This is a genomic window from Nocardia sp. GCM10030253 (genome assembly GCF_042675075.1).
Taxonomy (GTDB): domain Bacteria; phylum Actinomycetota; class Actinomycetes; order Mycobacteriales; family Mycobacteriaceae; genus Nocardia.
The window spans coordinates 686727-744397 of sequence record NZ_JBHTDL010000005.1; the positions used below are offsets into that span (position 1 = coordinate 686727).

At 66.0% G+C, this 57671-nt stretch carries 40 protein-coding genes (2 of these 40 cut by a window edge); 15 read left to right on the forward strand and 25 right to left on the reverse strand.

All coding sequences use genetic code 11. The annotated features are described in order from the left end of the window. Together ACFQZZ_RS11565 and ACFQZZ_RS11570 are read left to right on the forward strand one after the other, a co-directional pair. On the forward strand, nucleotides 1-789 hold the 3' portion of the coding sequence (locus ACFQZZ_RS11565; protein WP_378677917.1) for a glycosyl transferase. The gene continues 1014 nt to the left of window position 1, outside the view; the window shows 789 of its 1803 coding nt (coding positions 1015-1803); its start codon lies beyond the left edge, outside the window; it ends in the stop codon at nucleotides 787-789. A gap of 22 nt (nucleotides 790-811) precedes the next feature. Next, complete coding sequence (locus ACFQZZ_RS11570; protein WP_378678427.1) at nucleotides 812-4246, forward strand: arabinosyltransferase domain-containing protein; 3435 nt, start codon at nucleotides 812-814, stop codon at nucleotides 4244-4246. A gap of 771 nt (nucleotides 4247-5017) precedes the next feature. On the opposite strand, the gene ACFQZZ_RS11575 is transcribed toward ACFQZZ_RS11570, so the two are convergent. Next, entirely contained in the window at nucleotides 5018-5950 is a 933-nt protein-coding gene (locus ACFQZZ_RS11575; protein ID WP_378677920.1) for an NADP-dependent oxidoreductase, read from the reverse strand. 98 nt (nucleotides 5951-6048) lie between these two features. Here ACFQZZ_RS11575 and ACFQZZ_RS11580 point away from each other — a divergent pair, with 98 nt between their 5' ends. Both ACFQZZ_RS11580 and ACFQZZ_RS11585 read left to right on the forward strand, forming a co-directional pair. Then, the gene (locus tag ACFQZZ_RS11580) at nucleotides 6049-6450 is read left to right on the forward strand and encodes a winged helix-turn-helix transcriptional regulator (protein ID WP_378677923.1); all 402 of its coding nucleotides are present in this window, start codon (nucleotides 6049-6051) and stop codon (nucleotides 6448-6450) included. Nucleotides 6451-6726: 276 nt separating this feature from the next. Then, nucleotides 6727-6915, forward strand: a complete 189-nt coding sequence (locus ACFQZZ_RS11585; protein WP_378677926.1) for a hypothetical protein — start codon at nucleotides 6727-6729, stop codon at nucleotides 6913-6915. 105 nt (nucleotides 6916-7020) lie between these two features. Here ACFQZZ_RS11585 and ACFQZZ_RS11590 read toward each other — a convergent pair whose 3' ends face one another. Continuing rightward, nucleotides 7021-10359: an arabinosyltransferase domain-containing protein gene (locus ACFQZZ_RS11590; RefSeq protein ID WP_378677929.1), complete on the reverse strand. Its 3339-nt coding sequence runs from the start codon at nucleotides 10357-10359 to the stop codon at nucleotides 7021-7023. Nucleotides 10360-10625: 266 nt separating this feature from the next. Here ACFQZZ_RS11590 and ACFQZZ_RS11595 point away from each other — a divergent pair, with 266 nt between their 5' ends. Next, a complete protein-coding gene (locus ACFQZZ_RS11595) occupies nucleotides 10626-11123 on the forward strand; it encodes a peptidylprolyl isomerase (RefSeq protein WP_378677931.1) in 498 nt (165 codons plus the stop codon). Nucleotides 11124-11192: 69 nt separating this feature from the next. On the opposite strand, the gene ACFQZZ_RS11600 is transcribed toward ACFQZZ_RS11595, so the two are convergent. The 17 genes from ACFQZZ_RS11600 to ACFQZZ_RS11680 all read right to left on the reverse strand — a co-directional run bounded on the left by ACFQZZ_RS11600 (nucleotide 11193) and on the right by ACFQZZ_RS11680 (nucleotide 38699). Beyond that, nucleotides 11193-12737 (reverse strand): acyl-CoA carboxylase subunit beta, encoded by a 1545-nt coding sequence (locus tag ACFQZZ_RS11600; protein WP_378677934.1) that lies wholly within the window; start codon nucleotides 12735-12737, stop codon nucleotides 11193-11195. Between the two features lie 25 nt (nucleotides 12738-12762). After that, on the reverse strand, nucleotides 12763-18051 hold the full coding sequence (pks13, locus tag ACFQZZ_RS11605) for a polyketide synthase Pks13 (RefSeq protein ID WP_378677936.1): 5289 nt from the start codon (nucleotides 18049-18051) through the stop codon (nucleotides 12763-12765). A 322-nt stretch (nucleotides 18052-18373) separates the two neighbouring features. Next, on the reverse strand, nucleotides 18374-20287 hold the full coding sequence (gene fadD32, locus ACFQZZ_RS11610; protein WP_378677939.1) for a long-chain-fatty-acid--AMP ligase FadD32: 1914 nt from the start codon (nucleotides 20285-20287) through the stop codon (nucleotides 18374-18376). A 191-nt stretch (nucleotides 20288-20478) separates the two neighbouring features. Beyond that, a complete protein-coding gene (locus ACFQZZ_RS11615) occupies nucleotides 20479-21498 on the reverse strand; it encodes an LLM class F420-dependent oxidoreductase (RefSeq protein ID WP_378677941.1) in 1020 nt (339 codons plus the stop codon). A 194-nt stretch (nucleotides 21499-21692) separates the two neighbouring features. Beyond that, a complete protein-coding gene (locus ACFQZZ_RS11620; protein ID WP_378678430.1) occupies nucleotides 21693-22685 on the reverse strand; it encodes a cutinase family protein in 993 nt (330 codons plus the stop codon). Further along, the gene (locus ACFQZZ_RS11625) at nucleotides 22676-23212 is read right to left on the reverse strand and encodes a DUF732 domain-containing protein (RefSeq protein WP_378677944.1); all 537 of its coding nucleotides are present in this window, start codon (nucleotides 23210-23212) and stop codon (nucleotides 22676-22678) included. Before ACFQZZ_RS11625 ends, ACFQZZ_RS11620 begins: the two co-directional genes overlap by 10 nt. Before the next feature lie 289 nt (nucleotides 23213-23501). Beyond that, entirely contained in the window at nucleotides 23502-25376 is a 1875-nt protein-coding gene (locus tag ACFQZZ_RS11630) for an alpha/beta hydrolase-fold protein (RefSeq protein WP_378677947.1), read from the reverse strand. Nucleotides 25377-25529: 153 nt separating this feature from the next. Then, a complete protein-coding gene (locus ACFQZZ_RS11635; RefSeq protein WP_378677949.1) occupies nucleotides 25530-26564 on the reverse strand; it encodes an alpha/beta hydrolase in 1035 nt (344 codons plus the stop codon). 291 nt (nucleotides 26565-26855) lie between these two features. Then, nucleotides 26856-27851, reverse strand: coding sequence for an alpha/beta hydrolase (locus ACFQZZ_RS11640; RefSeq protein ID WP_378678433.1), 996 nt, complete (start codon nucleotides 27849-27851; stop codon nucleotides 26856-26858). 395 nt (nucleotides 27852-28246) lie between these two features. Then, nucleotides 28247-29308 (reverse strand): alpha/beta hydrolase, encoded by a 1062-nt coding sequence (locus ACFQZZ_RS11645; protein ID WP_378677952.1) that lies wholly within the window; start codon nucleotides 29306-29308, stop codon nucleotides 28247-28249. Between the two features lie 294 nt (nucleotides 29309-29602). Continuing rightward, complete coding sequence (locus tag ACFQZZ_RS11650; protein WP_378677955.1) at nucleotides 29603-30610, reverse strand: alpha/beta hydrolase; 1008 nt, start codon at nucleotides 30608-30610, stop codon at nucleotides 29603-29605. A gap of 321 nt (nucleotides 30611-30931) precedes the next feature. Further along, nucleotides 30932-32884 (reverse strand): flagellar motor control protein ZomB, encoded by a 1953-nt coding sequence (gene zomB, locus ACFQZZ_RS11655; RefSeq protein WP_378678436.1) that lies wholly within the window; start codon nucleotides 32882-32884, stop codon nucleotides 30932-30934. Nucleotides 32885-32891: 7 nt separating this feature from the next. Then, nucleotides 32892-33818, reverse strand: a complete 927-nt coding sequence (locus ACFQZZ_RS11660; protein WP_378677958.1) for a decaprenyl-phosphate phosphoribosyltransferase — start codon at nucleotides 33816-33818, stop codon at nucleotides 32892-32894. A 1-nt stretch (nucleotide 33819) separates the two neighbouring features. Further along, nucleotides 33820-34332, reverse strand: coding sequence for a phosphatase PAP2 family protein (locus ACFQZZ_RS11665; protein ID WP_378678439.1), 513 nt, complete (start codon nucleotides 34330-34332; stop codon nucleotides 33820-33822). 122 nt (nucleotides 34333-34454) lie between these two features. Continuing rightward, the gene (locus ACFQZZ_RS11670) at nucleotides 34455-36392 is read right to left on the reverse strand and encodes a glycosyltransferase (protein WP_378677961.1); all 1938 of its coding nucleotides are present in this window, start codon (nucleotides 36390-36392) and stop codon (nucleotides 34455-34457) included. 77 nt (nucleotides 36393-36469) lie between these two features. Continuing rightward, nucleotides 36470-37696, reverse strand: a complete 1227-nt coding sequence (gene glf, locus ACFQZZ_RS11675) for a UDP-galactopyranose mutase (protein WP_378677964.1) — start codon at nucleotides 37694-37696, stop codon at nucleotides 36470-36472. 280 nt (nucleotides 37697-37976) lie between these two features. Continuing rightward, nucleotides 37977-38699 carry an SDR family NAD(P)-dependent oxidoreductase gene (locus ACFQZZ_RS11680; protein WP_378677967.1) on the reverse strand — a complete coding sequence of 241 codons (723 nt, stop codon included), beginning with the start codon at nucleotides 38697-38699 and terminating at the stop codon, nucleotides 37977-37979. A gap of 107 nt (nucleotides 38700-38806) precedes the next feature. Here ACFQZZ_RS11680 and ACFQZZ_RS11685 point away from each other — a divergent pair, with 107 nt between their 5' ends. Both ACFQZZ_RS11685 and ACFQZZ_RS11690 read left to right on the forward strand, forming a co-directional pair. Then, a complete protein-coding gene (locus tag ACFQZZ_RS11685; RefSeq protein WP_378677970.1) occupies nucleotides 38807-39433 on the forward strand; it encodes a TetR/AcrR family transcriptional regulator in 627 nt (208 codons plus the stop codon). A gap of 51 nt (nucleotides 39434-39484) precedes the next feature. Further along, on the forward strand, nucleotides 39485-39637 hold the full coding sequence (locus tag ACFQZZ_RS11690; RefSeq protein ID WP_378677973.1) for a hypothetical protein: 153 nt from the start codon (nucleotides 39485-39487) through the stop codon (nucleotides 39635-39637). Here ACFQZZ_RS11690 and ACFQZZ_RS11695 read toward each other — a convergent pair. From ACFQZZ_RS11695 to ACFQZZ_RS11705, 3 genes are all read right to left on the reverse strand, one after another. Beyond that, a complete protein-coding gene (locus ACFQZZ_RS11695) occupies nucleotides 39634-40206 on the reverse strand; it encodes a hypothetical protein (protein ID WP_378677976.1) in 573 nt (190 codons plus the stop codon). The two genes, ACFQZZ_RS11690 and ACFQZZ_RS11695, sit on opposite strands and share 4 nt — an antisense overlap. A gap of 285 nt (nucleotides 40207-40491) precedes the next feature. Next, nucleotides 40492-41265 (reverse strand): MerR family transcriptional regulator, encoded by a 774-nt coding sequence (locus ACFQZZ_RS11700; protein WP_378677978.1) that lies wholly within the window; start codon nucleotides 41263-41265, stop codon nucleotides 40492-40494. A gap of 83 nt (nucleotides 41266-41348) precedes the next feature. Further along, on the reverse strand, nucleotides 41349-42287 hold the full coding sequence (locus ACFQZZ_RS11705) for an EamA family transporter (protein ID WP_378677981.1): 939 nt from the start codon (nucleotides 42285-42287) through the stop codon (nucleotides 41349-41351). A 129-nt stretch (nucleotides 42288-42416) separates the two neighbouring features. On the opposite strand from ACFQZZ_RS11705, the gene ACFQZZ_RS11710 reads away from it, so the two are divergent. Beyond that, nucleotides 42417-42917 (forward strand): MarR family winged helix-turn-helix transcriptional regulator, encoded by a 501-nt coding sequence (locus tag ACFQZZ_RS11710; RefSeq protein ID WP_378677984.1) that lies wholly within the window; start codon nucleotides 42417-42419, stop codon nucleotides 42915-42917. Nucleotides 42918-43079: 162 nt separating this feature from the next. Here ACFQZZ_RS11710 and ACFQZZ_RS11715 read toward each other — a convergent pair whose 3' ends face one another. After that, on the reverse strand, nucleotides 43080-44459 hold the full coding sequence (locus ACFQZZ_RS11715; RefSeq protein ID WP_378677987.1) for a SpoIID/LytB domain-containing protein: 1380 nt from the start codon (nucleotides 44457-44459) through the stop codon (nucleotides 43080-43082). A 316-nt stretch (nucleotides 44460-44775) separates the two neighbouring features. Between ACFQZZ_RS11715 and ACFQZZ_RS11720 the strand changes: the two genes are divergently transcribed. Beyond that, on the forward strand, nucleotides 44776-47535 hold the full coding sequence (locus tag ACFQZZ_RS11720) for an N-acetylmuramoyl-L-alanine amidase (protein ID WP_378677990.1): 2760 nt from the start codon (nucleotides 44776-44778) through the stop codon (nucleotides 47533-47535). Between the two features lie 244 nt (nucleotides 47536-47779). Here ACFQZZ_RS11720 and ACFQZZ_RS11725 read toward each other — a convergent pair whose 3' ends face one another. Together ACFQZZ_RS11725 and ACFQZZ_RS11730 are read right to left on the reverse strand one after the other, a co-directional pair. Next, entirely contained in the window at nucleotides 47780-48580 is an 801-nt protein-coding gene (locus ACFQZZ_RS11725) for an HAD family hydrolase (RefSeq protein WP_378678442.1), read from the reverse strand. 77 nt (nucleotides 48581-48657) lie between these two features. Next, nucleotides 48658-49653 carry a hypothetical protein gene (locus tag ACFQZZ_RS11730; RefSeq protein ID WP_378677993.1) on the reverse strand — a complete coding sequence of 332 codons (996 nt, stop codon included), beginning with the start codon at nucleotides 49651-49653 and terminating at the stop codon, nucleotides 48658-48660. Nucleotides 49654-49808: 155 nt separating this feature from the next. Here ACFQZZ_RS11730 and ACFQZZ_RS11735 point away from each other — a divergent pair, with 155 nt between their 5' ends. The 6 genes from ACFQZZ_RS11735 to ACFQZZ_RS11760 all read left to right on the forward strand — a co-directional run. Beyond that, nucleotides 49809-50786: an ABC transporter permease gene (locus ACFQZZ_RS11735; RefSeq protein WP_378677996.1), complete on the forward strand. Its 978-nt coding sequence runs from the start codon at nucleotides 49809-49811 to the stop codon at nucleotides 50784-50786. Nucleotides 50787-50921: 135 nt separating this feature from the next. Further along, nucleotides 50922-51842, forward strand: a complete 921-nt coding sequence (locus ACFQZZ_RS11740) for an ABC transporter permease (protein ID WP_378677999.1) — start codon at nucleotides 50922-50924, stop codon at nucleotides 51840-51842. Next, a complete protein-coding gene (locus ACFQZZ_RS11745; RefSeq protein ID WP_378678002.1) occupies nucleotides 51839-53689 on the forward strand; it encodes an ABC transporter ATP-binding protein in 1851 nt (616 codons plus the stop codon). Before ACFQZZ_RS11740 ends, ACFQZZ_RS11745 begins: the two co-directional genes overlap by 4 nt. Nucleotides 53690-53713: 24 nt before the next feature. Beyond that, complete coding sequence (locus ACFQZZ_RS11750; protein WP_378678005.1) at nucleotides 53714-55498, forward strand: ABC transporter family substrate-binding protein; 1785 nt, start codon at nucleotides 53714-53716, stop codon at nucleotides 55496-55498. Nucleotides 55499-55530: 32 nt separating this feature from the next. Continuing rightward, complete coding sequence (locus ACFQZZ_RS11755; protein ID WP_378678007.1) at nucleotides 55531-57210, forward strand: ABC transporter family substrate-binding protein; 1680 nt, start codon at nucleotides 55531-55533, stop codon at nucleotides 57208-57210. 11 nt (nucleotides 57211-57221) lie between these two features. Next, nucleotides 57222-57671, forward strand: the beginning of a protein-coding gene (locus ACFQZZ_RS11760; protein WP_378678010.1) for an ABC transporter family substrate-binding protein. It continues 1218 nt past the right edge of the window; 450 of the gene's 1668 nt are visible here — the first part of the coding sequence; the start codon lies at nucleotides 57222-57224; the stop codon falls past the right edge of the window.

The window sequence follows — 57671 nt, forward strand, 5'->3', positions numbered from 1 at the left end:
GTCACCGCGGCGATGCTGTGGCGTGCGCGCGTGGTCCGCGCCGCCGCTGCGGTGATCGCGGTGTTCGGGGTGCTGTCGCTGGGTGCGGTCGCCATGCTCGGCAAGCAATCCACCGGGATCGAGCTGCCGTGGCATTGGGCCGAACAGGTCCCGCTGCTCAATACGGTGCTGGAAACCCGGCTCACCATGGCGGCCATCCCGGCCATCGCGGTGATCCTCGCGCTGGCCACCGACCGCGCGGTCGCATCGTGGCAGCGGTCCGCGGGCGACTGGAAACCACTGGCCTGGTTCGCCGCACTGGCACTCGCGCTGCTGCCGCTGGTACCGACCGTCCTTCCGGTAACCACGCGCACGCCGACGCCGGAATTCTTCACCGACGGGACGGTGCGCGACTACGTCAGCGGCGGTTCGGTGGTCATGGTGCCGCCGCCGCGACCGGCCGATGCGCAAGCGCTGCGCTGGCAGGCCGACGCGAACTTCGACTTCCCACTCGCGGGTGGCTATTTCGTCGGCCCGACCGGCACCACGAAGAAGGGCATCTACGGGCCGGAGACCAGACCGACCACCGCGCTGCTCGTCCAGGCGCAGGACACCGGCACCGTGCCCGCGATCGACGCCGACGCACGCGCCCAAGCCCTCGACGACCTGCGGTTCTGGCTGGCAGACGTGGTGGTATTGCCGTCGACGAAGAACACCGATGTACTGCGCACGACCATGACGCAACTGCTCGGTGCCGCGCCGACACGGGTCGATGACGTGTGGCTCTGGGACGTTCGGACGCTGCGGTAGCAGGGATCACATACAGCGGTAGATAGCATCAACCCCCGTGCGACCGGACCGATCATCACGAGCGTTCACCCGTAACCGCCTGATCGCCCTCGTCTCCGGGCTTCTCGGATTCGTGCTGGCGCTGCTGACACCGCTGTTACCGGTAAAAACGGACCAGGCGACGCTGGACTGGCCGCAGGCAGGCTCCAGCAGCGTCGAGGCGCCGCTGGTGTCCTATGTGCCACAGCGGTTGAGCGCGACGCTGCCGTGCTCGATCGTGCAGGCGGCCGGGTCGGGCACGCTGCTGTCGACCATTCCCGACGGCTCGGGTCAGACGACGGCCAAGGGTCTGGTCGTCTCGGTGACCGACGGGGTGCTCTCGCTGGTGCTGCGCGATGTTCCGCTGCTGTCGGCGCCCGTTGCCGAGATCGCGGGCTGCGACGCGGTCACCGTCAGCTCGACGGCGGCCGCGACGACCGCCGAATTCGCAGGCGCGCAGCGCCAGGACGGGACGCCGTTCCGCAACACCGTGGCAAGGGACATCCGGCCACAGGTGGTCGGGGTGTTCACGGATTTGAACGCTGCGCAGCTCGACGGCGCCCGATTGCACGCCGATATCGACTCACGATTCTCCTCGACGCCGTCGGTGCTGAAGTTGACCGCGATGATCGCCGCGGCCGTTCTCACGATGGTCGCGCTGGTCGCACTGCATCTGCTGGACAACGCCGACGGCAGGCGTGCACGCCGCTTCCTGCCCGCGCATTGGTGGCGGTTCACCATCGCCGACGGTGCGGTGCTCGGCATCCTGGTGCTGTGGCATTTCATCGGCGCCAACACCTCCGACGACGGCTACATCCTGAACATGGCGCGCGCCTCCGAGCCCGCCGGATATATGGCCAACTACTACCGCTGGTTCGCCGTGCCGGAGGCGCCGTTCGGCTGGTCCTACGAAGTGCTGGCATGGATGACCAAGGTTTCCGACGCCAGCCCGTGGATGCGGCTGCCGGCGCTGATCGCGGGCGTGGTGTGCTGGCTGGTGATCAGCCGAGAAGTGCTGCCCCGCTTGGGCGCCAGGGTGCGGCGCAACAAGGTCGCGCTGTGGACGGCCGGGCTGGTCTTCCTCGCCTTCTGGCTGCCCTATGACAACGGCCTGCGGCCGGAACCGCTGATCGCCGCGGGCGCGCTGCTCACCTGGTGCTCGATCGAACGTGCCATCGCGACAGGGCGACTGCTGCCCGCAGCCATCGCGGTATTGATCGCGGCGTTCTCCCTTGCCGCAGGGCCGACCGGACTCATCTGCATCGCGGCGCTGATCGCCGGGTCTCGACCGGTGCTGGAGATCATCATCAGGCGGGCACGGGATGCCGCTGGAACGCTCGGCGGTGTGCGTCGAGCCGAGGCCGACGCGGATCTCGCCGCCAGCAAAGCCGACGGCGACACCGAGACCGTGGGGCGTGGAACTGATTCCGCCACCGTCACCGCGACGACCGATCGAAACCCCTCGCGGCTGGCCGCGTTCTTCCGATACGCGGCCCTCCTGGCTCCCGGGCTCGCCGCCGGAACCCTGGTCCTGGTCGTGGTTTTCGCCGATCAAACGCTCGCGACCGTCATGGAAGCGACACGGGTGCGCACCATCGTCGGTCCGAACGTGGCCTGGTTCGATGAACGCACACGCTGGGATTCGCTGCTGATGCTGGCTCCCGACGGGTCGCTTTCGCGGCGCTTCGGTGTGCTGGTCATGCTGCTGTGCCTGCTGGTCTGTGTGCTGCAGGTGCTGCGCAAGGGACGGATTCCCGGTACCTCGCGCGGGCCTTCGGTCCGAATCCTCGGCATCGTGTTCGCATCACTGCTGCTGATGATGTTCACACCGACCAAGTGGACGCACCACTTCGGCGTGTATGCCGGACTGGCCGGATCGCTGGCCGCCCTTGCGGCGGTTGCCGTTGGCAGCGAGGGAATTCGTGCGCCGCGCAATAGGGCGCTGTTCGCCGCCGCGGTGCTGTTCCTGCTTGCGATCACTTTCACCGGATCCAACGGCTGGTGGTATGTCTCGAGTTACGGCGTGCCATGGTGGGACAAGGCGCCGTTGATCGCGGGCAAGGGCATCTCCACGCTGTTTCTCGTGCTCAGTGGGGTGGCGCTGGTCGTCGCGGTGTGGCTGCACTATCGCGAGCCGTACCGTCGGGTCCGCGACGCCGCCCCAACGCGTTTCGATCGGTTCGCCTCCGCGCCGCTGACCATCGCCGCGGCGGTGCTCGTGCTGTTCGAGGTGGCCTCGCTGGCCAAGGCGGCCGTCACCCAGTACCCCGCCTACTCCATCGCGAAGTCGAATCTGGAGTCGGTGTCGGGCAATTCGTGCGCACTGGCGAACGAGGTGCTGGTGGAGACGGACACCCCGGACTCACTGCTGCTGCCCTTCACCGATTCCCCTGGTGGTGTTGGTCCGAACGACCTGCAAGCAGTCGCCAGCGGCGGATTGTCGGCGGAATCGAAGGGATTCACCCCTAACGGCGTCGCGAGCGACCTCACCGCCGACGCCGACGAAACGGTATCGGGCGGCGCCAATTCGGTGAACACCGATTCGAAGAACAAGACCACCAAGACAACCGGAGCGGGCACCGGCGGCGGCACCACCGAGCAGACCGGCATCAACGGCAGCACTGTGGCATTGCCGTTCGGCCTCGATCCCGCGCGGACTCCGATCATGGGCAGCTACCAGGAGAGTGACCAGCAGCAGGCGAAGCTGACCTCACAGTGGTATCGCCTCGACCTGGCCGACAGCATGCGCCATGACCCTGCCTACCGGGTCCTGGCGATCACCGCCGCGGGCCGGATCCGTTCGGTCGACGCGGACGGCGTCGTCACCTACGGTGCGGAACTGCGCCTCGAGTACGGGACACGTGCCGCGGACGGTGACATGAAGGTGCTCGGCTCGGTGACCCCGCTGGACATCGGTCCCGCCCCGTCCTGGCGAAATCTCCGTGTCCCACTGGACCAATTGCCGCTCGAGGTGAATGCGGTACGCCTGGTCGCCGTGGATAACGACATCACCCAGAAGCAATGGCTGGCACTCACCCCACCCCGGCTGCCCAAACTGGCGTCCCTGAATTCCGTTGTCGGCTCGAAGGATCCGGTCATGCTCGACTGGCATGTCGGCCTCGCCTTCCCCTGCCAGCGCCCCTTCGAACACCACGACGGCGTCGCCGAGGTCCCCGACTGGCGCATCCTGCCCGACCGCGTCGGCTCCGACGCCTCCAACGCCTGGCAAGACGACATCGGCGGCGGCCCCCTCGGCTGGACGGGCCTGCTGCTGAAGTCCCAAACCATCCCCACCTACCTCGACAGCGACTGGTCCCGGGACTGGGGCTCCCTCGAAAGGTTCACCCCTTACGACCCGAAAGCTGCCCCCGCGACCATTGGCGTCACCGTCGAAACCCGCAACGGCTGGACCAAATCCGACCCGATCCGTGTGCGCTGATCGCTCCCTGACCTACACCCGGTCCCCACACCCCGTGTACCAGCCGAACACCTAGTACACGGGGTGTGAGGCCCCAACACGGGGTGTGAGGTGGTGTGACTGCCAGTAGATCACTACTCGAGACGCAACCACAGCCAGATGACCACGTCGGAACCCGACACCACGCACCCGACTGCGGGAGGTCGGCCAGGGACGGCACCCGACGCGCCCAGCACTGCCCCCGGTAATCCCTGACCCCGAAACCGCATACACCTGACGAACGCGACCAACGATGCCTACCCCGACCCCGACCCCACCCCGAGTGGTGTTAACACCCCCTGTCCCAACCGCACACCTGGTATACGGGGTGTGCTGTTAGAACACGGGGTGTGAGGTGGTGTGACTGCCAGTGGAATCACTGCTCGAGACGCAACCACAGCCAGATGACCACGCCGGAACTCGACGTCGCGCACCTGACTGCGGGAGGTAAGTCGGGTACGGCACCCGACGTGCCCAGCACTGGCCCCGGTAATTCCCGGGTAGGCGAACCTTTCCGGGACGGCATCGTGGTGGGTTCGTTCCCGGAACGCGCCCCGCTCGGGCCCGGCGATGGAGAACAGGTTGCGTTGGGGTGGTTTTCAGGGCAGTGCTGGGCGCGTCATGTGGGGTACCCGGCTTACCTTCCGCAGTCAGGTGCGCGGTGTCGGGTTCCGGCGTGAGGACTGGCTGTGGTGGCGTTGTGGGGGTTTTTGGGTCAAAGATGTTGTTGCGGGGCTACTCTCGAAGTAGGTGCTAGGGGATTACGACGAGGCGGCCGCGTAGTCCGCCGGCTGCGAGGCGCTGTTGGGCCGCCGCGACTGCGTCCAGGGGGTAGGTGTCGGCGACCCGGAGGGTCAGGTTGCCGGTGTCGACTGCGGCGACGAGGTCGTCGAGTTGCTTGCGGTCGGCGTGGACCAGGACTGTGGTGACCTTGGTGCCGCGCAGCGGGATCGGGGTGGCCGCGAGGTTGATGGAGACGAAACGGCCACCGGCGCGGACGGCGGCGAGGGTTTGGGGGCCGAGGGTGGCGGCGTCCAGGGCGGTGTCGACGCCGCCGGGGATCAGTTCGCGGACGGCGTCGGGCAGCGACGATTCACGGGGGATGAAGTCGGTGGCACCCAGTGCGCGCACCACTTGCTCGTCAGCGGCGGCGGCCGAGGCGATCACCCGGATGCCTGCTGCGGCAGCGAGTTCGACGGCGTAGCCACCGACGCCGCCCGCGGCACCGGTGATCAGCAGCGATTCCGCCGGTTGTGGGTCGATGGCGGCGAGAGCCTGGAGTGCGGTCAGGCCGTTGAGTGGAATCGTCGCGGCGGCAATCGAATTCACGGTGGTCGGGGCCGGAGCGACATTGCCCGCCTCGAGGACTACGTAATCGGCCTGTGCGGCCAGCGAAACATCGAGTCGGTCGCTGAGGCCGATCACCGGCTGGCCGGGCACGAATTCGGTGACGTCGGCGCCGACCGCGTCGATGGTGCCCGCGACGTCCCAGCCGATGCCCCATTGGTCGCGCGGTGCCGCGAACGGTGTGCCGCCGACACCATTGCGGACCATCAGGTCGACTGGATTAACCGCCGCCGCAGCGACTTTGATCCGCACCGCACCACGCCCCGGTTGTGGCGTCGGTACCTCCACGAGCTCGACAACGGCTTCGAGACCTGGGCTGCGGACGACTGCTGCACGCATGATGTTCCTTTCCTGTTGGGCATCGACCAACCTAGGCTCGCTACTATCCAATGGGTAGTAGTTACCTGAGAGTGCGTAACGGGGAGCAAAGGAAGTCGATGGCGACCACAACGGCGGCGCAGCACCGGGAGCTGGCCAAACAGCAGTACGACGCCTTCGTAGCGGAATGCCCCACCCGGCAACTGCTGGACCGGATCAGCGACAAATGGGTGAGCCTGGTGCTCATCGCTCTCGCGGACGGCCCGCGGCGCTATGCGGAAATCAACCGGGTCATCGCCGGTGTCAGCCCGAAGATGCTCACCCAAACCTTGCGCACCCTCGAACGCGACGGTCTGGTGGAACGCCGGATCACCGCCGAGGTGCCCGTCCGGGTCGACTACGAGCTCACCGCGTTGGGTCGCAGCCTGCAACCGGTGATGTCGGTGATCAAGGCGTGGGCGGAGCAACGCATGGGCGATGTGCTCACCGCACGGGCGCGCTACGACGGCGAGTCGACCTAGCTCGGCGTCGCTGTTTCGAGCGACCTGCGAGCAGTCCCTAGCGGCGCTGGTTTCGAGCGACCCGCGAGCAGTCCCTAGCAGCGCTGGTTTCGAGCGACCCGCGAGCAGTCCCTAGCAGCGCTGGTTTCGAGCGACCCGCGAGCAGTCCCTAGCAGCGCTGGTTTCGAGCGACCCGCGAGCAGTCCCAAGCGGCGCTGGTTTCGAGCGACCCGCAAACAGCCCCAAGCGGCGCGTCCCGACTACCCCCATGATTGGCAATCCGAAATCCTGCCGAACGTGCCGCTTGACCGTAATCTGAGCACCATGACCGCGGCCTTCGATGACATGGATCTACGCGACCTCGTCGGACTGCTCACCGCCGACGAGCAACGGGAACTACGACCGGCGGTGCTGCGTGTACTAGCCCGCCACCCCTCACCCGAGCTGCTTCGTCGTGAACTCGGCCTTCGCATGACGAAGGTCTGACCACCCGTCCGAGCACCTCGAGCAGAAAGGCCGTCGCGCCGGTTGCGATAACCGGCGCGACGGCCTTTCGTTATGCGGGGGCACCCAGGGGTGCCCCCGACGGGGCTAGAACACTCTCAGCTGCCCCGGCGACCACAGGCCACCGCGCGTAGCCGTGCCGGTCTCGAGCTTGGCCGGAGTGGCATTGCGGTCGTACTGGTCGTAGCGCTCCAGGGAACCCCAGTCGCGAGCCCAGTCGTCCTTCATATAGGTCGGGACGGTTGTCGACTTCGCCAGCATCTGCGAGAAGCCGAGCAGACCACCGAATTCTTCGGCCTGCCAGGTGTTGGTGGAACTGACGGCAAGCGGGCGGTCCGGCAGGATGCGGTAGCCGGGCACCTCGGCGACACCGTTCCTGTGGTCGAGCGGGCGCTGGCACGGGAACTGTAAGCCGACCGCCCAGTCCAACAGGACCGGCTGCTCGGAGCCGATGAAAGTGTTGAGCGACTGCAACTTCGGCATCCGCGGCGGGGTGAAGGCCAGCCACTGATCACCGATCAGGATCGGGTCATTGGCGACGATCCGCACCGCGTCGGCTTCCGGCGCGATCTGGTCGAGGGGAACGCGCAGATTGCGCCAGGACGGGAACGGGCCGATATCGCGCGGCAGGTAGGTGCCGAGCGATTCGACGCTGCCGTCGGGCAGGCGCTTGCCGTAGTCGACGGTCAGCGACTGGCCGTACTTGACGTCGCCGGTGTCGTCGATCGACAGGATGCGGCCGGCCGCCGAGATCACCACGAGCGGCGTCTCCGACGAACGGGCGGGCAGCTGGTACCAGCTGGACACCACGTGCGAGGGCTGCTGCACGCCCTCCTGGTAGCTGCCGAGGATCGGGGTCGTCGCCGGGTCGAGCCCGAACGGCAGCGCCACGGTGCTGCCGTTGACGCCACGCGCGCCCTCGCCGCCGCCGGTGCCCGCGCTCTGGCCCTTCTCGAACGCGGCGCCCACCGACTGGGTGGAGGTGTTGCCGGTACCCGGCTTCACCTCGACACTGTCGGCGGACAGATCCTTCGGTACGCCGTTGGGATCGAAGCCGACCGGATCGGCCCCGGCGAGCGGGTCGTTGGGATCCTTCAGCGCAGTGGCCGGGTCGACGATCGGCTGCAGCCTGCCGCCGTTCGGATCCGGTTCCACCAGAATGTCGTTGGCGAGGCCGCAGGTATTGCCGCCGAGCGAGTCGAAGTTCGAGCGGGCGAGCGAGTAGGCCGGGTACTGCGAGTACGCGCCCTTGACCAGCGACAGCACCTCGATGGCGACCATCAGCGCGGCGACAACGGTCAGCGGGATGGCGGCGAACTTGCGGATTCGCTTGCCGCGGACCGACTTCGCCGACGGCTGCGGCTTGGTGTAATCCTCGCGCAGCGCGTACCAGGCGACCAGCGCGAGTGCCACACCGAAAAGCACCAGCATCAGCGTGTTCGACTGGTAGCCGTGCAGCGAGATCCGCTTGTCGAACCACGGCACACCGAAGCTGGACACGTACCAGTAGCCGTTGATACCGGAGAACGAGATCGCCAACAGGAATAGCAACCCGGCAAGGAATATCGCTCGATTCTTCCGAGCTCGCAGCGCGCTCGCCGAGACCGCCACCGCGGTGACCGCGGCCAGTGATCCGGCGATGCCCGCGTAGGCGCCGAAGTGGTGGGTCCACTTCGTCGGGTTGAACATCATGAAGAAGATGGTCCCGAAGACCACGCCCATCAGTCGCCAGGTCGGGCCGCTGGCGATGCCGGGAACCTGCCTGCGCCGCAACAACACCAGCATGGTGGTGAACAAGCACAGCAGCATCGCCAGGAAAGCGAACCGGCGCGGAAGCGAGCCGTCGACGGTCTCGACGAACAGGTAGTAGTAGCGCAGGTAGTCCTCGTACCAGGCGAGGTTCGGCCCGGTGACCTGACGAACCCGGTTGGCTTCCTGGATACCGGCGAAGGTCTGGTCGCTGTAGACCACGATCAACACCAATAGACCGGCCGCCGCTATCGGCGCGAGCAGCGGCAGCGTGCCGAACTGCCGATGCCGTCGCACCACGATCCGAACCAGCGGACGGATACCGGCGAGCAGGGCCGCCACACACATCAAACCGGTCGGCGCGGCCGCCAGCGTGAACGCGGCGACCAGAATCGCGACCGCCGCGGGAAGCAGGCGACCGGTGGCGATGGCCCGCTCGATCGAAACCCAGGTCAGCAGCGCACCGAGCGCGACGATCGGCTCCGAGCGCAGGCCGTTGTCGAACGGCATCCAGAACGCCAGGAAGACCAGACCACCGGTCCACAGCGCCACCTTGCTGTTGCGCACACCGCGCCCGAGACGGGGCACCACCTCGCGGCTGATGACCATCCAGCAGAGGATTGCGCAGGCCAGTGCGGGCAGGCGAACCCACGGGCTTGCGGTAGAGATCTCCGAGAAGACCTGGATTACGTAGTAGTACCAGCCGAACGGCGCCTCGGGGACGCCGTACCAGCGGAAGTAGTTGGCCGTGTAACCCGCATGCGGCGCGACCCGCACCATGCTCAGGATGTAGCCGTCGTCGGAGGTATTGGCGCCGACGAAATGCCACACCAGCAACGTGCCGATGACCGCGCCGTCCGTCCAGGTCGGCTTCAGCCAGTTGGCGGGCAGGAACCGGCGGTGACCGCGCCCGTCGCTACCGTCCAGCCTGGCAAGCGCACCGAGGGCGATCAGGGTGCACAGCACCGCCGCGATCATCGCGATCAGCTTGATCACCGTCGGGCTGGAAGTGAACCGGGTATCGACCGTCATCTCGAACGACAGCCCGGAGGGCGCCGCGCCCTGCAGATCGGAGAAGACACCGACCACCTGCGGCCGCAGGTCGCCGCCCAACTGCCCCGCGACCGGCACCGTGACCGATTGCTCGGCCCCGGGCGCCCCGCCCTCGACCGGCTTCTGGACCGTCGTGGTCAGGCCGTCGAACGTCGCCTTCGTGCTGTTGGCGTCGGAGCTGATGGTGATCGACGAGCACTCACCCATCTGCGAGCGCTGCGCCGAGGCAACCACCGCGTTGCGGTCGATCACGTCCACCGCAGTGTCGGACACCCGGACGAACATGGCCTCGAGCGCTGCCCGATCCCCCTGCGGCGGCGCGGTGGCAAGCAGCATGCCGCCCTGCTCCGGCAGCTCCGCGATCGTGGAGCACGGGATGGTGGCTTTCAGCTCGATCGGCACCTGCGACATCAGCGGCGCCTGCACGTTGCCGAGCTTGCCGTCCTGCGGCCAGTTCAGTACGGCGGTCGTCTGCGAGACAGGTAGGAATGGACTCGCCAGCGCGAACAGTGCCCCCAGCACACCCGCGACCAGCGCGACTATTCGCGCGGTGCGGAAATCGTTCGGCGCGGCCGCGGGCGCGGCAGGCGGTTTCGTTAAGACAGCGGTAGCGGCGTCGGGCACGGTTGGCAATGCTATCTGCCCGCGTGTCTGCGCGGGCGGCGCATACACACGAGCCGCGTCATCCTCCCAGCAACTTCCGAGCCGACTACCGGTAATAGCCGCCCCATACAGGCGAAAGCCGCGGTCATCGGCCTGATATCGACGATCATGAGAACACCGGAAAAAGGGCCGAATAGCCGAGAAGGGGGCTTGGCGGCAGCCGGGGCGAACAGAAAGTAGACCCCGAATGGCTGACCTGTCGCACGGTCAGTGGAAAGCTGGGGGTCATGACCAAGGTGAATCTCGAGACGAATTACGGACAGATCGTGCTGGAGCTGGACGATGCGAAGGCCCCCGCCACCGTGGCGAACTTCGTGGAGTACGTGAACGCCGGCCATTACAGCGGCACCATCTTCCACCGCGTTATCCCCGGCTTCATGATCCAGGGCGGCGGCTTCGCGCCCGGCATGCAGCAGAAACCCACCAAGGCCCCGATTCAGAACGAAGCCAACAACGGCCTCAAGAACGACAAGTACACCGTCGCGATGGCGCGCACCAACGACCCGCACTCGGCCACCGCGCAGTTCTTCGTGAACGTGTCGGACAACGGCTTCCTCAACCACACCGCACCGAGCCCGCAGGGCTGGGGCTACACGGTGTTCGGCAAGGTCGTCGAAGGCACCGAGGTGGTCGACAAGATCGCCGCCGTCAGCACCGGCTCGAAGGGCGGCCACCAGGACGTACCGAGCGACGACGTCGTCATCGAATCTGCCTCTATCGCCTAACCCACCGTCGCACAATGGAATCGGGCCGCGCCACCGCGGCCCGATTCGGGCGACTGTGGCTGTCGCCTGCTAGAGGGGAAGCAGGTGGTGTTTGCGCGGGTTGCGGGCTAACTTCTTGTCGCGCAACAGATGTAGCGCGCGGCGTAGCTCCAGGCGGGTGGCTGACGGCTCGATGACGGCGTCGATATAGCCACGCTCGGCGGCGACCCACGGTGTTGCGATGGTCGCGTTGTAGAAATCGATCATCTGCTGACGCACGGCCGCGCGCTGCTCCTCCGGAGCCGCCGCGATCTGCTTGCGCCCGATCAGGCTGACCGCACTCTCGGCGCCCATCACCGCGATGCGCGCGGTCGGCCACGCCAGATTCACGTCCGCACCAAGCTGTTTCGAGCCCATCACGGCGTACCCGCCGCCGTAAGACTTGCGGATAACCACGGTGACCTTCGGAACGGTTGCCTCCACATAGGAGAACAAGAATCGGCCGCCACGCTTGATGACGCCGATCTTTTCCTGCTCAACACCGGGTAGGAAGCCGGGGGTGTCCACCACGAAAATCAGTGGAATCTCGAACGCGTCACACATGCGCACGAAATGCGCCGCCTTGTCGGATGCCCGCGCGTCCAATGCACCGGCGTACACCATCGGCTGATTGGCCACGACGCCAACGCTGCGCCCGTCCACTCGAGCGAATCCGGTGATGACATTGCGTCCGGCCGGCGCACCGACCTCGTGGAAGTCGCCGTCGTCGAAGATGCGCAACAGGATTTCGTGCATGTCGTAGCCCGCGTTATCCGAGTCGGGGACAAGCGAATTCAGTTCCAGATCGCTCTCGGTGATCTCGGGCTCCAGGCCAGGATTCACCACCGGCGGCAGCTCCTGGCAGCTCGTCGGCAGGAAGCCGAGGTATGCGCGCACCCACTCGAACGCGGCGGGCTCGTCCTTGGCGACGTGATGGATATTGCCGTACTGCGCTTGACTGTTCGCGCCGCCGAGTTCCTCGAGACTGACATCCTCACCGGTGACCTCCCGGATCACGCCGGGGCCGGTGACGAACATGTAGGCCTCTTCGGTGGCCACCACCACGTCGGTATTGATCGGTTCGTACACCGCGCCGCCCGCGCACTTGCCGAGGATCAGCGACACCTGCGGCACCATGCCGGACAGCGGTTCGTGACGTCGCCCCAGCTCGGCGTACCAGGCCAGCGACGTCACGGCCTCCTGAACGCGGGCGCCGCCGGAGTCGTTGATGCCGACGACAGGGCAACCGACCTTCGCCGCGTATTCCATGATGCTGGCGACCTTGCGGCCGAACATCTCGCCGACCGACCCGCCGTAGACGGTCTGATCGTGCGAGAACACCGCGACCGGCCGACCCTCGACGAGGCCGTGCCCAGTGACCACACCGTCGCCGTACAGCGCAGTTGGATCCCCCGGCTTGCGCACCAGCGCACCGATTTCCACGAAGGTGCCCGGATCGAGCAACATATTGATCCGGTCGCGGGCGCTGGGAATTCCCTTCTTCGCCCGCTTCGCTACCCCCGCTTCCCCCGCCGGTTCCTGCGCTAATTCAAGTCTTCTTCGCAGGTCGGCGAGTTTCTCGGCAGTCGTGGTCACTTGGCCCCTCTCATCAGGTGCGCCCCTAGGGGGCAATCACGGCAAGCTTCGCCGTGAGGTCAGCTCCGATCTTCCCGATCCGCGGCTCATCAACGATCTGCAGGTGGTCGCCTGCGATGTGGATGACCTCGAGATTGGGAATGTATTCGTCCCAGCCGCCGTTGGGCCGCCGATCGGCGTAGCGCGGCTCCAGCTCGATCATGCCGTCGTGATAGCGATCCGCCAGGTACAGCACCACGTCACCGTCGTAGTGGGTCGGTGTGGTCTTGGACAGGTGCCGTCCCTCGATCCACGAGGTGCGCTGATGCTCGAGCACACCGCCGGGAATCTTGGTGCCGCTGATCTTGATGAGATCGCTGATCATCTTGAACTGTTCCTCATCGGAGGCCGCGGCCAGCGTCTCCAACTGCTCGCGGTCCAGCTCACCCTCGACGCCATAGGTCTTCTTGGCGAAGGCCTGGTAGCGCTCGACGCGGCGCACCCGTTCCTCGGGGCTGTTGTCCTCGCCCTCGGTAGGGATGGCCAGGTCGATCAGACCGACAATGCGCACATCGGCGCCCTCGGCCCGCAGCAGCTGCGCGACCTGCAGCGCGAAGACCGCGCCGAGCGACCAGCCGTACAGCACATAAGGACCGTCACCCTGGATCTTGCGGAGTTCGGGCAGATACTGACGTGCCCGCTCGACGATATCGCCCTCGACCCGCTCGAAGCCATACATCGGGGTGTCGGACGGCAGCCGCTTCAGCAGCGGCTCGTAGACCAGGGTGTTGCCACCCGAGGGATGGAATACGAAGACCGGCACCGCATTCGAGCCCTCGGCGCGCGCTCGCAGCGGCCGGATGAACCCTTCCACATCGGCGCCGCTGTCCTGCAGTCCGCGCACAATGTCGGCGAGCTGCTCGATGGTCTCGCAGTCGAGCACGTCGTCGATGGTGACCTCGGCCTTGACCCGTTCCGTGAGTCGGGTCGCCAGCTTTTCAGCGAGCTCCTCCTCCAGGATCGGCAGGGTATTGAAGATGCCGCCCGCCGATTTTCCGGTGACGATCGCCCAGGTGGCGAAGGTCAACCGCTCGGCGGCGTCACGCGGTGGCACGTCGTCCTCGTCGGCCGAGGACTGCGTGCCGAAGACCGACTCGACCGCCGCGGGGGCCTGCTGCGCGGCGGCGACCGCCTGCTCGGTCGAGCTCGGCGCGGGTGTCGCCGGAGCGGCGGCACCGGTGACGTCTGCGACCGTCTCGGCCTCCGCGACGATCGCCTCGGCCTCCGCCTCCACCGTGGTGTCCTCGGTGTTCAGCGAAACCCCCTCAGCGGCAGCGGCATTCGCCACCGCTGCGGCAGGGTCCTGACCGGCCTCCAGGGCAGCGCGGGCCGCAGCGACGAACCCGCCGTCGACCGCGATTTCCTCGCCCGCGGCCTGCTTCTCGGCCATCGCCTGCATCTCTTCGCGGTGCTCGATGGCGTAGTGCAGAACCTTGCCCACTTCGTTCAGGTTCGCATCGCGCACGGCCTGGATCTGCAGCTGCGGGATATCGAATTCGTACTCGACCCGGTTCTTGATGCGCATCGCCATCAGCGAGTCGAGGCCGAGCTCCATCAGCGGGATCTCCATCGGCAGATCCTCGACCGCGTAGCCCATCGACTCGGCGACGATAAGCGCCAGCCGCTCCTCCAGCGTCTGGTTGCCCTCCGGATCCCAACGGTCACCGAAGGTTTCGACGATCTCCATATCCGCGCCGCCGGCGCTCGCCGACTCGGCGCCAGCGACAGGCGCGGCGACAAAGGGTTCGGGCAGCCGCGCACCGGAGGAGAGCACCCCGTCGAACAGCAGCCGGAAGACCGCGCCATCCTTGGCGTGCACCTGGACCGAGCCACCGCCCGGGTACGGGGTCAGGGTGGTGGTCAGGGTGCCGGCAGCGGGGACCGCGGCGTACGGAACCGAGACACCCAGCGAAACATCGCTGAGCACCTGTGCCGCAGCGGCTTTCACCAGCGCGTCCAGCTCGGTGACGGCCGAGGCCTGCACCTCCCATACGTGCCGCCCGTCAGGCAGCGCGACGTGCGCACCCGGCACGCGGGTATTGCCGGCGTCGGCGGCCATCCGCGCGTTCGGCCAGTACTGCTTGCGCAGGAACGCGGTGCGCGGAATATCGGCGTACGCGCCCGCGGGCAGCAGCGACGACAGATCGACACGGTGTCCGTGCACATACAGCTGGGCCAGCGCGGCGATTACGCCCGCGGACTCGTCTTCCTTGCGCTTGAGCGTCGGAATGAGCTGCGCGTCGTGCAGGCCCGCCGCGAAGGTGGTGCCGAGCACCTGCATCAGCGCAACGGAATTCGGCGCCAGCTCCAGGAACGTGGTGTGCCCGGAGTCCACCGCGAGCTTCACCGCATTGGTGAAATACACGCTGTGGCGCATGTTCTTGACCCAGTAGTCCTCGTCATGCACCGGGTCGCTGCCCGCGCGGTAGAACTGCTCCTTGTTGACGGTCGAGTACAGCCCCGCCTTCAACTTTGTCGGCTCGATACCGGCCAGCTCTGCCGCCAGCTCGCCGAGCAGCGGATCCATCTGCGAGGTGTGCCCGGCACCGCGGGTCTGCAGCACCCGGGAGAATTTGCCCGCGGCCTCGACCTTCGCCACGATCGCGGCCACCTGATCCTGCGGGCCGCCGATCACCGTGTTGGTCGGCGCCGCGTACACCGCGCACTCCACGTCCGGGTAGTCGACGAGCATCGCCTCGACATCGTCGGCGCTGAGCTCGACCAGAGCCATATTGCGCACATCGGCGTCGGTGATCATCGCTTCACCCTCGCCCATCAGCCGCGAGCGGGCGCAGATCACCCGTACGGCATCCTCTAGCGGCAGACCACCGGCGATATAGGACCCGGCGACCTCACCCATCGAATGACCCACCACCGCGCCGGGTTCGGCGCCGTGCGCGCGCAGCAGTGCGGCAAGGCCGATCTGGATGGTGAAGATGCCGACCTGCGAGGTGCCGACGTCGTAGTCCTGGTTGTCGTCAAGGATCATCTCGCGCACCGAGTAACCGGCCTCGTCCTGCACCAGCTCGTCGACCTCGTCGACGGCCTTGCGGAAGATCGAGTTCTCCAGGTAGAGCTGCTTGCCCATCTTGCGGTGCTGCGCGCCGAAACCGGCGAACACCCAGATCGGACTGTTGGCGGCGGGGGCGTCCGCGGTGAACACACCGGTGCCCGGCTTGCCGGACGCGATGGCGCGCAGACCCGCGACCGCCTCTTCATGAGTCTTGGCCAGCACAACACCGCGCGAACGGTGATGGCTGCGCTTGGCCAGTGCCCGCGCCACATCCGCGAGCGGAACATCCCGACCCGCGTCGGATTCCAGCCAGTCGGCCAGATCCGCGGCGGCGCGACGACGACGCGAGGGCAGATAGGCCGAGACGGCCAGGATCACCGGCAGCGGCTCTTCGCGCTCGGTCGACCATTCGGCCTCGGGCGCTTCGGCTTGCGCCGCTTCCACGACGATCTCGGTCGCGTCCGCGATCACGTCGGTCGTCTCTTCATCGGTGACGACGGAACCCTCGACGGCGGCTACGGGCTTGGCCGCCGCCGCGGGCTTGGCAGGCACGTACTCCTGCACGACGAGGTGCGCGTTGGTGCCACCGAAGCCGAAGCCGGAGATGCCGACGGTAGCGGTGCCGCTGTAGCGCGGGAACTCCGTCGGCTCGGCGACGACCTTCAGGTGCGCCTGGTCGAACGGGATGTACGGGTTGGGGCCAACGAAGTTGACGCTCGGCGGCAGCACATTGTGCTGGAACGCCATGATCACCTTGGCCAGGCTGGCCGCACCGGCGCCGGACTCCAGGTGACCGAAGTTGGACTTGGCCGAACCGAGCAACGCGGGCTTGTCGTCGTCGCGACCACGGCCGACCACCCGGCCGAGCGCGTCGGCCTCGATCGGGTCACCGAGGAGGGTGCCGGTGCCGTGCGCCTCGATGTAGTCGACCGTCGACGGCGCGATGCCCGCGTCGCGGTAGGCGCGGCGCAACACGTCGGCCTGCGCATCCGGGTTCGGCGCGAGCAGACCGTTGGACCTGCCGTCATTGTTGACCGCGGAACCCTTGATCACCGCGTAGATTTCGTCGCCGTCACGCTCGGCGTCGGCAAGACGCTTGAGCACGACCAGACCGCCGCCCTCGGAGCGGACCATACCGTCGGCGTCGGACGAGAACGCCTTGATTCGCCCGTTCTTGGCAACACCGCCGTTGCGGTCGAAGCCGAGCGTTGCCATCGGCGAAAGCAGCATGTTCACGCCACCGGCCAGCGCCAGATCCGCGTCGCCGTCGCGCAGCGCGCGCACCGCCTGGTGCACGGCGACCATCGTGGACGAGCATGCGGTGTCGATGGCGACAGACGGGCCGCGGAAGTCGAAGAAGTAGGACACCCGGTTGGGGATGATGCTGGAAACGCTGCCCATGATGGCGTACGCCTCGGCCGAGGCGGGCACATTCGGATCCGGATTGCCCAGCCCGAGCGCGGCGATCAGCTGGAATTCGTTGCTGGACGAGCCGATGAAGACGCCGACCGCCTCACCCTTGAGCTCACTCGCCGGAATCCTGGCGTGCTCCAGCGCTTCCCAGGTCAGCTCCATCATCAGGCGCTGCTGCGGATCGACCCGCTCGACCTCGATCGGCGACATCGCGAAGAATTCCGCGTCGAAGCCCTTGACGACGTCCTGGTCGAGGTAGCCGCCCCTGGTGTTGCCCTCGGCAACGGCCTCGGCGACAGCGGGCTCACTGGTGAACTCTTCCCAACGGCCCTCCGGCAGATCCCGGATCGCGTCGCCGCGGTTGATCAGGAATTCCCAGGTCGATTCGGGGGTGTCGCCCGCGCCGGGCAGGCGAGTGGAAAGACCGACGATCGCGATGTCGTGCGCCGCGCCCGGCTGGTACCCAGCCGTGTAGAACGAGTCGTCGGAGGATTCCTGCGGCAACTCCGGCTCACCGTTGATGACAACATCGGCCAGCGATGCGATGGTCGGATGCTGGTAGACCACCGTCGCCGTGAGCACCACACCGGTCAGCTCTTCGATATCACCGCCGAGCGCGATGGCATCGCGTGAGGCCAGCCCGAATTCCTCCATCGGCCGGTCGACCGTGATGTTCTCCAGCGGTTGACCGGTCGCGTCGGAAACCCAGCGGCGCAGCCACTCCCGCAGTTCGGCAACCGACATGTCGGTCACCGCAGGCTTGGCATCCGCAGCGGTAGGCGGGGTGTCGGTCGCATCGGCGAGCTCAACATCGGTCGTCTGGGTGGGCGTGCCCTCGTTGTCAGCCATCAATTCCTCAAGCTACCTGTCTGCGTACCGGGCGCGCCGCGAATTGACGCTCGGTGTCGGTTCGAGTGACCTGCAAGCAATCACCAGCGGTGTCGGTTCGAGTGACCTGCAAGCAATCACCAGCGGTGCCGCCTCCAGTGACCTGCAAGCAATCACCAGCGGCGTCGGTTCGAGTGACCCGCAAGCAATCACCAGCGGCGCCGCCTCCAGTGACCCGCACAAGCGACGTCGTGTCAAGCGACCTGCAAAGCAGCACTAGCGGCGTGGGATGCGCCGGCACCGAACGTCGATGGTCGGCTCGCCGCATCACCCCTGCGGGCAATTACTCTTCCGGAGCATCCGGGAAAGCCTGCTGGGTGTAACCACCACGAAGCGTTCCCTCCAGATAAGCAGTCTTGCAGGCGCGCCGAGCGATCTTGCCGCTGGAGGTACGCGGGATCGAACCCGCGGGCACCAGCAGCACGTCACGCACGGTCACACCGTGGCGCTGCGACACAGCCGCGCGGACCGCGTCGGCGATGGGCAGCGGGTCGGCCTTGCCCGCGCCGGGACCACGCTCGCCCACGATGACGAGTTGCTCGGAGGCATCGTCGGCGTCGAACTTCAGGCCCGAATGGCTGCCCTGCTCGAACACCTCGGCGGGAAGCTGGTTCGCGGGCACCGAGAACGCGGCGACGAAGCCGGGCCTGAGCGCCTTGCTCGCTTCCTGCGCGGAGAACTCGAGATCCTGCGGGTAATGGTTGCGGCCGTCGACGATCACCAGGTCCTTCACGCGGCCGGTGATGTACAGCTCACCGTCGAGATACACGCCGTAGTCGCCGGTGCGCATCCAGTTGGCCTCGTCGTCGGCGCCGTCGGCGTGGCTGCCGTCGGGCAGGCGGTGGGTGACCTTGTTCTTGAAGGTCGCGGAGGTCTCGTCCGGACGACCCCAGTAGCCGATGCCCATATTGTTGCCGTGCAGCCAGATCTCACCGACCCTGCCGTCGGGCAGCTCGCGGCCCGCGTCGTCGTCGATGGCGTCCGGGTCGACGATCACGGCCCACTGCGAGAGCGCCACAAAGCCACAACTCACCTGGGCGATGGCATTCTCGGTGTCCTGCTCGACCTTGACCATACGACCCGCGTTGAGCTCGTCGCGGTCGACGTAGACGACCTTGGCCTCGTCCTCGGCCTTGGTCGCCGAGACGAACAGCGTCGCCTCGGCCATGCCGTAGCACGGCTTGATCGCGGTCTTGGGCAGTCCGTAAGGCGCGAACGCGTCGTTGAACTTCTTCATCGACGAGGTGGTGACCGGCTCGCTGCCGTTGATGAGGCCGATGACATTCGACAGGTCGAGGGACTCGCCGTTCTTCGGCAGACCACGCGCCGCAGCGTGCTCGAACGCGAAGTTCGGTGCGGCGGCGAAGGTTCCGGCGCCGTCGGAGGCGGCGGCCAATTCCTTGATCCAGCGGTACGGGCGACGCACGAAGGCACTCGGCGACATGATGGTGATGTATTTGCCGCCGACCGCGGGCAGGATCACCGTCAGCAGGCCCATGTCGTGGAACAGCGGCAGCCAGGTGACGCCACGGGAGTTCCAGTCCAGGTTGATGGCATCGACCATCTGCAGCAGGTTGGTGCCGACCGCCCGGTGGGTGATCTCGACACCGGCCGGGGTCCGCGTGGAACCCGAGGTGTACTGCAGGTAGGCGATGTCATCGATCGCGATGTCGGGACGCACCCAGGTCTCGCCGACGCTGTCGGGAATCGCGTCCACGGCGATGATGCGCGGGCGCTGAGCGGCGGGCAGCGAGCGGAAGAACTGGCGTACCCCGGCCGCGGAGGAGCTCGCGGTCAGGATGGCCGAGGGCTCACAGTCGCCGAGCACCGCGTGCAGCCGGTCGGTGTGACCCGGCTCGTCGGGGTCGAACAGCGGCACCGAGATGGTGCCCGCATAGATCGCGGCGAAGAAGGAGATCACGTAATCGAGGCCCTGTGGCGCCAGGATCGCGACCCGGTCACCCGGGTTCGTCACCTGCTGCAGTCGAGCGGCCACCGCGCGCAGCCGGATGCCGAATTCACGCCACGTCAGTTCCTGAGCTTCGCCATCACGTTCACGCGAGTAATCGATGTAGCGGTAGGCCAGGGTGTTCGCGTCGTTCCGAGTGTGCTTCTCGACGTGATCGACCAGGGTGTGATCCTCGGGAATGCGGATGTTCCCGGTTTCATCCAGGTAGTCGTCGAAAGTCTCTTCCATTCCTTCTTCTCCTCCGAGGCACACGCAGCAAGACGGCGACATCGCCGCTGTTACCTGTGAGGCCCCGACTCGCTATCGCCCGCGGGTGCTCTACGTATAAGAGCCAGCCTGCAGTTTTTGTTGCGGTCTGCGCGGTGACCGCTATCGGCTAGATGTTCTCAAACCAGAGTCATGTTACAGAGAACAGCGGCTCACTCATCCCGCAGCAGGGGAATAACCGGCGCGAAAGCGTCCATCTGGGTGGGGAACACACCGACATAGGACATCGATGTGAGCTCCCGCACCCGTCGGATCTGCTCGGCGATCTCCTCGAATGTGCCGATGGCCACATACGGCGATTCGAGAATCTCCTCGACGGAGAGCTTCACGTCGACCTCGAGGTCGGGGTGCAGGCCACGATCGATCGCGGAAAGGGCCATTTCCGCGGTCTTCTCCCGGTCGTCGGTGATGACGATCGCGGTGATAGCCCAGTTCAGCTCGATGTCGGCGAACCGATCGCCCGCTGCTTCGCGGATCAGGTTCACCTTCTCGATGGTCTTGGACATGGTGATGCCCGAGAGCAGACCTTTGCCGTTCTTGGTGGTGACCGGAACGATCGAGATGATGTCGGCGTGCTTGGCGGCCAGGCGCAGCATCTTGGGGCCGCCGCCGCCGGTGCAGATCGGCGGACGCGGACCTTGCCGCGGCCTCGGCGTGCCCTTGATGCCATTGACCTGGTAGTGCTTGCCCTCGAAGGTGCACTCCTGGCCACGCAGCAGCACATCCAGGATGGTCAACGCCTCGTCGAGCTTCTCCAGCCGGACGCCGGGCGACTCGTAGGGCAGGCCCGCGGCGACGAATTCGTCCTGCTTCCAGCCCGCGCCGAGGCCGACCTCGAGGCGCCCCTTCGACAGCACGTCGATGGTGGCCAGATCCTTGGCAAGCACCACCGGATGCCGAAATCCATTGGCCAGCACCGACGTTCCCAGCCGAATCTTCTCGGTGGCCTGCGTCAGCGCACCGAGCGCGGCGATCGGACCGATCTGGTCACCGAGGTGATCCGGCACGACAAAGGTGTCGAAGCCGTACTCCTCGGCTTGCTGCGCCGTCTGGATGAACTTGCGGGCACCGCCCTCTTGCTTGTTTCCTTCGCCCGCGGCCGCGAAGCGGAAGTTACGCAGCGGCGTACCCAACGCGGTCAACTCACCAGCCGGTGCGGCGGCTTCTGTCATGAACTCATGCTCCTGGCTGTAAGGAAATTTCCTGCGCGCCGGCCAGCCCCCGGTCCTGGGGGCAGCAGTGCCGGCGTCGCGATCATCAGCGCACTTTACAGCGTGCTCCTGTGCGACTGACGAGGCTTCGGTATGCAAGGGTGCATCGCCCTATGGTTGGCCCGCGCCGATGTGGTCGTTCACAGCTGAACTTCTCAGGAGTGCGGCGGGTGGGGTGCCCCTTCGATGAGGCCGTTCGCCCAGTTCACCGTCCACTGTGTCGCGGTGTTTCCGTCGCCGTCGACCACGAAGCCGTTGTAGAGGCTGTGCACCGGATTGCCCGCCGCGCGAATCAGCGTCAACGTGCTGCCAACGATGTTCAGGGGGCTCAACGCCTGTCGTGGTGAGTCGCAGATCAGGTCGCCGGGTGCGCAGATCGTGTAGGTGCGGTCGGCCAACGAGCCGAAGCCGCCGGGCCGCGGACCGGTCATCGTGATTCCCGGCACGTTCACACCCTTCAACGCGACCTCCGCACCGACACCCGGTGGCGGGTTCCCGATCTGGATGGGCTGCCCGGGCGTGGTGTCGCCGGTCCGACGCCCGTCGGCGATCAGCGTCACGCCGAGCACCTGGTCGGCGGGGACCGGCCCCTTACCCGAGGCGATCTCGGAGGCGATATCGCCCGCGATGACCGCGCCCTGCGAGAAACCCGCGATCACGTAGGTGGTCAGCGGACATTCCCGATGCCGATTCGCCATCGCGTCGACCATCCGCTGCGCACCCTGGGAACGGCTGTTGTTGTAGGACTGCTGGCCGTCCGGCGGAATCGCGATCGGGTTCGAGAACTGCGCGACGTACGGGACGGTGTACACGTCCAGCCGGCCCTGCGGGAACTGGCTCTGCACGGGCCCGGAGATGTTGAGCATCAACGAGATCGGGTTGGCCGTCGGATTGTGCGGGTCGTCGTTGCTATTGGATTCCCAGGTGCCTGGCACCGAAATCATCTGAACATCCGGGCAACTGGCAGGCTGCGAGGTCGGTCGCTCCGGCGGCTTCGGTCCCGGCCCTGGTGGGCGCAATCTGCCCGCGAGCAGGTACCACAGCAGCAGCACCAGAACGATGACAAGCGCGACGATCGCGAGGAACACCAGACACCCCGCCGGTCGCAACCGGCGGGACGTCCTACCTCGGCGGGTACTCACTGGCAGTACGTCTGCTTAGCGGTATCGATGTAGATCTTTCCGGCCTGCTCGACCGGCATCTTCGCCGGATCGAAGGAAGGGTCGGATCCGGCCATCGCGTTCACGAAGGTTGTCAGGTCCTGCTCCGAGGCGCCTGCGGCGATCCCCTGGCAGACATAGGTGCCGATGCTCAGCGCGATATCCGGGCTGGAAGACGCGACGCCCTGCGACTTCAGCGCCTCGAGGAACTTCTTGTCCTTGTCGGTGAGCTTGGTGGTGTCTCCCGGCGGCGCGGCATCGGTCGGCACCGGCAGCGGGCGCTCGGGCGCCGCCGTCTCGACGGGCGTCTGCGGGGGCGGCTCAGGGGCGGGCGCCTGCTGCCCGGTGTCGCCACCCGCGCTGCTCGTTGTGGCAGGCGGCTGCGCTGCCGTCGTGGTGTGGGTCAGTGTCGGCGTGCTCGATGCCGTCGAATCATTGTCGCCGCAGGCGGCGAGCAATCCGGTGGCGGCGAGCGCCACAGCGACACCGAGTACCTTTCCACGGGTCCGATGCATGAATTCGTGTCCTCGATCTGTTCGCGAATAGGGGCGGGTCGCCCACCAGGCTAGCTGTGTCCAATTTGCGGCGCCCGCGGCACGGCGCGTTCGAAGGCTGTTTGCAGTCGACTGTCACCCCCACTCGCCACGACCCCGTCTTCCGAGCGGAGCGAGACCGAGCACTAGAGTTCGCGGCCCGTCTCGCTTCCGATCGGGCGAAGCGCATGCGACGAAGTCGCGAGTCTCGCCCGCTCGGAAGGGAGACCAAGGGGGCCGCGAACACGCAGCGCCGAAGGCGCTGCCGAAATCACAGCCCGTGTACCTCGGGTTTGCCGTCGCGTACCCGAATGAATCCGGCCTGGAAATTCTGCTGGATGCCGCCGGGAACCGTGAACTCGTCGCTGATCGGATACCCGAGCTTGCCGTTCTCGTAACCGGCGTCCTTCCAGGTATCCATGATTTGACCCGACCGGACCGCCCACACCCCCGACAGCGGGCTCCAATAGATGCTGCCGCCCTCGAACGTGCTGAAGCGGCCCAAGTCCTTCAGCGGCAGTTCCTCGGCCGCCGGGAAACCGAGCCAGCTGTTCTCGTAACCCATTTGGGCGTACTTGCCCATGATCAGCCCCTGCAGCTGGTGTACGCCGGTCTGCCGGCTGTAGTAGTACGCGCCGTTCTCGAAGGCCTGCACCGCGCCGTCCCTGCTCGGCGTCTTGACCTCCGGTGCGGTCGGATAGCCAACGAGACCGCGCTCGAAGCCCCGCTTGCCCCACTCGTCGAGGATCGCTCCGCGCACCACCTGGGCGCCGGTCTGCGGGGTCCAGTAGAGCGAACCGTATTCGAAGGCCTGGAACCGGCCGCGGCCGTCGGGTAGCCCGCGCTCGTCGCCGATCGGCAGTCCGACCGCACCGAGCGCGGCCTGGTAACCACCACCGATCATGCCGCCGACGGGATGTGCGCCGGTCGCCTGCGAATAGAACACCCGGCCGGACCGGAAGTCTTGGGCCACACCACCGTCCACTTGGTATTCGGCGGTGACACAGTCTCCGAGCCAACCGTTGGCGTTTGCCACCGCGGCGATCGCACCGCCGGCCTGGCAGGGCGCGTTGCCCGGGTCGACGCCGAGCGCGGCGGCGGCCTGCGGCCAGGACTGACGCATCTCGAAATCCCAGTACGGCCACGAATGGGTGCCGGAGGGGCGGTAGTTCACCTGGGCCGGGATGGTCAGCTTGCCCAGTTTGGTGACGAAGTTCTGCGAAGTGAGCCGCGACAGGATCTCCAGACCCATGCCCGTGACGTTGGTGCTCATCCAAGGCATGCTCGCCACCTGGTCGAACGGCCCGGTCGCGCCGCTGCCGCTGGACACGTACAGGCTGATCCCCTTCAACTTATCCGCCAGTGCGTACGGGTCGTGGCCCTCCCACTCCGGGCTGGTCGGCGGACCCCACATCGCGGTGGAGTCGAACCCGCCCGCATCGCGCATGGCGAACTGGATGGCCTGCGGCATACCGAGGGTGGTCGTGGTGAGGAAGCCGGAATACGACGCGGCGTACTTGACAAAGTTCGGGTTGCGCGCGGCCAGGAACATCGCGGCCGTGCCGCCCATCGAAAGGCCTTCTATGCCACGGACATCCGTGGCTCGCCACTGGCTCTCCAGCAGTGGCGGAAGTTCCTTGGTGAGAAAGGTCTCCCACTTGTAGTTGTGGCCGTTGTTCGGCTGCAGCCAGTCGGAATAGAAGCTGGACTGGCCGCCGACCGGCAGCACAACGGTGACGTTTTTGTCGGCGTAGAAGTCGGCGGCGCCCGCGTCCTTGGTCCAGCCGCTCTCGTCATCGGTGGCACGCAGACCGTCGAGCATGAACAGCAGCGGGAACCTGGCCTCCGGGCGGGTGTTCCAGTCCCTGGCGAGCAACAGCTGCACTTGGACGGGTGCGGCCATCGACGGTGAATTGATCCACAGGGCGACCCGACGGTCGCTGAACCACACCATCCGCTGCACCGTCGCGTCGGCCAGCGCAGTGACAGCGGGCTCGGGCTGCGCGGTTGCGGGCGCGGTCAGCGGCGATAGTCCGGCGACCAGTGGCAGCGCCACAGCGGTGGCGAGCAGCGCAAGCCGCCCACGAGCCGGGCGAGCGCCGCAGCGCCCGCGTCTGCCCCATCTGCCGCCCGTAATCCCTGCCACAAGTGTTTTCTACCCCTGCACGGGCGGTCTTCCTGGGAGGACGCGCGGGAGCAAACCGTTTGGTCGGGGCAGCGCGCTCCTCCTGAGAACACAAACGGCGCTGCCCACTTCCGATCGGAAGTGGGCAGCGCCGGTCTGTGTAGGACTACTGAATCACCAGCCGCCGGTGGCATCCAGGATGCCGTTGCGGGACTTGAACAGCTCGCTCTCCCAGTACTTCCACGAGTGGGTGCCCTGAGCCGGGAAGTCGAACTGGGCCGGGATCTTCAGCGTGGCAAGACGGGCCTGGAAGGCGCGGGTGTTCACCAGCGACAGCGCCTCGAGTGCCATCGCGTTGCCGGTGTTGAACACACCGACCGCCGAGGCAGGCCGGTCGTGCTGACCCGGGAGGCCGCTGGCCGCCGAGATGTACATCGGCAGGCCCTTGAGCTGCGGCGCGAACACGAACGGATCCATCCGCAGCCACGCAGGGCTCCACGGCGCCGCCATCGAGTCGACGTTGAAGCGGCCCGCGTCCAGCATCGCGACGCGGATCGCCTCACGCATGCCCGGCGCGGAGATGTTCAGGTAGCCGGAGTAGGACGCGGCGTACTTGAACATGTCGCGGTGGTAAGCGGCGAGGGCCAGCGCGGCGCTGCCACCCATCGAGAGGCCCGCGACCGCATTGTTGGTGCGGGAGACGCCGTAGCCCTCGAGGAAGGCCGGGAGCTCCTTGGTCAGGAAGGTCTCCCACTTGTAGGTGGTCTTCTGGCCGTTGGTGTTACTCGGCGCGTACCAGTCGGTGTAGAAGCTCGACTGGCCGCCGACCGGCATGATCAAGGAGATGTTGTCGTTGCCGAACTGCTGCAGCGCATTCGTCTCGAACGACCACGCATTGCGGTCGTCGCGAGCACGCAGGCCGTCGAGCAGGTACAGCGCCGCGTTGCCGCCGCGCGCCGCCCACTGGACCTGGACCTTGATCGGACCCATGACCGAGGGGACCATCAGGTCCTCGAAACCACCCGCGGGGGCGCGCAGCACGGGGCTGTGCGCCGGTGCGGCCGTGGCAACGGTCGGGACCGCCACTCCGGCGGCGATCGGTAGCGCTAGTGCTGCGGCACCGACAGCCAGAATTCGATTACGCCAACCGCGAGGGGTGACTCGCCGTCCCGTGCTTCTCTTCGGGCCGGCCGCCCTGCCGAAACGCATGAATCCTGCTCTCTTTCTGCTGTGGTGGTGCCGCCCGTAGCCCGTAAAGGCCGGGCAACACCCGTGCTTCGAACGAGACGCACGTCACACTCGAGCCGGATCCCGACATTCCGACACAAAAAGACGGCGCTACAACGATCTGGTCACACTTGCGCTCGCTGGACGATATTCGACGCTCGAAGCCTTAGCAAGGCCGAGGCAACCGAGTGACCGAAATCCGCCCATACACAACCTGTGATCGTGCGGTGACCCTATCGCGTTCGGTCGGAGATGTCGTCCCCGAGTCGGAATTCACCCCAGATTGGCACTCAGATCGGGCAGCATCTTGAACACTTGGTCCTGCCAGTAGTGCCAATTGTGTACGCCGACCGGCGTGTAGTCGAAGTACACATTGGTGGGGCCGAGCGAGTCCAAACGCATCTGGAAGGCGCGGGTATTGGCGAGCGCGATCGTCTCCAGCGCCATCGCATTGCTGAGGTGATAGGCGTCGATCGGACTGTTGATCACGTCACGCGGGCCGCTCTGGCCGGTGCCCGCGGCAATCCAGAGCCGTGTTCCATTCGCGCGTAACAACGGCGCGAACATGAACGGGTCATTGCGCAACCAGCGCGGATCCCACGGCGGGCCCCACATGGCGTCGATGTTGTATCCGCCCGCGTCGAGCAGCGCCAGCCGCAGGCCCTCCTTCATGCCGGGCGCGGAGATATTCAGGTAGCCCGAATACGAACCGGCATACCGAAATTGATCCGGGTGATAGGCGGCGAGCGCGAGCGCGGCGCTACCGCCCATCGACAACCCGAACACGCCGTTACCGTTCGGGTTGAAGCCGAGCCGATCGCGCATCGCCCAGCGCAGATTCTCGGTCAGGAACGATTCCCAGGCATAAGTGCGCTGCTGGCCGTTGGTGTTGCTCGGCGCGATCCAGTCCGAGTAGAAGCTGGACTGACCGCCGACCGGCATCACCACATTGATGTTCCACTGCGGCAGCACCTGGGAGATCTCGGTGTCGATCTCCCAGCCGCTGAGGTCGTTGCGGGCGCGCAGGCCGTCGAGCGCATAGACGACGCGGTCGGTGTTGCCATCGGCGGCGCGGAAAATCCTGGTCTTGATCGGGCCCATGCTGGAGTCGACCCAGAAGTCGAATCCGGCCGGGTTGAAGCTCGCCGCGGCCGGTGCGGCGAGGTCGGTGGCCGTGATCCCGAACGGCAAGGCCAGCGCGAAGGCAACGCCTGCGACGGACCGACGTAACCACCTACGGCGACCACCGTGCCTATCGGCTTCGAGCATGCGCCCGCGCTTTTCGGCAACATCGCCGCACACCTCGTCTGATCGCATCGATTCGACCTTTCGCCCGTGCGATCACCGTTGACCGCAACTGTCGTGCATGAGGATCGACATTTGGCACCGATGGCTCCCCATAGGCTGAATGCCTCGGCGCTACCGCTCTTCTATAGGCAGTTATTCGAAGCAAACCCCGCTGAAAACGCGCTGCGAGACCGGATCGTGATGAAACCAGAGATTTGCCGACACCAACCGGCGATCGCGGCAGGGCGACGCGTCGCATCACCGAAATTCTTCCTACAGCAACCAATCAGACAACACCGCGAAGAAGCATAATTCAGGCAAATGCAAACGGACCGCCCCGCACCGAAGAGGTGCGGGGCGGTCCGTTGTGGTGAACGTCAGCCGATGTTGGCGGACAGGTCAGGAGCCATCCGATATACCTCGTCCTGCCAGTTGTTCCAGGCGTGGATCCCGAACTCCGGGAAGGAATAGACGACGTTGGACGCGCCGAGCGATGCCATCCGCACTTGGAAGGCCCGGGTGTTGATCAACGCCAAACTCTCCAGTCCCATGCCGGTGAGGGTGTTGAAGCTCGGCGGATCGGTCGCGCCCGGCCTGCCACTGCCCGCGGCGACCCACAGACGGGTCCCGTTCCCGATCAGTCGCGGCGCGAACACGAACGGATCCATCCGCAGCCACTGCGGGCCCCACGGCGGCGCCATCGAGTCCACGTTGTAGCCGCCCGCGTCGATCATGCCGGCCCGGATGGCTTCACGCATGCCCGGCGCGGAGTTGTTCAGGTAGCCCGAGAACGAGCCGGCGAAGCTGAACTGATCCGGGTGATAGGCGGCCAGCGTCAGTGCCGCGCTGCCACCGGTCGACAGGCCGAAAACGCCGTTGCGGTTCGGATTGAAGCCGAGTCGGTCGCGCAGCGCCCGGCGCAGGTTGTCGGTCAGGAAGGTCTCCCACTGGTACCGGTAGCTCTTACCCGGGCCACCGCCGAGCACATTCATGGCGCCCGATCCGGAGGACGGTCCGGCACCCGCGGAAACACCGAAGAACTCGCTCGGCGCATTCCAGTCGGCGTAGAAGCTCGACTGACCGCCGACCGGCATGACCACGTTGATGTTCATGCCCGCCAGCGTCTCGGCGACGTTGGTTTCGATCTCCCAGCCGTTCAGGTCCTCGCGGGCACGCATGCCGTCGAGCGCATAGACGACGCGATTGGTGTTGCCGTTCGCGGCGCGCAGGATCCGCGTCTTGATCGGACCCATACCGGAATCGACCCAGAAGTCGAACGCGGCGGGGTTGAATGCCGCCGATGCGGTCGCGCCGCCGCCCGTGATAGTGGTCCCCAGCGGTAACAGCAGGGCGAGCGCTGCTCCGAGAGCCCAGGTGCGCACCCGAGAACCGGGGGTTGCTGAGCTACCGGGCCTACGTTTCCAGCGCGGATTTCGCATTCGACTAGACCTTTCGTTCGGACGACCGGTCAGCAAATGGCAAGCAATCTCGACCAGCCCCTCCATTGGACATACAGGCGGAGAATCCGCCGAAATCGGACGTTTCCACCTGCTTGCATGTTCTACGTGTATCAATCGCCAACGAATGCTTCTATGTTGCTGGAAAGTGATCCGAGCCACAAGAACTACAGGTTCGTCGCAGCACATTCGTTGTCAACCGGGGTTGAGGACGGGCCGGAAAAACAAGAAGACCGCCCGGTGCGCAGGGCACCGAGCGGTCTACGTTGTGCGATATCAGCCGATGTTCGCGGAGAGGTCCGGGATCATGCGGTAGACCTCGGACTCCCAGTTGTGCCAGTTGTGGATACCGACGGACGGGAAACTGTAGGTCACGTTGTTCGCACCGAGCGTCATCATCCTGACCTGGAAGGCCCGAGTGTTGACCAATGCGAGCGCCTCGAGCGGTGTGCCCTGCAGGATGTCCAGCGGCGCTCTCGCGTCGGAGGGACCAGGCAGCGCGCTACCGGCGGCGACCCAGAGCCTGGTGCCGTTCGCGATCAATCGAGGTGCGAAGACGAACGGGTCCATCCGGAGCCACTGCGGGCCCCACGGCGGCGCCATCGCGTCGATGTTGTAGCCACCCGCGCTGATCATGGCCACTCGCAGCGCCTCGCGCATACCCGGCGCGGAGATGTTCAGGTAGCCCGAATACGAACCGGCGTAACGGAACTGGTCCGGGTGGTACGCGGCAAGCGTCAGCGCGGCACTGCCGCCCATGGACAGACCGAACACGCCGTTGCCGTTCGGGTTGAAGCCGAGTCGATCCCGCAGCGCCCAACGCAGGTTGCTGGTGAGGAAGGTTTCCCACTTGTAGGTGTTGTTCTTACCCAGCGTCTCGTTCCAGCCCGAGGAACCCGTCATCGCGGACCCGGACGAGGAGCCGTTGGCCGATCCCGACGAACCGGTGTTGATGCCGAGGAAGTTGCCGGGCGCGTTCCAGTCCGCGTAGAAGCTCGACGGTCCGCCCACCGGCATGACGACGTTGATATTCCACTTGGTGAGCTCGCGGGCGACCTCGGTCTCTGCCTCCCAGCCGCTGATGTCACCACGGGCCCGCATGCCGTCCAGCGCGTACACCACGCGTCCGGTGTTGCCGTCCGCGGCGCGGAAGATCCGCGACTTGATCGGGCCCATCGAGGAGTCGACCCAGAAGTCGAACGCATCGGGATTGAACGCTGCCGACGCGGTGGCGCCAGGTCCTGCCACCGACGCCCCGAGCGGTAGCAAAACAGCCAGCGACATCAGCACCGACCGCTTGAGCCAGGAACCGACTCTGTGGGATCTCAGACGTCCACTCTGGGTCTTACGCCCGATAACGCCTCGCATCTGTTTGGACCCTTCCTTCTTACGACCGAATTTCGGCCGCTCTGACGGTGACCGCCGGTTTTCGCCCATCACGAAGGGAACGCCACCGGCGGGCGTACCGTCGCAGCCTAGCGCGTCATCGATGCATGGGCGTTATCAAAAAGTGATAAAGCGGCGTACGCCACTCTGTTTGCCTCATCCGATGAAACCACTGAGCCCACGGTGATCCGTGGGCCCAGTGTGACTACGAGAATATGATCACCGCGGCGGCTGCGGGAAAGGATCGACCAGATTGCAGCGCTGGATCTCGTACCTCGGCACGCGATCAATGCGGTACTTGGCGAACTTCACGGCGTGCAGCAGGTTGTGCTTGAAGCGGTCCAAGGTGAGCGGATCGCGGTAGGAGATCATCAAGGCCTCGGTGTCCGGGCAGGTCATCGCGGTGCGCGCCTGGGTGACCCACTTCTCGTCCAGGTACCACGGCATCCACGGCTTCTTGTCGACCATGCCGGTTTCCACGATGACCCAGTCCGGATACAGAGCCTTGTCGTGCCCGATACGGCCGTCGGTCAACCGGTCGGTGTGCGCGGCCAGCGGATAGGCCAGGCCCATCTGGTCGATCACGCGCACATTCAGCGGAACGTTCATGCTCGTCATTCCCAGGTTCAGGAAGTAGACGGTATGCCCGGCGCCGCCGTCGGGGATCGGCTGTGGCGGCGGTGCGATGTACCAGAACATGAACGACGGCGAATTCAACAGCAGGCCGCCGTTGGGATTGGCGGCGATGTCGTTGACCATCGGCCGGATGCGCGGATAGTCCAAGTAGTCCTCGGCCAGGATCGGATGGTCGTGGCCGGTGTTGAGCACGTAGTAGACGCGCTCATCGACAATGCCCGACGAACTGATCTTGGTCCCGGTCTTGATGGCGGTGGTGTTGGCGGCGAACAGCGCCCAACCCGCGGTGCCGACCAACGCGAACAGGATCACCGCGAAGGACCAGTCCGTGGCCGACATCGACCGCAGACCACCTTCTGGCAGCCGGATCGGCACGACGGCGACCGGCAGCAGCAGGCAGAACAGCTGCGGCAGCAGCATCCGGCCGTGCATGAAGTCGCCACCGACGCGCAGCGCGTACACAGTCAGAACGAAACCGCTACCAAGCATGAGCGCGACCACCGCGCTCGGCGAGCGCAGCCATTCGCGCACCCGGTGCACCGTCCAGCCGCGCTGTTGTTCGGGGGCCGTGTGCGGGCCGATCTCGCGCACTGCGACAGGGGTCGCGCCGCGCGCCGCGACGACGCCCGCGGCGAGCAGCACCAGCAGCGGCACCCACAGGTAATAGGGACCGACCAGGTCCCACAGGTATTTGAAGCCCTGCCCCCACTTCGCGCCGCCCGCGTCCTTGGCGACGGCGGTGTTCGGGTAGGGCAGGCCGTAGTAGCCCATCCGCCAGATCTGGTAGCCCATCGGGACAATACCGGCGGCCGCAACGATCAACGCGCGCAGCACAATCGGGCGCAGCCGGGTCTGCGGCATCGGCGCGCAGAAGATCATCGCCAACGCCAGTCCGCCGACCAGCGTCATCTCGGGACGAATCAGCGGCGCGAGTCCGGCGAGGAACACCAGCCCGAAGAGACCGGGCAGCCGCACCCGCTCGGCCTGGCTCCACCGGATCATCAGCCACCACAGCAGACCGAGCCAGCAGATGACCAGACCGCTCTCCAGTCCGGAGGAGGCGTAGTCGCGGGCCGGCGGAATCGCGATGTAGACCAGCACGCCCGCGGGCAGCAGCAGCGCGGACTCGGTGCCGCCCCACAGTCGCGCCGTACCGAGCATGGCGAACACGATCGCGGCCATCGACACCGTCAGCGCGACACCGAGGACTACATATTCGAGCCTGGCCTGGGTGAGCCAGCTGAAGAACCAGACCAGATAGGTCCATGCCGTGCTGGTGTTGGTTTCGACGCGCTCGCCCGCGTTGAAGACCGGTCCGTTGCCTGCCAGCAGGTTTCGCACCGTACGCAACACGATCAAGCCGTCGTCGGCGATCCAGCGCCGTTGCCATGCGCCGGTCGCGAACAGGACAACAGTGAGCGCCATCCCACCGACGAAGATGGCTCGGGATAGCTTCGCGTACCGCAACGCCGAGCGAGCCGGCCCTTCGGCCGGCTCCTCGGTCACGTATTCCGCTCGCTCCACACCCTCTACCAATATCTCATCAGGTGAGATAGACAGCGACACCTACCGCTCCGATCCAGGCGATTGCGAGGAACTGGAGGATGCGGTCCCCCAGCGCGATCTCTTCGGGTTCACCGGCCTCGCCGCCATCGACGTCGACCGCATAACGCAGGATTGCGATGGTAAACGGAATCATCGAGATTGCGAACCAATTGGTGTCCTTCAGGTTGTCCTGTTGGAACGCCCAGAGCCCGTAGAACACCACCACCGCGGTCGCGGCGAGCGTCCAGATGAAGCGCAGGTAGGTCGGCGTGTAGTACTCGAGCGACTTGCGGATCTTGGCGCCGGTCCCCAACGCGATCTGCAGTTCGGCGTAGCGCTTGCCCGCCGCCATGAACAGCGAACCGAACGCCATGATCAGCAGGAACCATTGCGAGAGATCAATCTCCGCGGCCGCGCCACCGGCGACGGCGCGCAGCAGGAAGCCCGAGGACACGATGCAGATGTCCAGCACGGCCTGATGCTTGAGACCGAGGCAATAGGCCAGCTGGATGCCGATGTACACCGCCATCACGACGGCGAGGTGCCACGACGCCAGGAACGATCCGGCGATCGACGCGATGAGCAGCACCGCAGCCAACATGTAGGCCAGGTTCACCGGGACGACGCCCGCGGCGATCGGCCGGAACTGTTTGGTCGGGTGCGCCCGGTCGGCTTCCACGTCGAGCGCGTCGTTGACGAGGTAGATGCCGGAGGCCGCCATGCAGAACACCACGAAGGCGATCCCGACAGGGGCGAGCACGTCCACCTCGGTGGCCGAACCCGCTGCCAGTGGCGCGGCGAGCACCAGGACGTTCTTGACCCACTGTCGCGGCCGAACGGCCTTGATCAACCCGCCGGCCAGCGTCTTGGGCGGGCCCTTGACAACAGCCTCGGCTAGGTCGGCGCTGGTCGGCTCTTCACTCATGTCAACCAAGGCTCTTTCTTGTCCGGTCACTAGCGAGTCTCTTTTCGGCGGCAAGCACAACAGCGGCGGACGCGGCACCGAGCGCGGATCCGGCGAGCACGTCGGAGGGATAGTGCACTCCGAGCACAACCCGGGAGAGCAACATCGGTGGAACGAGCACCGCAGGCAAGGGTAGCCCGGTCAGTTTCCCGAGCAACACCGCCGCTGCCGTGGTCGAAGTCGCGTGCGAGGACGGGAAACTCAATTTGCTCGGCGTAGACACATTGACCTGCACCGATGGGTCGTTCGGGCGGGGCCGCCGCACGACCCGCTTGATCACGATCGAGGCGGCGTGCGCGCCGACGGCACCCACAGCGACCCCGGCCCACTGCCTGCGGCGCGGCTTGTCCGCGACCCAGCCGACGGCGGCGATGCCGACCCAGCCCAGCGCGTGCTCACCGAAGTGCGACATGCCGAGGGCTGCCTTGACGACAGAGGGGTTGCGGCCGATCGTCGACTGCACCGCATTGAGGATGGCGACCTCGGGCGGTGCGGTTGCGGTGTCGGGCGCGGTTTCGGGCGCGACGCCGTTGGCGGAGTGTCCGTTCGTGCTGCGCAACGCCTCGTTCACCGCCGCACTGTCACTTGCACCGATGCTCACTGCTGCTCGCCTTTCGTGTCGCCGATACCGAAAGCGTTCTCCCACGCGGAGGTACTGGTCAGCTGCGGATGGGCGGCGCGGTAGCGCTGCTGCATCTCCGGGAAGCGAGCGGCCAGTTCCTTGCGCAGGCGCATGGCTTCCTTGAACAGGCCGAGGGCCTGACGCGGATCGCGCTTGCGGTAGACAACGCCGCGACCGTCGGCGGTGGTGACGGTGACACCGTCGACCTGCGACAGCAGGAACCACCGCGCATCCAGGGTCGGCACATTCAGCTGCGGGCGCTCGTGATGCTCGGAATGCGCGGGCCGCACGCTGTGTACCAGGCCCTTGGCGAGCCGGACCACCTTGGCGATCGGGTTGGCGGGCTCGCCGACCGCGCCGACGCCGATGTGGCTGGCCAGCGGCAGGTCGGTGGACGAGGGCAGGATCACCGCGTCCGGGTACTGCTTGCGCAACTCGTGCACCGCGCCGAGGGCGCTCGGCAGCAGCTGGAACAGCCGCTCCGGGCCGGCCAGGAAGTCGCGAATCGCCAGGTTCTGGATGGCGACCGTCGAATACTCCAGGCACAGCAGGTGTTTCATGGTCGCCTTGACGGTGTTCACCACCATCCCGCGGCCATTCCCCGGCATGTGCAGCGAGGCGACGACCAGGCGGTTGCGCAGGTGGAAGTACGCCTGCCAGTCGATGGCGTCGTCCTTGTCGCTCCAGGCCATGTGCCAGACGGCGGCACCGGGCAGGGTGACCGTCGGGTATCCGGCGGCGCGAGCGCGCAGACCGTATTCGGCATCGTCCCACTTCAGGAACAGCGGCAGCGGCTGGCCGAGTTCCTCGGCGACCTGACGCGGGATGACGCAGGTCCACCAGCCGTTGAAGTCGACGTCGATGCGCCGATGCAGCAGCTTGGAGTTGTCGCGGTCCTTCAGCGGGTACTTCGAGAAGTCGTGGTCGTACTCGACGTTCGGCGCCGCGGTCCACATGAAGATGCCGCGGTCGACGACCTCGCCCATAACGTGCAGGTGTGAGCGCTCCTGCAGGTTGAGCATCTGCCCGCCGACGAGGACCGGCGACTTGGCGAAACGGGCGAAGGCCAGCGCGCGCAGGATCGAGTCCGGCTCGATCTCGATGTCGTCGTCCATATAGACGATGTACTGGGCGTCGGTGGTTTTCAGCGCCTCGTACATCACCCGGCTGTAGCCGCCGGAGCCGCCGAGATTGGGCTGGTTGTAGATGGCGAGCCGATCGCCGAGCACCGCGGCGGCCTCGGTGAAGCCGGGCTCGTCGACCACCTTGCGGGTGCCCTGATCGGGGATGATGACGGCTTTGATCTTCTCGAGCACCAGCGGATCGGCGCCGAGGGCGCCGAGGGTCTTCACCGCGTCGGTCGGCCGGTTGAAGGTGGGCATGCCGACCGCGATGCTGCCGTCACCGGGCGCCTCGATCGGGGCGTACCAGCCGCCCGCCAGCAGCGTGACCGCCGTGTCGGTGGTGATGTCGAACCAGATCCAGCCGCCGTCCTCGAACGGGCCGAGATCGGTCTCGAATTCGACGTGCACCGACTCGGTACCCGGCGCGACGGCGAACTCCTTGCCCTGCACGTGGATTCGCGAGCCGTCCGCCTTCGAGCGGTAGACGTCTACGCGGCCGTGCCCGGCCAGCTCCAGCCGCAGCACCACCGATTCCAGGATGCTCCAGCGCCGCCAGTAGCTCGCGGGCAAGGCGTTGAAGTAGGTGCAGAACGACACCTCGGACTCCGCGCCCACCGAAAGGGAGGTGCGGGTGGTGGCGTGCGCACGCCTGGCGTTGGTCGAGGACTCCTCGACGTAGAGGGTGCGCACGTCCAGTGGCTCACCCGGCCGGGGCAGGATGATGCGCTGCAGCAGCGACTTGGCGCGGGTTTCGGTGGTCATATCTTCCAAGATCGACTGGGAGGTCATTCGTTGCTTTCGGTGTCAGTGCGGGACACCCGCACCCGGTCGGCTTCGATGAGCCGAGCTTCGCGATTGTGACTCATCTACGCCTCGTCCACGAGCTGCTCGCCCGACTCCAGGTGCGGCCGCAGCACATTGTCGAACATGCTGAGCGCGCTTCCGATGGCCATGTGCATGTCAAGGTACTGATAGGTGCCGAGGCGACCACCGAAAAGGACCTTCTCCGATGCGGTTTCCTTCTTGGCGAGGGCGCGATAAGCGGTGAGCTTGGCGCGGTCCTCCGGCGTGTTGATCGGGTAGTACGGCTCGTCGCCGGTCTGCGCGAAGCGGGAGTACTCGCGCATGATCACGGTCTTGTCGTTCGGGTAGCTGTCGCGCTCGGGGTGGAAGTGGCGCGGCTCGATGATGCGGGTGTAGGGCACGTCCGCATCGTTGTAGTTCATCACCGAGGTGCCCTGGTAGTCACCGGTCGGTAGCACCTCGGTCTCGAAATCGATGGTGCGCCAGCCGAGTTCGCCCTCGCTGTAGTCGAAGTAGCGATCCACCGGTCCGGTGTAGACGACCGGGGCGTCCGGGTTCTCGGCGCGGATCTGCTCGCGCACGTCGAACCAGTCGGTGTTCAGCCTGACCTCGATCAGGTCGGAGGTGGCCATATTGGCCAGCCACTTCGTGTAGCCCTCCTTGGGCAGACCCTCGTAGGTGTCGTTGAAGTAGCGGTTGTCGAAGGTGTAGCGCACCGGCAGGCGGGTGATGTTGCCCGCGGGCAGTTCCTTCGGATCGGTCTGCCACTGCTTGGCGGTGTAATCGCGGACGAACGCCTCGTAGAGCGGGCGGCCGATCAGCGAGATCGCCTTTTCCTCGAGGTTCTGCGCGTCCTTGGTATCGACCTCTGTCGCTTGTTCCGCGATCAGCTTGCGCGCCTCTTCCGGCGTGAAGTAGCGACCGAAGAACTGGGAGATCAGGCCGAGGCCCATCGGGAACTGGTAGGCCTGCCCCTTGTGCATCGCGAAGACCCGGTGCTGGTAACCGGTGAACTCGGTGAACTGGGTCACGTAGTCCCAGACCCGCTTGTTCGAGGTATGGAACAGGTGCGCCCCGTATTTGTGCACCTCGATACCGGTTTCCGGCTCGGGCTCCGAGTAGGCGTTGCCACCGAGGTGGTAGCGGCGGTCGATCACAAGCACCCGCTTGCCGAGCAGGTTGGCGGCGCGTTCAGCGACGGTCAGCCCGAAGAATCCGGAGCCGACGACGATCAGATCGAACTGTGAGGCGGAGGGGACGGAGTTACCCGAGGACGATGCGGCGGTCACGGGAGCCCAGCGTATCGGAAGTCTCCGCGCTGTCCTGGCGGAGTCACCGGGCCGGCTGAGCGGCGCGGCTCTGGCCGGTGGTTTCACACCGAGCGACCTGCGAACAGTCGCTACGGCGCCATCCGGATTTCGCCGAAAGTTTGCCGAAACGGCGCCATATGACCGCAACAACGCCGCTCTTACATCCGTTCGAGCCGTGGCACCGGCCTAGGCGGACATTTTCCGATGCCCGCCGACGGCTTCGCACACTTACCAGCGAAAGTATCCGCACAGACCGTCATCAGTCCGGGAAGCCGACCTCTACTTCGAGATCGGCGCGCTCGGTGTACATGCGCCAATAGTGTTCGCCCAATTCGTCATTGCTCATTCTGGCGATCTCGACGCCCGGCGGCACCAGTTCGGGATGCTCGTCGACGATGCGTTCGGCTTTGCTGTTGCTGATCAGTACGCCGATATTGAGCAGCCCGATGTAGATGCCGGTGTCGGCGAGTTCGGCTCGGAGCTGCTGGAGGTAGGTGCGCTGCGCACCGAGGATGATGCCGAAGTTGGACAGGTAGGGCATCGGGTGCCGGTCCGAGGACCCGGACGAGTAGAGCAGGGTCCCTTCGCCGCGCTCGATCATCGCCGGCGCGAGTGCGCGGGTCATCCATATCGGTGAGTACAGCTTCAATTCGAGCGGGATGCGCAGACCGGCGGCGTCGACGTCCAGCGTGGTCGGGATCCGGTCGGCCATGTCGCCCGCCGCGCCGTGCAGCGCGACGTCGATCTGTCCGAACCTGCTGGTGACGTCGTCGACCACACGCCGCAGCTGCGCTTCGTCGGTGAGGTCCGCGGGAAAGGCGGCAGCCTCGATTCCTTCCGCCGCCAACTCTTCGACGTGCTGCTTTGCCTTGTCCGGATTCCGGCCGATCACCGCGACGCGGAAGCCCTCGCGCCCGAACCGCCGCCCGGTCCCCATGCCGAGCCCGGGCCCGAACCCGAAAATCGCGATTGTCTTCGTCATGCCACTACCTCACTAAGTTGAGCCATGGTTCAAGTTCCATCAGACGGTAGCATTAACTTGAACCTATGCTCAAGATAAATCGGACGCCGGATTTGTAGGATCGGCAAATGCCCGTGGACAAGCCGTTACGCAGTGACGCCCGCCGCAACCGGGACGCGCTCGTGACCGCTGCCAGGGAAGTGTTCGAAGAACGCGGTCTCGACGCGCCCTTGAAGGAGATCGCCGCCCGAGCCGGCGTCGCCATCGGCACCCTCTACAACCGCTTCCCCACCCGCGATGACCTCATCGCCGCCGCTGTCGAAGACCGCATAGAGGCGGGCGGGCGCATCGCCGAACAGGCCATCGCCGTCGACGACCCGTGGGACTCCTTCACCTACCTGGTCGAGAAGGTGTGCGAACTCCAAGCAGGCGACCGCCTGCTCAGCGACCTGTCCCTGCGCGCGGCCCCCAGCGCGGCCATCGCGCACGCCCAGGAATACGGCCACGGCCTGATGCGCGAAATCATCACCCGTGCACAACAAGCCGGCGTCCTGCGCTCCGACTGGGTCCTCGAAGACATCGCCTTCATCACCTGGTCCCACACCCGCATAGTCGAAGCCACCGCCCACATAGCCCCCGACGTCTGGCGCCGCCACCTGGCCCTGGTCCTCGACGGCCTCCGCGCCTCCGCCGCCCACCCACTCCCGGTCCCCCCGATCACCGAAGACCAACTGATGCAGGCGATGCGCGGCTGAGCGAACAGACAAGATCAGTACGGCCACGTGATCCCGACAAGGCCACCGACCATGCCCAGCCGGGCTGTGACGGAACAGCAGGATCGCGCCGAGGTACCAGCGGAACGCGGCCACTCCGCCGAGCCCGACCAGCCCGATAACCACGCCGACAGCGCCGATCAGTCCGACGATCAACGCATCATTCGCCGCCACTCGCCGGGTTAGTAGGCCGGGTCGTCCAGGAGTGGAATGGGGCGACGAGGGAGTGCCGCTGTCCAGCGGGCGGTGTAGCTCGATGCTGCGGTGAGGAAGGTGGCGAGGGGGAGAATTGTTGCGGTCAGGCTGGCGAGCCAGTCTTGGTGTACGAGGGCGGTGAGGGCTCCGACAAGACCGAATGTCGACTTGATGGCGTCGGTGGAGCGGGCTCCTTCCGGGAACCAGTGGATGCCGTAGCTGGATTCGTAGCCGCTGAGCCAACAGACAAGGGCGGCAAGACCGATGACGACCATCAGGCCTGCGGCGACGATCAGGGTGTAGCGACCCGTCTCGTCTCGGCGCAGCAGCAGGATCGCGCCATAGATCAGCGCGAAGGCCAGGATCAGGGCGCCGAGGGTCGCGAAGATAGTGAGGGAGTTGTCGTATTTGCCTGGGTCGCTGCGGAATGCGTTCAGCAGCACGCCGGCGCCGATCAGGTTGCTTGCGCCGACGATCAAGCCGAGGACTCCGGCCGTCGTCGCCATCACTCCGCTCGGTTCGGACCACGGGGCTACACCCGGATTCACAGTGGCGTCCACAGCTCGACCGTAGTCGTTGATCGGGTTCCAGTCCCTGCATCGGACCGGCTGACGTAGCCCGCGTATTCGCGATCAGCAATCAGAAGTCGGCCGCATCGGCACTGTCGCGCATCCGCAGGCCGAGCAGCCGGTCAAGGTAAGCGCAGCCGCTCCGGGGGCGGAGCTACGGCACATCACCTCGAACTGACCGGACCCGCGCGCTGCCGCCCACGCCCAAGCCGAAGGTGCCCGCATGTCACGTGACATGCGGGCACCTGATTTGTGTTGCGGCCGACTCGATTCCGGCTACCGCAGCCGGGTATCGGCATAGACCTTCATCGCGTCGCGCACGAATTCGGCTGTGCCCTTGCCGTGTACGTCGTAGTTGGCCCTGAAACGCGGGTCGGCGACGTACATTTCACCGAGTCCGGTGAAATAGTCGGCTCCTGGGCGCGTACCCTGCGTGGCGACGCCCAGCCAGTCGTAGTGCCGTTGCACGATCGCCTGGACCTCGGCGCTGTCGGGGGCGAGCCCGGCATCACGTGTCCTGCCGTAGTCGGCGGCGATGTCCAGGTGTGTCTGTTGAAACGCCTCCTTATCGGCGTCGCTCATCGAACGCCACCAGCGGTCGCCACTTTCGTAGGCGTCCTTGCCCCAGCGTTCGATCACCTCATCCTTGTACTTGGTGTGGTCGAAGCCGTCGAAAACTTCTGCTGCCATGAGTTGTTCACCTCGTTCCGTCTTGTGCAGCGTGGTGGTCACCGATTCGATCTGGCGCCGGATCCGATCCTGTTCCTGCCGTAGCAGTTCCAGGTGCGTGCGCAGTGCGGCGGCGGTGTCCTGTTGTCCGGCAAGGACTTCGGCGATGGCAGGGAGGCCGAGGCCGAGTTCTCGCAGCAGCAGGATGCGTTGCAGCCGCACCAAGGAGTTCTGGTCGTAGTAGCGGTATCCGTTGGCGCCGATTCGGCTGGGCGGCAGTAGCCCGAGCTGCCCGTAGTGGCGCAGTGTCCGGCTGGTGGTGCCTGTCGCCTTGGCCAGGTCCTGGATGGACCATTCGCCGGTGCGGGTGCCCGCTGTCATGACCTTTATCCCTTCTTTCTCGTCGGTACAACCAGTTTGCAAGTTGACGCTACGTCAAGGTCAACATCTTTCTGCGCGGATTTCTAGCGTGCCGTGGCAGGCACCGGAGTACCCGGTTCTTCGGGCAGGACCGCGGGTGCGGGCTTGCCGGCCATCTGACCGAGCAGGGTGCCGCCGAGGGCGATGACGAGTCCGAGCACCTGCAGCGGGCTCAGCGCCTGACCGAGCGCGATCCAGCCGATCACGGCCGCCGCGACCGGGCTGAGCAGGCCGAGGAACGCGATCGAAGTGGCGGGCACCCGGGAAATGCCGCGGAACCAGAGGAAGTACGCCACCGCGGTGCCGATGATGCCGAGGTATAGGTAGCCACCGACAGCGCGACCGTCGAGCGCCGGCGCAGCGCCCTCGATCACGAAGGCAAGCGGCGCGATGAACAGGCCACCCGCGGTCAGCTGCCATCCGGTGATGGCGAGCGGGCCGACACCTTCGGGGCGTCCCCAGCGCTGGGTCAGCACGGTGCCTGCCGCCATGGACGCGGCTCCGAGTAATCCGGCGACGACGCCGACCGTGTCCAGCTGCGCATTGCCACGAAGCACCACCAGCGCGACCCCGAAGACACCGACGAGGCCCGCAATCACCTTGCGGCCGTTGGGCTTCTCGGCAAGCACGACCATCGCGAAGCCCAGCGCGAACATCGGCGCGACGGCGCCGAGTACCCCGGCAACGCCGCCGGGCAGCCGGTAAGCGGCCAGGAACAGCAGTGGGAAGAACGCGCCGATGTTGAGTATGCCGAGTGCGGCGGCCCGCCCGATCCAGATGCCGCGCGGGAGTTGGCGGGTGATCGCGAGCAGCACCAGCCCGGCGGGCAGCGCACGCATGAGCGCAGTGAAGAGCGGCCGGTCCGGCGGCAGGAACTCGGTGGTGACGGCGTAGGTGGAACCCCATGCGATCGGGGCGAGTGCGGCGAGCGCCAGGGCGCCTGCGTACGGGTTTCCGGTACGCGCGGCGGTGGTCGTTGTCATGTTGGTCGCTCCTCGTTCATAATCTCAACGTTGAAATATCTACACCTCGAAATCCATCATCGTCAAGTAGATGAACGTTGAGATATTCTCAGGTGAGAGAGAAGACAGTGACCGACAGGAGAAGCAGCCGTGGCAGACGCGATTGATCTGTTCACCGAGCACTGGAACAGGGAGCGTCCGGATGTGGACGTCTCGCCGATGGCCGTGATCGGGCGAATCCAGCGGTTGTCACGACTGCTGGACCAGGACCTGAAGACGTTCTTCGCCGGACACGGAATGGAGTTCTGGGAGTTCGACATGCTGGCCACGCTGCGGCGTTCCGGCGGCGCCGACGGGCTCACCGCGGGCGCGCTGAACCAGGTCGCCATGCTCACCTCGGGCGCGATCACCAACCGCCTCGACCGGCTCGAGGCGAAGGGTCTCGTCGAACGCGCGCCGTGCCCCGAGGATCGACGAGCCATTCGGGTACGGCTGACCACGGCAGGCCGCAAGAAGATCGATGACATGCTGCCCCTACACATGGCAAATGAGCAGCGCCTGCTGGCCGCGTTGGACCAACCCGCACGCGGTCAGCTGGCGGATCTTCTTCGCACCCTCACCGAATCCCTTGGCGACACCGCGCCGAACTGACCGCCAGGGGATATCGCGACCTCGACAATCCACCGGCCGACCCCGACGCCGACTTCTGTGGCAGCGCGGCATGATCCGACACGATTATTTGTCGACACGCGCACGGCGTCGGATTTCAGAACAGCGGACGCCGCCGCGAGCCGGGCAACGCCCTCGGACCGATCAAGGCTGACCTCCGGTCGGTTCGCTGGACGGGATGGCGGTCGAGGGGGTCGGCCGCGGGGTCGGGGTCGACGCGGTGTTCGGTGCGACGGTGCTGCCGGGCGTAACGGCGCTCGCGGGCGACATCGCACTCGCGGGCGGCACCGTGCTGCTGGGCGGTATCGCCTCATATGTTGTCGCCTCGGGCACCAACTGCATCAGCCTGGTGAAGTCGACGACCTGAGCGCCGAGGGTCGGCGTCGAAATGATGACGCCGTTGGTGAACATGCGATAGGTGCCCGCCTTTTGCGGCAGAGCCATCACGGGTCCAAGTGGCTGTCCGACCGAACTGTTCGCGCCGCCGAGTCGTTGGTATTCGACATCGATCGGTGATTCACCGACCACGGTTCGGGTGCGCGGATCCATGGGAGCGCCACCGCCCGTTTGGTCGTTGAGTTCGGGTTCGATTGGCACCGGCCCTAATTCGCTCGGTGTTGGTCCGACGGCGAAGGTGTAGATATCGGCGGGCTCCCCACCGTCGGGCGCGGCGGAGTATTCCGCACGCAGGATGCGGCCGTCGCGCAGCAGCACCGTGCCCGCGGTGGCGGCGACAGCTTCCGCCGCACGCGGATCTTCCTTTGCCGTACCGGGATACGCCTGGCAGTCGGTGGTGTCGCAGGTCTGCGCATAGGGATAGCGATGCTCGGCAAGGGCATACGAGCGTGCCGCAATCGCTTGGGCGCGAAGGGCTTCCGCAGCGCCCCTGTCCGCCCAGTTGGCCTGCACCTCGGCCGGGACCACCCCGAGCAGGTAATCCTCCACGTCGACCCGGTTGATCGTGCGCGCCTCGCCGTTCTCCGTCGCGACACCGAGCGCGCCCCGGTACGCCGAGCCGCCGCACAGGGTCAGATGTTCGGCGGCAGGCCTGCTCGACCCCTGGTCGAGCGGATAGATCCACGGGTCGTCGGTCGCGGACTGCCACAGCACCTCGCCGTCGCAGCCGACGGTGACGACCACGTTCGCGCCGCCGCCGGGCAGCGGCGTGAGATGGGCGACTTGACCGGCAGTGAGCTCCCGTCCCGCGACCCGGCCGCCGGCATCGGCGTAGGCATCCAGGGTGGAGTCGTCCTGTTCGATGAGCCGCACCGCGACCGAGGTCCGCGGGATCCGACCGAGGGCGGCGCCCGGGTAGTAGTGCTCGAGAATGCGTTCGGCCACCCACCCCTGCAGCGCGCTGTCGAATGCGCCGACTTGACTCATGCCACGCCCGTGCCCCGGTCCCGCCAGCGGGCGATATTCCATTTGCCCTGGCCAACCCCAAAATGCGAGGACGGTACCCGCAAGCAACAGCGCGCCACCGGTGACCAGCACCGGGCGGACGGATATCGCGGACCGCGGCATCGGACCGCGATATCCGCGTGCTGCGCGCGGGCCTCTTTTCGCATGCATTTGTCGTTCCCCCCGCGCGCTTTGATTCCGGTGCTGTCTGCGTCGCATTCGTTCACTCCCACGGTTTTCCAGGACCGGATCCGTTCGATACCTGTCGGCATGTCGTGCCATCCGGTCGCAATCCGAGAGCTACATTCGAGCAATCATATAATCCTCTACCAGAGGTTTAGATATGTGACAGTTGTCAACTAGTGTGATCGTTGATGCATCAGTAAGCAAGCCTGAATTTTTTGCACAGATCGCCGGTTCGACCCGAATGGAGATGCTCGTGCCGTACCGCAAACCGAAACGTTCCTACGTACTCCCGGTTGTCACCACGCTCGCGGTAGCGGCCCCGCTCGCAGCATTCACGATGCGCGATTCGAATGAGTACCGCTCGACCGCCGATAGCGAGCTGGCTGCTGTACCCGCCCAACTCGCCGAAATGGCGTTGGCCGCGGCTCCCGACATCACGCTCCCACTGAAGGAGCTGACCGGGCTCAATCTTCCGAATTTACGTCTATCCGATCTGCGCATGCTGCCATTGCCATCGTCGCTTCGGATTCCCGACGGCCTGCCGCTGCCGCCCGGTGTTGAGCTACCCAGGGAAATTCCACTACCCAAGCTCGATTCCGGCCAGAGCCCGGCGACTCCTGGCCAGAGCCCGTATTCCGGTCAGAGCCGAACAGCCCCCGGTCAGAGCCAATTCGCTCCCGGACAGTTTCAGACAGCTCCCGGACAGCGCCCCAACTCCGGCCAGTACACCTCCCCTGGTCAGACGGCTCCCGCGCAGCCGGTCCCCGGCCGCATCCCGTCCACGAGCTTCATCGCCGATCCCAGCCTGCTGGAACCCGGAACCACCCCGGAGACACCCGCATTGGCGCCCGGCGCGGTCCCGCCCGACCTGGTCGACCAGGTCGGCGCGCAGGTCAAGGAACTCAGCCGCGACACACCGTTCAGCGTGGTCGCACTCACCGCGAGCGATCTGGTGGACACCAACGCGACGATCCGGGCCCGCCAATCCGACGGCACCTGGGGACCCTGGTATGACACCGAAGCGGTCGACACCCGCCGCACCGACCGCACCCCGGCGGGCGGGCCCACCGGCACCGAACCGATCTATGTGGGCAACACGAAGTCCGTGCAGATCCTGGTGACCCGCAAGCCTGCCGCGTCGACGGTGCCGCAACCCGCGGCGGCACCCGTGCAGCCGATTCCGGCCGCCGCACGCTCCGACGACCCGGCCCAGATGAACGCCGCGGCCATGACCGCGGTTCTCATCGATCCCGGCCGCGGCGCCATCGACGGTGGACTGTCCGACGTCGCCGCGGCACTGCCCGGCGGCGGGCCGAACGTGATCACGCGCACCCAGTGGGGCGCCGACGAATCGATCCGCTGCGACGAACCCACCTACGACGAGGACGGCGTCGGCGGCGTCACCGTGCACCACACCGCGGGGCGCAACGACTACAGCAAGTCCGAGTCCGCGGGCATTGTCCGCGCGATCTACACCTATCACGCAAAGACGTTGGGCTGGTGCGATATCGGCTACAACGCCATGGTCGACAAGTACGGTCAGATCTTCGAGGGGCGCTTCGGCGGGCTGGATCGCCCGGTGCAGGGCGCGCACGCCGGCGGGTTCAACGAGAACACCTCGGGCGTGTCCCTGATGGGCAACTACGAATCCGAAGAGCCGTCGGAAGAAGCGATCGACGCCATCGGCAAGTTCATCGGCTGGAAGACGAAGGTCGCCGGGCTCGACCCGAAGGGGTACACCACCATGTACTCCGAGGGCACCGAATTCACCTCCTACGCGCAGGGTGAATCCGTCCGCCTGCCGGTGGTGTTCGCGCACCGCGACGTCGGTAACACCAGCTGCCCCGGTGACGCCGCCTACGCGTTGATGGACCGCGTTCGCGATATCGCCGCGAGCGGCCCGGGCCGATCCAGCACCACTCCGCAGCAGGGCACCACGCAGCCGCAGACCGGAAATACACAGCCGCAGAATGGCAATCAGCAGCAAACAGCGCCACGTACGCAGACCGACCTCGCCACCTTGGCCGCTTTGACCAACAAGCTGCTCGACATGGTGAACCAAAGTGGAATCGCCAAATACTGGTCCGAGAAGGGTGGCCCGACCGGACCGCTCGGCGCCGCCCACTCGGAACTGCTGCCTGCCGCCGAGGGCCAGCAGTACGTCAAGTTCACCAACGGATACGTGTACTCCGGGCCCAACGGCCACGCATACGAGGTGATGGGGGCGATCCTCGACCGCTTCCTCCAGCTCGGCGCCGACGCGGGCGTACTCGGCCTGCCGGTGAGCAACTCCTACCCGGTACCCAACGGTGCGCGTTCGGACTTCCAGCGCGGCTCACTGGTTCTCAACCGGCTGACCGGCATCGTCACCACGGTGTGGAAGACCTACAACGAGACCTACCAGCAGGAGATTCAGCGCAACCCCAACGACCCGATCGCCGCACCGGGCCCAGCGCCCGCACCGGTTCCGGGAGCTGCTCCGGTTCCGGCACCCGGCGTTGCTCGGGCACCCGCCGCCGCTCCAGCACCAGACACTGCTCATGCACCAGAGGCCGCCTTGGCACCCGACGCTGCTCAAGCACCTGACGCTGCTCAAGCACCTGACGCTGCTCAAGCACCCGGCGCCGCTCAAGCACCCGGCGCCGCTCAAGCACCCGGCGCCGCTCAAGCACCCGGCGCCGCTCAAGCACCCGGCGCTGCTCAAGCACCCGGCGCTGCTCAAGCACCAGAGGCCGCCTTGGCACCCGGCGCTGCTCAAGCACCCGGCGCTGCTCAAGCACCCGGCGCTGCTCAAGCACCCGGCGCCGCTCAAGCACCAGAGGCCGCCTTGGCACCCGGCGCTGCTCAAGCACCTGACGCTGCCTCAGCACCTGACACTGCTCCAGCACCCGCCGCCGCTCAAGCACCAGACACTGCTCCAGCACCAGAGGCCGCCTTGGCACCTGGCGACGCCCCCGCTCCGGCACCGGCACCCGCAGCTGTCGGACCGGAAGCTGGTCCAGCACCGGAGTAGGAGCCCGCAGCGGCACGAGCTTTCTGAGAGTTGCTGCGACACAGACCGATGCGCCCCTGCCGACTCGAATGTCGGTAGGGGCGCTCACCTTTGGAAACATTCGATCCGTTCGGCCCGCCGAAGCGATCAGTGGGATGACCGAACGGAGCCGACGCACCGGACCCGCGTCACCCCGACCAGTGGTCGAACCACCACAGCGCCAGCGTAGGACCGACCCTGGCGACAGTCGCCCTACCGAGCCAGCTCAGACCCACCACCGCTCGAGCACCCGAGCGACTCCGTCCTCGGAGTTCGCCGCGGTGACCTCGTTCGCGGCGGCGAGCGCCTCCGGGTGCGCGTTCGCCATCGCGACCCCGTGCCCGACCATGGTCAGCATCGGAACGTCATTGGGCATATCGCCGAACGCGATGATCGTCGAGTGCTCCACGCCGAGCCGCTGCGCCACCGAAGCCAGCCCGGATGCCTTGGTGACTCCCGGCGCGGACAGCTCGATCAGGCCGTGATCGGTCGAATAGGTGATGTCGGCGCGGTCGCCGATCAGCGGGGCGAGCACCGCGCGCATATCCGCGCTACTGGTTCCGCGTAGTCGGACCAGCATCTTGATCGCGGGCGCGTCGATGACTTCGCTGCGGGACACCGCGGTGTCGTCCGGATTCAGCCAAGCGTGTTCGTATTCGGGCGAGCTCACGAACTGCGGCGTCACCGCGTCGTGCGCGCGGGCGCCCACCCGTTCGGCGGCGAGACCGCAGCCAGGCAGCGCGCGTTCGGCCAGATCGGCGATCCACACCAGGGTGTCCACGTCCAATGTCTTGCTGGCGAGTACCCGATCGGCAGCGCTGTCGTAAATCACCGCACCGTTGCCACAGACGCACAGCGGCGCGTAGCCCAGACCGTCGACCACCGGATCGATCCAGCGCGGCGGCCGTCCGGTGGCGAGTACGAACGGCACACCGTCGGCGACCAAGGCGTCGATCGCCGCTTTGGTACGCGCGGTGACCCGCTCGTCGTGGTCAATGAGGGTGCCGTCGACATCGGTGGCAACCATCTTCGGTTTGGGCAGGTCCAGGCGAGTCACCTACGCCATCCTGCCGGAAAACAGTCTCGGGACGATCGCGGTCCGTCCTATGAGGGCGGTCGCCGCCATGTCACGTCGTCCGCCCCGGTCCCGGAATCGGGCTCGGTATACGCCACGGGATCGGCCGACGGATACACCACCGGATCGATGGGCGGGTAGACCTGCGGCTGTTCCGGCGGGCAGGCCGACGGACCTGCCTGTGGATAGCTCGGCGGATCAGCCTGCGGAAACCCCGACGCGCCGGGCCGCGGAAAGCCGGGCGGACCAGCCTGCGGAAAGCCCGACAAGACAGTCTGCGGAAAGCCGGGCGGACCAACCTGCGCATTCGCCGACAGACCTGCTTGCGGGCGCCCCGGCGCAGCGGCCTGCGGAAAGCCGGGCGGACCAGCCTGCGCATTCGCCGACGGACCTGCTTGCGGGTACCCCGGCGCAGCGGCCTGCGGATACAGCGTAGCCCCCGGTTGATAGCTCGCCGGTGCGGCCTGCGGATACCGCGCGGGCGGATAGGGCTGCGGATACGCCGAAGACTGGTCGTAGTTCAGCCACTTCGCCGTCGCGGGCAGCAGCGCGAGGGTCGCGGTGATCACGGGGAAGATCAGCCCGATCCCACTGCTGATGCCGCTGGTGAGGATGGAGGAACCGGTCGTGGAGCCGGTGATTTCCAGCAAGATCACGAACCCGGCGATCCCCGCGACCACAACGAGCACGCAGCCTGCGACGACGACGAAGCGCCCGACCGCCTTTCGCAGGAACATCATGACCCCGCCGACGCCGAGCAACACCGCGACGACCAGCGCCAGCACACCGATGATCACGAAGTAGGTGGTGAACCAACTCTTCCCGAGCAGTCCGGTCGAGTCGTAGTCGGCGTAGTCACGCCCGAAATCACTGATCCCGATCACGAGGTCGAGTCCGCCGCTCACCAGATTGGCGAGACTGCCGAGAATCGCAAGCACTCCGGCGATGATCGCGGTCGCGCCATTCGGTGCGGGCTGTATCGATGGATATGGGTCGTAACCACCCGGATATTGCGGATAGTTCATGGTTCCCCTCTGCGTCGAAAAGCCCGGACGCACATGTATCGACAGAATAAAGGACATGCCGAACCCCCGCGTGGCACGCGCGTAGGCACACACATCCTTATGATCAGGGGCTAATACTCGACGCTGGCTCGTCCAGCCGTAAGACCAGAGGACTGATGACCGGCTTCCTGCTACGACGCGCGCTCAACTATGTCGTGCTGTTGCTGCTGGCCTCGTTCCTGACGTTCAGCCTCGCTTCGCTGACGTTTCGGCCGTTGGACAGTCTCGAACAGCGCAACCCGCGACCACCGCAGGCGGTGATCGACGCCAAGGCAGAGCAGTTGCATCTCAACGATCCGATTCCGCAGCGCTACGTGATCTGGCTGAAGGGCATTGCGCACGGTGACTTCGGCACCACGCTGGCGGGACAGCCGGTCAGCGAGGAGCTGCCGCGCCGGGTTGCGGTGAGCCTGCGACTGTTGATCATCGGTTCGCTGGTCGGCACCGTGCTCGGCGTGCTGATCGGCGCGGCAGGGGCGATACGACAATACAAATTCAGCGACTACTTCACCACGGTGGTCTCACTGCTGATTCTCAGCACTCCGGTGTTCCTGCTCGCTACGTTGTTGAAATATGGTGCGCTGGAAGTCAATTCGCTCACCGGCTCGCAGATCTTCCTCTATACCGGGGAAACCTCGGCCAACACGGTCGCTGGCTTCTGGCCGCAGCTGCTCGACCGCCTCCAGCACCTGGTGCTGCCGACGGCGGGCCTCGCGCTGGGCGGCATGGCGGGCTACAGCCGCTACCAGCGCAACGCAATGCTGGACGTGCTGCAAAGCGACTTCATTCGTACCGCCCGAGCGAAAGGCCTCACCCGCAGCAAAGCGCTGTACAAACACGGACTGCGCACCGCGCTGATTCCGATGGCGACGCTGTTCGCCTACAGCCTCGGCGGCCTCATCACGGGCGCGACGTTCACCGAGAAGATCTTCGGCTGGCATGGCGTCGGCGAGTGGCTGATCGACTCGATCAACGCCCAGGATCTCTACGTCGTGGTGACGGTAACGGCGTTCGCCGGGCTGGTAGTGCTGGTATCGGGTCTGCTCTCCGACATCGTGTACGCGATTCTCGACCCCAGGGTGCGTGTGTCGTGAGAACCATCAGCACAGCACCGTTGGGCACGGCGGAGCCGAGCGTTAGCGAGGCGGAGTCGTGAGTGAGCGAAGCGAGCGAACCATCAGCACAGCACCGTTGGGCACGGCGGAGCCGAGCGTTAGCGAGGCGGAGTCGTGACCGAAGCTGAAATCATCGTCCAGGGCGCGCCCGAGATCACCGCCTCCGGCAGGCGCAAACTCGTCTGGCGGCGGTTCCTGCGCAATAGGCCCGCGATCGCGGGCGCGGTGGTGCTGATCGTGCTGTTCGTCGCCAGCTTCGCACTGCCGCCGCTGCTGGCCTATGACTATCAGCAGCTGGACTACACCGCACTGCTGAAACCACCGAGCGCCAAGCACCCCTTCGGCACCACGCAGATCGGCCAGGACGTGCTGGCGCAAACGCTGCGCGGCCTGCAGAAGTCACTGGTCATCGGCTTGTGCGTCGCGCTGGTCTCCACCACCATCGCCGCGACGGCGGGCGCGCTGGCCGGCCTGCTCGGCGGCTGGACCGACCGGGCGATCATGTGGGTGGTCGACCTGCTGCTGGTGGTGCCGAGCTTCATCATCATCGCGCTGTTCGCGCCGCGCACGAAGGGCAGCGGGTCCATCGTGTTGCTGATCGTGCTGCTCGCCGCCTTCGGCTGGATGATCAGTGCGCGCATTGTGCGTGGGCTGACGTTGAGCCTGCGCGATCGCGAATTCGTCAAGGCCGCACGGTATATGGGTGCGCCGACCCGGACGGTGATCGTCAGCCACATCATTCCGAATATCGCTTCGATCCTGATCATCGACACCACGCTCAGCGTCGGTGCGGCGATCATGGCCGAAACCGGTTTGAGCTTCCTCGGTTTCGGTGTGCAGCCGCCCGACGTGTCGCTCGGCTCGCTCATCGCGGCGGGCACCAAATCGGCGTTGACCTACCCCTGGCTGTTCCTGTTCGCCGGTGGCCTGTTGATCATCACGGTGCTGAGCGCGAATCTGGTCGGCGACGGCCTGCGCGACGCGTTCGATCCGGGCGCCAAGCGGGCCCGCTCGCGAAAGAAAGCGAAAGTATGACGGGAGCAAGTTCCACCGCGCCCCTGCTCGAGGTCACCGATCTGCGCGTCTCGTTCCCCAGCGAAGAGGGCAGGATCGACGCCGTACGCGGGGTGAATTACACCGTGTCCGACGGGGAAGTACTCGCCATCGTCGGCGAATCCGGTTCCGGCAAGTCGGTGTCGTCGCTCGCGGTGATGGGGCTGCTGCCGGAGCAGGCGCGCATCAACGGGTCCATCCGGCTGCGCGGGCGCGAGCTGCTCGGCCTTGGTGACCGCCAATTGTCCAAGCTGCGTGGCAGTTCCATCAGCATGGTGTTCCAGGACCCGCTTTCGGCGCTGACCCCGGTGTACCGGGTGGGAGATCAGGTCGCCGAGGCGCTGCTGGCGCACGGCACGATGGGCAAGAAGGAAGCCGCCGGGAAGGCGGTGGAGCTGCTCGACCTGGTCGGTATCCCCGAGCCCGCGGTGCGCGCCAAGATGTTTCCGCACGAGTTCTCCGGTGGCATGCGCCAGCGCGTTGTCATCGCGATGGCCATCGCCAACGATCCCGCGCTGATCATCTGCGACGAGCCGACCACCGCACTCGACGTGACGGTGCAGAAGCAGATCCTGAATCTGCTGCGCAAGGCGCGCGACATCACCGGCGCGGGCGTCATCATGATCACCCACGACATGGGTATCGCCGCCACCCTCGCGGACCGCGTCGCGGTGATGTACGCAGGTAAGATCGTCGAAACTGCCACCACCACAGAGCTTTTCAACGCGCCGCGGATGCCGTACACGGTGGGTCTGCTCGGCTCCATTCCCCGCATCGACGGACCGGCGCGCAGCCCGCTGATCCCGATCGTCGGCGCACCGCCCGCGATGCATTCGCTGCCGCCCGGCTGCTCCTTCGCACCGCGCTGCCCGATCGCGATCGACGACTGCCGGGCCGCCGAACCACCGTTGGAGAAGACCAATCCCGGCCACTCCGCCGCCTGCATCCGCACCGCGGAGGTCGGCTCGAAGGACCTGTTCGAGGCCTACCGTCAGGAAGTTTCGGAACCGGAAGCCGAGGCCGCCACCGAAGACCGTGTGGTGCTGAAGGTTTCGGAGCTGGTGAAGACCTTCCCGATCACCTCGGGTGTGGTGTTCCGGCGCAAGAAGGGCGAGGTGCGCGCGGTCGACGGCATCAGCTTCGAAGTCCGCGCCGGCCGTACGCTGGCGCTGGTCGGCGAGTCCGGTTCCGGGAAATCCACCACGCTCACCCAGATTCTCGACCTCGTTCGACCCGAATCCGGCAGCATCGAGATCATGGGCAGCGACGTCTCGACCCTGACCAAGGTGGAGAAGCGCGAGATCCGCAGGAAGATGCAGATCGTCTTCCAGGATCCGACCGCGTCACTGGACCCGCGGCTGCCGATCTTCGACGCGCTGGCCGAGCCGCTGCGCATCGACGGGCGCTCGCGGGCCGAAATCGCCCGCCGGGTACCGGAACTGCTCGAACAGGTCGGTCTGCGCTCGGAGCACTCCGATCGCTATCCGGCCGACTTCTCCGGCGGCCAGAAGCAGCGCATCAGCATCGCCCGCGCGCTGGCGCTCGATCCGGAACTACTGGTGCTCGACGAGCCGGTGTCCTCACTGGACGTGTCGATCCAGGCAGGTGTGCTGAACCTCCTGCGCGACCTGCAGATCGAGCGCGGTCTGTCCTACCTGTTCGTCTCGCATGACCTGTCGGTCGTCCGCAACCTGGCCCACGACATCGCGGTGATGTATCGCGGCAAGATCGTCGAATCCGGTCCGGCGGAACAGATTTTCGCCGATCCGCGCAATGAGTACACCAGGGCGCTGATCGACGCGGTTCCGGTTCCGGTCGTCAGCCGCTAGCAGCCGGGAGAAAAGGAGAGCGCAATGCGGATCCGAATGAGCCGAGCCCGGATGGGCGCGAGCCGAATCACCGCAGTGCGATGCCTCGTGCCGGTGTTGTTTCGAGCGACCTGCAAGCAGTCGCTAGCGGTGTTGTTTCGAGCGACCCGCAAGCAGTCGCTAGCGGCAGTAGTAGCGATCGGGCTGATCGCGACCGGCTGCGGCACTGACGACTCCGACGCCGGCAAAGGGCTGTCGGACGCACTCGGCACCACCAGCGACATCAACCCGAAGGATGTCGGCGAACTGCGCGAGGGCGGCAATCTGCGCCTGGCGACGACCACCTTCCCGGCGAACTGGAATACGCTCTCCAACGACGGAAACGACGGCGAGATCGCCGACATCGAACGACCGATGATGCCGCGCTCCTTCACTACCGATGCGGCGGGCGAGCTTTCGGTGAACAAGGACTATTTCACCGATGTCGCGCTGACCGGCACCAACCCGCAGCAGGTCACCTACACCATCAACCCTAAGGCTGTCTGGTCCGACGGCACCCCCATCACCTGGGAGGACATCCGGTCCCAGGCCAATGCGCTCAGCGGCGCCGACAAGCGCTTCCTGATCGCGATCACCAACGGCTTCGAGTTCGTGGACAAGGTGGAACGCGGTGTCGACGACCGGCAAGCCGTCCTCACCTTCAAGCATCCGTACGCCGAATGGCGCGGCCAGTTCGCCGGCAATGCGTCGCTGTTCCCGAAATCCGTGACCGCGGACCCGGATTCGTTCAACAACAGCCTGGTCAACGCTATGGGACCGAGCGCGGGACCATTCGTGGTGCAGTCCACCGATCGCTCGCAGGGTCGAATAGTGCTGGGCCGCAACCCGAAATGGTGGGGTGCCACACCAAAACTCGACACCATCACCTACAGCGTGCTCGACCACCCTGCGTGGGTGGGCGCGTTGCAGAACAACGAGCTCGATCTGGTCCGGCTCAACAGCATCGACGAGGTCAAAACAGTGCGCAACACCCAGGGGCTCGCCCTGCGCCGCGCACCGGGTAACCGTTGGCGGCACATTACTTTCAACGGCGCACCCGGCTCCATCCTCGCCGATCCGCAGGTTCGGGTCGCCATCTCGAAAGCCATCGACCGACAGGGAATCGCGACCGCGACCCAGAACGGTCTGGTCGAGAATCCGAAGCCGTTGAACAATCACATCTTCCTGCAGGGCCAGGACGGCTATCGGGACAACAGCCTCGGCTTCGACCCCGCCGCGGCGGCAAGCGAACTCGATGCGCTCGGCTGGAAGCTCAACGGCGACGTCCGGGAGAAGGACGGGCGCAAGCTGATCATCCGCGACGTCATGTACAACGACCCGCTCTGGGTGCAGATCGCCCAGATCGTCCAGCAGAACCTCGACCGGATCGGCGTCAAGCTGACCATCGACACCAAGCCGGGCGCCGGATACTTCACCGACGTCATTCAGCCGGGCGACTTCGACGCCGCGCAGTTCATCTTCCAGGGCGATGCGTTCCCGTTCGGCAGCATCCGGCAGATCTACCGCTACGACCCGAACGATCTGCAGGGCAACTACGGCCGCATCGGTTCGCAGGAACTCAACGACCTCATCGATCGCACCCTCGCGGAACTGGATCCGAAGAAGGCGATCGAGATGGCCAATGAGGTGGACCGCAAGGTGTTCGAGGAGGGCCATTCCCTGCCGCTCACCCAATCCGACGGCAGCTTCGGCGTCCGTGCCGATCTGGCGAATATCGGCTCCCCCGGACTCGCGACCTATGACTACACCACCATCGGCTTCCTGAAGTAACCAAGCAGCATCCCTGCGGAAAGGAGCGGACCATGCGGATTCGTTCATTGACGACACGCCTGGCGATTCCCCTTGTCACGGTCGGCTTGATAGCGGCGGGGTGCGGTTCGGACGAGGAGGCCGCGCCGGAGGGCTCCGCCGCCGCGCTCGGCACCACCAACGACATCAACCCGAAGGATGTCAGCGAACTGCGCGACGGCGGCAATCTGCGCCTCGCCATCAGCGCACTGCCACAGAACTGGAATGCGCTGCACAACGACGGAAACGACGCCGATACCGGCGGGCTGCTGCGCCCGGTGATGCCGCGGTCGTTCAAAACCAACGCGGCAGCAGAACTCTCGGTCAATACCGACTTCTTCACCGATGTCGCGCTGACCGGGACCGAACCACAGCAAGTCACCTACACGATCAACCCGAAGGCCGTCTGGTCCGATGGCACCCCGATCTCCTGGGAGGACATCAAATCGCAGGCCGCGGCGCTCAGCGGCGCCGATAAATCCTTCCTGATCGCCAACAACAGTGGCTTCGACCGTGTCGAGAAGGTCGAGCGCGGTGTCGACGACCGGCAGGCCGTCATCACCTTCAAGAAGCACTACGCCGACTGGCGCGGCCAGTTCGCGGGCAACTCTTTCCTGTTCCCCAAGTCTGTCACGGAAACAGCGGACGCCTTCAACAAGAGCCAGCTCAACGGCCTCACGCTGTCGTCGGGCCCATTCATCATCCAAACTGTCGACCGGGCGCAGGGCCGGGTCGTGCTCGGTCGTAATCCCAAGTGGTGGGGCAACACACCGAAGCTCGATACCTTCACTTTCAGCGTGCTCGACAGCTCCGCGCTCCTGCCCGCGCTGCAGAACAACGAGATCGACGCGGTCGGTCTCGCCAGCAGGGATGAATTGAAGACGGCGCGCAACACTTCCGGCATCGCGATCCGCCGCGCACCGGGAAATAGCTGGTCGCATCTCACGTTCAACGGTGCACCCGGATCAATTCTCGCCGATCAGGGCGTGCGAGTCGCGATCTCGAAGGCCATCGACCGGCAGGGCATCGCGAGCGCCATCCAGAACGGTCTTGTCGAGAACCCGAAGCCGCTCAACAACCACATCTTCCTGCAGGGCCAGGACGGCTACCGGGACAACAGCCTCGGCTTCGACCCCGCCGCGGCGGCAAGCGAACTCGATGCGCTCGGCTGGAAGCTCAATGGTGAGTTCCGCGAGAAGGACGGCCGCAAGCTGGAAATCCGGGACGTCATGTACAACCAGGATGTCTGGGTGCAGATGGCGCAGATCATCCAGCAGAACCTCGCCCAAATCGGCGTCAAGCTGACCATCGAAACCAAGCCTGGCACCGGCTTCTTCACCGACATCATCCAGCCGGGCAATTTCGATGTCGGGCAGTGGACCTGGGTTGGCGATCCGTTCCCGCTGGGTAGCCTCACCCAGATCTACGGCTACAACCCGAACGATCTGCAGGGCAACTACGGGCGCATCGGTTCGCAGGAGCTCAACGAGCTGATCGAGCAGACCATCTCTGAACTCGACCCGAAGAAAGCCATCGAGCTGGCCAATCAGGTCGATCGCAAGGTGTTCGAAGAGGGACACTCGCTGCCGCTGATGCAGTCGCCGGGCAATGTCGCCGTTCGCGCCAACCTCGCGAACTATGGTGCTACCGGGCTGGCATCCTACGACTACACCAAGATCGGCTTCCTGAAGTGAGAGGACCAGCTATGCGACTTCGCTCCATCGGCGTCCGGTGCGCTATCCCGGTCGTCGCCCTCGGGTTGATGGTGACCGGTTGCTCCGACAGCGACGTGACCGCGGGCACCAGCACCATCGGGAGCACGAACGACATCAACCCGAAGGACCCGAGCGAACTGCGCGACGGCGGCAATCTGCGGTTGGAGCTGAGTTCCTTCCCGTCGAACTTCAACTACCTGCACGTCGACGGCGGCACCGCGGACGGCGCCACCATCGTCGGCCCCACCATGCCCGCCGCGTTCGTCAGCGATGCCGCGGGGCAACTCACGGTCGACCACAACTACTTCACCGACATCAAGCTGACCAATACCTCGCCGCAGCAGGTCACCTACACGATCAACCCGAAGGCCGTCTGGTCTGACGGCAGCCCGATCACCTGGGAGGACATGCGCTCGCAGGCGGCCGCGTTGAGCGGCAAG

What these genes read in the sequence shown, in the direction of transcription:
- ACFQZZ_RS11650 (WP_378677955.1), bottom strand. Translation starts at nt 30,610, where the DNA reads ATGTCGCTGGCTGTTTTGCTACCGCTCGGGGCGTCGGTGGCAGGACCT.
- ACFQZZ_RS11615 (WP_378677941.1), bottom strand. Translation starts at nt 21,498, where the DNA reads ATGACAGAAGCCGCCGCACCGGCTGGTGAGTTGACCGCGTTGGGTACG.
- ACFQZZ_RS11580 (WP_378677923.1), top strand. Translation starts at nt 6,049, where the DNA reads ATGGCGACCACAACGGCGGCGCAGCACCGGGAGCTGGCCAAACAGCAG.
- ACFQZZ_RS11595 (WP_378677931.1), top strand. Translation starts at nt 10,626, where the DNA reads ATGACCAAGGTGAATCTCGAGACGAATTACGGACAGATCGTGCTGGAG.
- ACFQZZ_RS11745 (WP_378678002.1), top strand. Translation starts at nt 51,839, where the DNA reads ATGACGGGAGCAAGTTCCACCGCGCCCCTGCTCGAGGTCACCGATCTG.
- fadD32 (WP_378677939.1), bottom strand. Translation starts at nt 20,287, where the DNA reads ATGGAAGAGACTTTCGACGACTACCTGGATGAAACCGGGAACATCCGC.
- pks13 (WP_378677936.1), bottom strand. Translation starts at nt 18,051, where the DNA reads ATGGCTGACAACGAGGGCACGCCCACCCAGACGACCGATGTTGAGCTC.
- ACFQZZ_RS11715 (WP_378677987.1), bottom strand. Translation starts at nt 44,459, where the DNA reads ATGCCGCGGTCCGCGATATCCGTCCGCCCGGTGCTGGTCACCGGTGGC.
- ACFQZZ_RS11645 (WP_378677952.1), bottom strand. Translation starts at nt 29,308, where the DNA reads ATGCGAAATCCGCGCTGGAAACGTAGGCCCGGTAGCTCAGCAACCCCC.
- ACFQZZ_RS11750 (WP_378678005.1), top strand. Translation starts at nt 53,714, where the DNA reads ATGCGGATCCGAATGAGCCGAGCCCGGATGGGCGCGAGCCGAATCACC.
- ACFQZZ_RS11670 (WP_378677961.1), bottom strand. Translation starts at nt 36,392, where the DNA reads ATGACCTCCCAGTCGATCTTGGAAGATATGACCACCGAAACCCGCGCC.
- ACFQZZ_RS11755 (WP_378678007.1), top strand. Translation starts at nt 55,531, where the DNA reads ATGCGGATTCGTTCATTGACGACACGCCTGGCGATTCCCCTTGTCACG.
- ACFQZZ_RS11635 (WP_378677949.1), bottom strand. Translation starts at nt 26,564, where the DNA reads ATGCGTTTCGGCAGGGCGGCCGGCCCGAAGAGAAGCACGGGACGGCGA.
- ACFQZZ_RS11705 (WP_378677981.1), bottom strand. Translation starts at nt 42,287, where the DNA reads ATGACAACGACCACCGCCGCGCGTACCGGAAACCCGTACGCAGGCGCC.
- ACFQZZ_RS11690 (WP_378677973.1), top strand. Translation starts at nt 39,485, where the DNA reads ATGCCCAGCCGGGCTGTGACGGAACAGCAGGATCGCGCCGAGGTACCA.
- ACFQZZ_RS11725 (WP_378678442.1), bottom strand. Translation starts at nt 48,580, where the DNA reads ATGGTTGCCACCGATGTCGACGGCACCCTCATTGACCACGACGAGCGG.
- ACFQZZ_RS11700 (WP_378677978.1), bottom strand. Translation starts at nt 41,265, where the DNA reads ATGACAGCGGGCACCCGCACCGGCGAATGGTCCATCCAGGACCTGGCC.
- ACFQZZ_RS11680 (WP_378677967.1), bottom strand. Translation starts at nt 38,699, where the DNA reads ATGACGAAGACAATCGCGATTTTCGGGTTCGGGCCCGGGCTCGGCATG.
- ACFQZZ_RS11685 (WP_378677970.1), top strand. Translation starts at nt 38,807, where the DNA reads ATGCCCGTGGACAAGCCGTTACGCAGTGACGCCCGCCGCAACCGGGAC.
- ACFQZZ_RS11575 (WP_378677920.1), bottom strand. Translation starts at nt 5,950, where the DNA reads ATGCGTGCAGCAGTCGTCCGCAGCCCAGGTCTCGAAGCCGTTGTCGAG.
- ACFQZZ_RS11735 (WP_378677996.1), top strand. Translation starts at nt 49,809, where the DNA reads ATGACCGGCTTCCTGCTACGACGCGCGCTCAACTATGTCGTGCTGTTG.
- ACFQZZ_RS11730 (WP_378677993.1), bottom strand. Translation starts at nt 49,653, where the DNA reads ATGAACTATCCGCAATATCCGGGTGGTTACGACCCATATCCATCGATA.
- ACFQZZ_RS11640 (WP_378678433.1), bottom strand. Translation starts at nt 27,851, where the DNA reads ATGCTCGAAGCCGATAGGCACGGTGGTCGCCGTAGGTGGTTACGTCGG.
- ACFQZZ_RS11625 (WP_378677944.1), bottom strand. Translation starts at nt 23,212, where the DNA reads ATGCATCGGACCCGTGGAAAGGTACTCGGTGTCGCTGTGGCGCTCGCC.
- ACFQZZ_RS11660 (WP_378677958.1), bottom strand. Translation starts at nt 33,818, where the DNA reads ATGAGTGAAGAGCCGACCAGCGCCGACCTAGCCGAGGCTGTTGTCAAG.